General features: G+C 64.2%; 44 protein-coding genes (1 of these 44 running past the window's edge). 37 read left to right on the top strand and 7 right to left on the bottom strand.

Features of this window, described 5'->3' with window-relative positions; genetic code table 11:
- Positions 1-2,035: the 3' portion of a TonB-dependent receptor gene (locus Q0379_RS03815; protein WP_299004424.1), read on the top strand. The gene continues 785 nt to the left of window position 1, outside the view; only the last 2,035 of its 2,820 coding nucleotides appear in the window; the start codon falls outside the window, past its left edge; the stop codon is at positions 2,033-2,035.
- A gap of 73 nt (positions 2,036-2,108) precedes the next feature.
- Positions 2,109-3,581, top strand: a complete 1,473-nt coding sequence (locus Q0379_RS03810) for a CehA/McbA family metallohydrolase (RefSeq protein WP_299004421.1) — start codon at positions 2,109-2,111, stop codon at positions 3,579-3,581.
- A gap of 22 nt (positions 3,582-3,603) precedes the next feature.
- Here the strand turns inward: Q0379_RS03810 and Q0379_RS03805 are convergent, their stop codons facing one another.
- Positions 3,604-5,592 (bottom strand): calcineurin-like phosphoesterase C-terminal domain-containing protein, encoded by a 1,989-nt coding sequence (locus tag Q0379_RS03805; protein ID WP_299004419.1) that lies wholly within the window; start codon positions 5,590-5,592, stop codon positions 3,604-3,606.
- Between the two features lie 277 nt (positions 5,593-5,869).
- Here Q0379_RS03805 and Q0379_RS03800 point away from each other — a divergent pair, with 277 nt between their 5' ends.
- From Q0379_RS03800 to Q0379_RS03775, 6 genes are all read left to right on the top strand, one after another.
- The gene (locus tag Q0379_RS03800) at positions 5,870-8,887 is read left to right on the top strand and encodes a carboxypeptidase regulatory-like domain-containing protein (RefSeq protein WP_299004417.1); all 3,018 of its coding nucleotides are present in this window, start codon (positions 5,870-5,872) and stop codon (positions 8,885-8,887) included.
- A gap of 129 nt (positions 8,888-9,016) precedes the next feature.
- A complete protein-coding gene (locus Q0379_RS03795) occupies positions 9,017-9,772 on the top strand; it encodes a DeoR/GlpR family DNA-binding transcription regulator (protein WP_299004415.1) in 756 nt (251 codons plus the stop codon).
- Between the two features lie 144 nt (positions 9,773-9,916).
- A complete protein-coding gene (locus Q0379_RS03790; RefSeq protein ID WP_299004413.1) occupies positions 9,917-10,513 on the top strand; it encodes a sigma-70 family RNA polymerase sigma factor in 597 nt (198 codons plus the stop codon).
- Positions 10,488-11,441, top strand: a complete 954-nt coding sequence (locus Q0379_RS03785) for a FecR domain-containing protein (RefSeq protein WP_299004411.1) — start codon at positions 10,488-10,490, stop codon at positions 11,439-11,441. Before Q0379_RS03790 ends, Q0379_RS03785 begins: the two co-directional genes overlap by 26 nt.
- 113 nt (positions 11,442-11,554) lie before the next feature.
- Positions 11,555-14,623 (top strand): TonB-dependent receptor, encoded by a 3,069-nt coding sequence (locus Q0379_RS03780; RefSeq protein WP_299004409.1) that lies wholly within the window; start codon positions 11,555-11,557, stop codon positions 14,621-14,623.
- Between the two features lie 76 nt (positions 14,624-14,699).
- Positions 14,700-15,800 (top strand): pectinesterase family protein, encoded by a 1,101-nt coding sequence (locus Q0379_RS03775; protein ID WP_299004407.1) that lies wholly within the window; start codon positions 14,700-14,702, stop codon positions 15,798-15,800.
- A gap of 17 nt (positions 15,801-15,817) precedes the next feature.
- Here the strand turns inward: Q0379_RS03775 and Q0379_RS03770 are convergent, their stop codons facing one another.
- Together Q0379_RS03770 and Q0379_RS03765 are read right to left on the bottom strand one after the other, a co-directional pair.
- A complete protein-coding gene (locus Q0379_RS03770) occupies positions 15,818-16,774 on the bottom strand; it encodes a FecR domain-containing protein (protein WP_299004405.1) in 957 nt (318 codons plus the stop codon).
- 5 nt (positions 16,775-16,779) lie between these two features.
- Positions 16,780-17,283, bottom strand: a complete 504-nt coding sequence (locus tag Q0379_RS03765; protein WP_299004403.1) for a sigma-70 family RNA polymerase sigma factor — start codon at positions 17,281-17,283, stop codon at positions 16,780-16,782.
- Positions 17,284-17,577: 294 nt separating this feature from the next.
- Here Q0379_RS03765 and Q0379_RS03760 point away from each other — a divergent pair, with 294 nt between their 5' ends.
- The 7 genes from Q0379_RS03760 to Q0379_RS03730 all read left to right on the top strand — a co-directional run bounded on the left by Q0379_RS03760 (position 17,578) and on the right by Q0379_RS03730 (position 29,438).
- Positions 17,578-20,709, top strand: a complete 3,132-nt coding sequence (locus Q0379_RS03760) for a TonB-dependent receptor (protein ID WP_299004401.1) — start codon at positions 17,578-17,580, stop codon at positions 20,707-20,709.
- Between the two features lie 136 nt (positions 20,710-20,845).
- Positions 20,846-22,216 (top strand): metallophosphoesterase family protein, encoded by a 1,371-nt coding sequence (locus Q0379_RS03755; protein ID WP_299004399.1) that lies wholly within the window; start codon positions 20,846-20,848, stop codon positions 22,214-22,216.
- On the top strand, positions 22,213-23,079 hold the full coding sequence (locus Q0379_RS03750) for a glycerophosphodiester phosphodiesterase family protein (RefSeq protein WP_299004397.1): 867 nt from the start codon (positions 22,213-22,215) through the stop codon (positions 23,077-23,079). The genes Q0379_RS03755 and Q0379_RS03750 overlap by 4 nt, the downstream gene beginning before the upstream one ends.
- A 191-nt stretch (positions 23,080-23,270) precedes the next feature.
- The gene (locus Q0379_RS03745; RefSeq protein WP_299004395.1) at positions 23,271-23,777 is read left to right on the top strand and encodes an RNA polymerase sigma factor; all 507 of its coding nucleotides are present in this window, start codon (positions 23,271-23,273) and stop codon (positions 23,775-23,777) included.
- Complete coding sequence (locus Q0379_RS03740) at positions 23,774-24,697, top strand: FecR family protein (protein WP_299004393.1); 924 nt, start codon at positions 23,774-23,776, stop codon at positions 24,695-24,697. The genes Q0379_RS03745 and Q0379_RS03740 overlap by 4 nt, the downstream gene beginning before the upstream one ends.
- Before the next feature lie 105 nt (positions 24,698-24,802).
- Positions 24,803-27,694: a TonB-dependent receptor gene (locus Q0379_RS03735; protein ID WP_299004391.1), complete on the top strand. Its 2,892-nt coding sequence runs from the start codon at positions 24,803-24,805 to the stop codon at positions 27,692-27,694.
- A gap of 220 nt (positions 27,695-27,914) precedes the next feature.
- Positions 27,915-29,438, top strand: coding sequence for a phosphoesterase (locus Q0379_RS03730; RefSeq protein WP_299004389.1), 1,524 nt, complete (start codon positions 27,915-27,917; stop codon positions 29,436-29,438).
- A 77-nt stretch (positions 29,439-29,515) separates the two neighbouring features.
- Here Q0379_RS03730 and Q0379_RS03725 read toward each other — a convergent pair whose 3' ends face one another.
- On the bottom strand, positions 29,516-30,847 hold the full coding sequence (locus tag Q0379_RS03725) for an MFS transporter (protein ID WP_299004387.1): 1,332 nt from the start codon (positions 30,845-30,847) through the stop codon (positions 29,516-29,518).
- Between the two features lie 276 nt (positions 30,848-31,123).
- Here Q0379_RS03725 and cyoA point away from each other — a divergent pair, with 276 nt between their 5' ends.
- The 8 genes from cyoA to Q0379_RS03685 all read left to right on the top strand — a co-directional run bounded on the left by cyoA (position 31,124) and on the right by Q0379_RS03685 (position 40,492).
- Positions 31,124-32,143 (top strand): ubiquinol oxidase subunit II, encoded by a 1,020-nt coding sequence (cyoA, locus tag Q0379_RS03720; protein WP_299004501.1) that lies wholly within the window; start codon positions 31,124-31,126, stop codon positions 32,141-32,143.
- Between the two features lie 17 nt (positions 32,144-32,160).
- Positions 32,161-34,158 (top strand): cytochrome o ubiquinol oxidase subunit I, encoded by a 1,998-nt coding sequence (cyoB, locus tag Q0379_RS03715; protein WP_299004385.1) that lies wholly within the window; start codon positions 32,161-32,163, stop codon positions 34,156-34,158.
- Positions 34,159-34,160: 2 nt separating this feature from the next.
- Positions 34,161-34,787, top strand: coding sequence for a cytochrome o ubiquinol oxidase subunit III (cyoC, locus tag Q0379_RS03710; protein WP_299004382.1), 627 nt, complete (start codon positions 34,161-34,163; stop codon positions 34,785-34,787).
- Positions 34,784-35,167: a cytochrome o ubiquinol oxidase subunit IV gene (cyoD, locus tag Q0379_RS03705; RefSeq protein WP_299004380.1), complete on the top strand. Its 384-nt coding sequence runs from the start codon at positions 34,784-34,786 to the stop codon at positions 35,165-35,167. The genes cyoC and cyoD overlap by 4 nt, the downstream gene beginning before the upstream one ends.
- Positions 35,164-35,901, top strand: coding sequence for an SURF1 family protein (locus Q0379_RS03700; RefSeq protein ID WP_299004378.1), 738 nt, complete (start codon positions 35,164-35,166; stop codon positions 35,899-35,901). Before cyoD ends, Q0379_RS03700 begins: the two co-directional genes overlap by 4 nt.
- Positions 35,898-37,253 carry an ATP-binding protein gene (locus Q0379_RS03695; RefSeq protein WP_299004376.1) on the top strand — a complete coding sequence of 452 codons (1,356 nt, stop codon included), beginning with the start codon at positions 35,898-35,900 and terminating at the stop codon, positions 37,251-37,253. The genes Q0379_RS03700 and Q0379_RS03695 overlap by 4 nt, the downstream gene beginning before the upstream one ends.
- On the top strand, positions 37,243-37,776 hold the full coding sequence (locus Q0379_RS03690; RefSeq protein WP_299004374.1) for a response regulator transcription factor: 534 nt from the start codon (positions 37,243-37,245) through the stop codon (positions 37,774-37,776). The genes Q0379_RS03695 and Q0379_RS03690 overlap by 11 nt, the downstream gene beginning before the upstream one ends.
- 709 nt (positions 37,777-38,485) lie before the next feature.
- Positions 38,486-40,492, top strand: a complete 2,007-nt coding sequence (locus tag Q0379_RS03685) for a DUF3363 domain-containing protein (protein ID WP_299004372.1) — start codon at positions 38,486-38,488, stop codon at positions 40,490-40,492.
- Here the strand turns inward: Q0379_RS03685 and Q0379_RS03680 are convergent.
- The 3 genes from Q0379_RS03680 to Q0379_RS03670 form a co-directional block, all read right to left on the bottom strand.
- Positions 40,489-40,923 carry a ribbon-helix-helix protein, CopG family gene (locus Q0379_RS03680; protein WP_299004370.1) on the bottom strand — a complete coding sequence of 145 codons (435 nt, stop codon included), beginning with the start codon at positions 40,921-40,923 and terminating at the stop codon, positions 40,489-40,491. The two genes, Q0379_RS03685 and Q0379_RS03680, sit on opposite strands and share 4 nt — an antisense overlap.
- Positions 40,920-41,411 (bottom strand): DUF2840 domain-containing protein, encoded by a 492-nt coding sequence (locus tag Q0379_RS03675; RefSeq protein ID WP_299004368.1) that lies wholly within the window; start codon positions 41,409-41,411, stop codon positions 40,920-40,922. Before Q0379_RS03675 ends, Q0379_RS03680 begins: the two co-directional genes overlap by 4 nt.
- 304 nt (positions 41,412-41,715) lie before the next feature.
- Positions 41,716-41,952, bottom strand: a complete 237-nt coding sequence (locus Q0379_RS03670) for a helix-turn-helix transcriptional regulator (protein ID WP_299004498.1) — start codon at positions 41,950-41,952, stop codon at positions 41,716-41,718.
- 129 nt (positions 41,953-42,081) lie between these two features.
- On the opposite strand from Q0379_RS03670, the gene Q0379_RS03665 reads away from it, so the two are divergent.
- The 14 genes from Q0379_RS03665 to Q0379_RS03600 all read left to right on the top strand — a co-directional run bounded on the left by Q0379_RS03665 (position 42,082) and on the right by Q0379_RS03600 (position 57,387).
- A complete protein-coding gene (locus Q0379_RS03665; RefSeq protein ID WP_299004366.1) occupies positions 42,082-42,600 on the top strand; it encodes a hypothetical protein in 519 nt (172 codons plus the stop codon).
- Between the two features lie 141 nt (positions 42,601-42,741).
- On the top strand, positions 42,742-43,971 hold the full coding sequence (locus Q0379_RS03660) for a tyrosine-type recombinase/integrase (RefSeq protein WP_299004364.1): 1,230 nt from the start codon (positions 42,742-42,744) through the stop codon (positions 43,969-43,971).
- A gap of 783 nt (positions 43,972-44,754) precedes the next feature.
- Positions 44,755-45,729, top strand: coding sequence for a UDP-glucose 4-epimerase GalE (gene galE, locus Q0379_RS03655; protein WP_299004361.1), 975 nt, complete (start codon positions 44,755-44,757; stop codon positions 45,727-45,729).
- Positions 45,730-46,129: 400 nt separating this feature from the next.
- Positions 46,130-46,783, top strand: coding sequence for an exopolysaccharide biosynthesis polyprenyl glycosylphosphotransferase (locus tag Q0379_RS03650; protein ID WP_299004359.1), 654 nt, complete (start codon positions 46,130-46,132; stop codon positions 46,781-46,783).
- 270 nt (positions 46,784-47,053) lie between these two features.
- The gene (locus Q0379_RS03645) at positions 47,054-47,629 is read left to right on the top strand and encodes a WcaF family extracellular polysaccharide biosynthesis acetyltransferase (RefSeq protein WP_299004357.1); all 576 of its coding nucleotides are present in this window, start codon (positions 47,054-47,056) and stop codon (positions 47,627-47,629) included.
- 184 nt (positions 47,630-47,813) lie between these two features.
- Positions 47,814-49,058, top strand: coding sequence for a WcaI family glycosyltransferase (locus Q0379_RS03640; protein WP_299004355.1), 1,245 nt, complete (start codon positions 47,814-47,816; stop codon positions 49,056-49,058).
- A gap of 204 nt (positions 49,059-49,262) precedes the next feature.
- On the top strand, positions 49,263-50,570 hold the full coding sequence (locus Q0379_RS03635) for a hypothetical protein (protein WP_299004353.1): 1,308 nt from the start codon (positions 49,263-49,265) through the stop codon (positions 50,568-50,570).
- 75 nt (positions 50,571-50,645) lie between these two features.
- Positions 50,646-51,839, top strand: coding sequence for a hypothetical protein (locus Q0379_RS03630; RefSeq protein WP_299004350.1), 1,194 nt, complete (start codon positions 50,646-50,648; stop codon positions 51,837-51,839).
- Entirely contained in the window at positions 51,839-53,113 is a 1,275-nt protein-coding gene (locus Q0379_RS03625; RefSeq protein ID WP_299004348.1) for a hypothetical protein, read from the top strand. The genes Q0379_RS03630 and Q0379_RS03625 overlap by 1 nt, the downstream gene beginning before the upstream one ends.
- A complete protein-coding gene (locus Q0379_RS03620; protein ID WP_299004346.1) occupies positions 53,106-53,684 on the top strand; it encodes an acyltransferase in 579 nt (192 codons plus the stop codon). Before Q0379_RS03625 ends, Q0379_RS03620 begins: the two co-directional genes overlap by 8 nt.
- 4 nt (positions 53,685-53,688) lie before the next feature.
- Entirely contained in the window at positions 53,689-54,723 is a 1,035-nt protein-coding gene (locus tag Q0379_RS03615; protein WP_299004344.1) for an acyltransferase, read from the top strand.
- 31 nt (positions 54,724-54,754) lie between these two features.
- Positions 54,755-55,615 (top strand): 3-deoxy-8-phosphooctulonate synthase, encoded by an 861-nt coding sequence (gene kdsA, locus Q0379_RS03610; RefSeq protein WP_366519294.1) that lies wholly within the window; start codon positions 54,755-54,757, stop codon positions 55,613-55,615.
- A gap of 27 nt (positions 55,616-55,642) precedes the next feature.
- A complete protein-coding gene (gene kdsB / locus Q0379_RS03605) occupies positions 55,643-56,437 on the top strand; it encodes a 3-deoxy-manno-octulosonate cytidylyltransferase (RefSeq protein ID WP_366519293.1) in 795 nt (264 codons plus the stop codon).
- Entirely contained in the window at positions 56,437-57,387 is a 951-nt protein-coding gene (locus Q0379_RS03600; RefSeq protein ID WP_299004340.1) for a KpsF/GutQ family sugar-phosphate isomerase, read from the top strand. The genes kdsB and Q0379_RS03600 overlap by 1 nt, the downstream gene beginning before the upstream one ends.
- Positions 57,388-57,671: the final 284 nt, after the last annotated feature.

Here is a 57,671-nt window from a genome sequence, read left to right as displayed (position 1 = left end):
CCGCAAGGGCGAGACCCGCGAGGGGATCATCAAGGTCCAGGGTAGCGACTATGGCCTCAAGCGCGTCGACGCCTATGTCGGCGGGCCGGTCGGCGAGTGGCGCGCCAGCCTCGGCGGGTTCTGGCGCGATGACGACGGCATCCGCGACCCGGGCTTCACAGCCAACAAGGGCTATCAGGTCCGCGCCTCGGTCGGCCGCGACTTCCAGCGCGGCAGCTTCGACTTCAACGTCAAGCACCTGGACGACAACGTCATCCTGTTCGCCGGCGTGCCGCTGAAGTTCAACGCGGCGGGCGAGCCCAGCGCCGCCCCGGGCTTCGACCCGCTGACCGGCACCCTGGCGGGGCCGGAGACCGAGAAGCTGACCCTGCGCGGTCCCAAGGGTCCTTTCAACTGGGACCTGTCGCGCGGCACCGAGGTCAAGTTGACCCAAGCCACCGCCGTCCTCAAGTACGACATCGCCGATGGTTGGCGCCTGCAGGAGACGTTGCGCTATCGGACCTCGGAGTCCAAGCGCATCGGCCTGTTCCCCAATACCCCGGTGCTGGGTTCGGCCCGCATCGCGCAGTATCGCGCCGCCCTGCTGGCGGCGACGCCCGGCGCGACCGACGTGCAGCTGCGCTACGCCACCAGTCCCAGCGAGGTGTTCAGCACGACCGGCGCGGGCCAGAACGGCAATGGCCTGGTGCTGGATGGGTCGCTCCGCTACGTCTCCGTGCCGCTGGATGAGCTGATCAACGACACGCGCCTGCTGCACAAGTTTGAGATCGGCGGCCAGACCCACGACGTGGCGGCGGGCTTCTATCACGCCCATGTCGAGGAAGCTTTCAACCGCTACTCGGCCAACGCCTTGCTGGACGTGCGCGACAACGCCCGACGCCTCGACCTGGTGGCCGTCGATGCGAGCGGCAAGATCCTGTCCAGCCTGACCGAGAACGGCATAAGCCGCTATGGCGCCGAGTTCGCCAACGGCGACGGTAAGTCCAACACCACCGCCCTCTATCTCACCGACGAGTGGCAGGTGACGCCGGCGCTGCGCATCGACGCCGGCGTGCGCTGGGAGAAGGTGGAGTTCACCGGCCGTAGTGAACGGACCGCGACGATCAATCTAGGCCAGTCGCCGACTCCCGCCGACGACACGGTCCTGGCGGGCTCGGGCGTCTATGACCGCTTCACCCGCAAGTTCGACCACACCGGTTGGACCGTCGGCGCGGACTATCGCCTGACCCCGCGCATGGGCCTCTTCGCCCGCTACACCTCGGCCTTCCGCCTGCCGTCGCTGGGCGACTACATCACCAACGCGACCAACACCGCGCCGATCGTTCAGACGATGGACCTGACGGAAGCCGGCTACAAGCTGACCACCGGCAAGCTCGACCTCTACGCCACGGTGTTCCATACCGCCTATGACGCCCTGACCTTCGGCAGCCTGGTCTTCAACCCGACCACCGGGGCGTATGTGAACCAGACCAGCGTCACCGACACCAAGACGCTGGGTCTCGAGCTGGAAGGGACCATCCGTCCGACCGCATGGTTCGACCTCGGCTTCAGCGCCACGATCCAGAACCCCGAGTTCGGCGACTACAAGTTCGAGGAGAGCTGCACGGTGTCGGCCTCGGACCCGACCTGCCAGGTCAAGCCGCCGGCGGGAACCGCCAGCCGCACGCGCGACTTCACCGGCAACCGCCTGGTGCGCGTGCCCAAGACCGCGTTCCGCCTGACCCCCGGCGTCAACTTGATGGATCGCCGTCTGCGGATCGAGAGCAGCATCGAGCGCTATGGCGACCGCTTCTCCGACGCGGCCAACACCTCGCGCCTGCCGGCCTATACGCTGGTCAACGCCACGGTGCGGTTCAATGTCAGCGAGGCGCTGTCGATCTACGCCTACGGCACGAACCTGACCAACGAGCTGGGCCTGACTGAGGGCAATCCGCGGGCCGGCCAGATCATCAGCGGCGAGGCCGGCGCCCTCTATGGCGTCGGCCGGCCGGAGTTCGGACACGCCTTCAAGGCGGCGCTGCTCTACCGCTTCTGAGGCGCCGCCTGAACTTCTTCCCCTGACCTTGGGCGGCCGCAGCCTCGGCCGCCCTTCTTTTTGGAAACCGTCCATGCTTCGCTGGCTCGCCCTCATCGCTCTGCTGATCGCCTGGCCTGCCCACGCCCAGATCGGAAAGCCGGATCTCGTCCTGACTGGCGAGATCACGGGCGCGGATCACCAGACCTACAAGCCCGTGACCTTCGACGTGCCGCCCGGCGTCACCCGCCTGGAGATCGCCTTCGACTATACGGGCCGCGAGAACCGGACGGTGGTCGATCTGGGCCTGCTGGACCCCCAGCGGTTCCGCGGCTGGAGCGGCGGCAACAAGAAGACCTTCTTCGTCTCGACCGAGGCCGCGACGGCCAGCTACCTCCCGGGGCCGCTGCCATCCGGCGAATGGACCCTGCTGCTGGGCGTGCCCAACGCCCGGCCGGGATCCAAGGCGACCTACGAGGCGAAGGTCTGGTTCCAGCGCGCCCCCGCGTCCCCGCCCGTCACGCTCACAAAGGCGACGACGCCCGGCTGGTATCGCGGCGACCTGCATATGCACACCGCCCATAGCGATGGGAGCTGCGTAACCGGCGACGCGCCACGCGCGCCATGTCCGGTCTATCGCACGGTGCTTGCGGCCCAGGCCGCCGGGCTCGATTTCATCGCCGTGACCGATCACAACACCACGAGCCAGGCCGAGGCCCTGGCCGAGCTGCAGCCCTCGTTCCCCGCCCTGTTGCTGATGACCGGGCGCGAGGTCACGACGTTCCAGGGCCACGCCAACGTCTTTGGACCGACCGCCTTCATCGACTTCCGTCTGGGCTCGAGGAGCGTCCCGACCATCCGCGACCTGCAACGGGCCGTGACGGCCGCTGGCGGGATTTTCTCGATCAACCACCCGGCCGCGCCGTCGGGGGAGCCGTGCATGGGTTGCGGCTGGACCGCCAAGGACACCGACTTCGACGCCGTACAGGCGATCGAGGTCGCCAATGGCGGTAATGAGAAGGCGCTGGGAGGGTTCGAAGGCGTCCTGTCGGGCGTTCCCTTCTGGGAAGCCCAGCTCAACGCGGGGCGCCGGATCACCGCCATCGGCGGCAGCGACAACCACGACGCCGGCATCCCCCATGACAAGCCCTCGGCCGTGGGGCGTCCCGCCACGGTGATCCACGCCGAGGGACTGTCCAGCGAGGCGCTTCTCGCGGGCCTGCGGGCGGGCAGGGTGTTCATCGATCTCGACGGTACAGGCGATCGGATGCTGGATCTCTCCGCCACCGTCGGCGGCCGCGGCGCGGTCATGGGCGGGACGCTGGCGGCGAGACCCGGCGAGACCATCGCCCTCACCGCCGTGATCGCCGGCGCCGATCCGGCTGGGCTGGAGGTGATCCAGGATGGCGCCAGGATCGTCCCGAGAATCTCGCCGACGGGCGCGTTCGAGGTCCGGATGGGGGCGCAAGATAGCTGGGTGCGGGTCAACGTCCGCGACCGGGCCGGTCGCCTGTTGATGATCGGCAACCCGATCTATCTGACGACCGCGGGCGCTCGCGCGCCCTAGTCAAAATGGCGGCCAAACACGCCTACTGGTTCTTGAACCTGTCCCAATGCTCGAAGTCGAAGGTCGGCTTCGGGCGGGTTGCGCGGACCTCGAAGACAAGCGTATCGCGCGAGGCCTCGCCCTGGTCGCGGGTGACGGTGACGACAGCCGTGTGGGCGCCTTCAGCCAGGCCCTGGGGCAGGTCGTAGCGCCAGAGATGCGGCGAGTGGTCGGCGCGGGACCCGCGCGGCTGCGGCGGCATGGGCGGTAGGCGCTTCTGGCGGCCCTGGACATAGCCTTGCGCCTCCGGATCGCCAGAGCGGCTTTGGATCGCCGTGCGGGCCATGGTCAACTGGCGCTGCAGAGCGAAGGGATCGGAGTAGGCCGAGCCCGACCGGACGCCTTCGCCGCGCATCTCCTGTGTGCGGGCCATGGGCGCCGCCGCGCCGCCGTCGATGGCGACCATGACCCTGGTCGTCGAGTCGCCCATCCAAACGTCGGCGGTCAGCCAACTCCCAGCCTGAAGGTCCGAAGGCGTCAGCAGCTTCACGTCCGGCAGGTCCTGGATGCTGAGCGGCGGGACGGCGTCGCGCCTGTCTTCCGGAGCGTCGCGCCAGGCGAAGATCGTCTCGGCCCAGGTGCGGAAGCGCGGCGTGCTGACCGACAGCCACATGGCGCGATCGCGCGGAAGGCCGCTGGCGCGGTAGTCGAGCGTGTAGTCGGTCCCCTTCACGGCGAAATCGACATAGCCGCGCGGCGAGCCGTCGCCCTGGATGCTCATCGGCGCACCATCGATGTCGTAGTCGCCGCCCCACCAGTCGCCGGCCACGGCGCCGGCCACCAAATGGCGGAACGGAATCGTCGAGACCCCGACCGTCTCCTTCCAGCCTCCCATCGAATCGCCCGGAGCCATGTTCTCCAGCGTGTGGCTGTGGCCGGTCAGCGAGAGCGCCGGGCGGCCCTTCACCAGGGCGTAGAGTTCGCCCAGGTTATCGGTCTGGTGCGGCTGGGACTCGGCGTTGTCGAAGCCCACGAACGGGATGTGGGCGGCGAACACCACCAGCTTGCTGGGATCGGTCGCCTTCAGCACGTTCGCGATGAAGGTCATCTGATCGGGCAGCAGGCGGCCGTTGTAGGTCTTCCAGTACTGCTTGCAGAACGGCCGCTCGCGGGCCTCGCGCGGATCCTCGCCACAGGGGAACGAGACGTTGTCCAGGACGATGAACACCGCCTGGCCGATCTCGAAGGCGTAGTTATTGGGGCCGTATAGCCGCCGCCAGGTGTCGGAACTGTCGATGTCGTGGTCGGCGTCGTGGTCGTAGTCGTGATTGCCCTGCACCCACCACTGCGGGACGCCGATCGCGCCCATCACCTCGGCCGTGCGCGGGATCAGGTGCAGGTCGTCGCTGACGATGTCGCCCAGGGCCAACAGGCAGTCCGGCTTCCGGGGCGCGTTGAGCATCTCGCGCACCAGGGAGTCGCGGACGTAGCCGACCTCGATGTTGGACCCGGGCTGCACGTCGCCCAGCACCGCACAGTTGAAGCTTTGACCGGTTTTTGTGGGAACGTGCGTGGGAATGATCGGAAAGTTGATGGCCGAGGGTAGGGGACCGGTCGGCGGCAGGCCGCCGTATCGCAGCGCCTTGGGCGAGCCGGCCGGCTTGTGCTGGTAGGCGAAGCGCGGGACCCAACGGTCGTCGGTCGGCACGCGCCAGCCGCTGGGCTGGATCACGAACACCGCCATGTCCGGACGCGCCGGCAGGATGTAGCGGCCGGCCTTGTTGGTCAGCACCACCTCGCGGCTGTTGGATACCTTCACGCCCGCCACGCCATGCTCGTCTGAATCCAGACGACCGTTGTGGTTGGCGTCGTCGAACACCACGCCGGCGATCGACGTCTCGTCCGCGCGCGCGTCGCGGCGCACGTCGATGTCGGCGAAGTACGGATCGGTCGGCGCAGCCAGGGCGCCGCCGGCGCAGCCGCAGACGATTGTCGCCCACGACAGGGCGATCAGCAGGGAAGTCTTGGTCACCTCGGGTCCCTCGGCTGAAGACGGCCCCCTTTCTGGCGGACGTCTGACACACCCTGATGAAGCCCGTGAATTGGACTTCTGTGTGGGTTTCGCGGGATTTCTGGTCAAAACTCTCCCGAAGCGCAAGCCAATCTCTCGTGACGTGAACATGAAATCAACAAATGTCACATCACATCCACAAAGCGCGCCTAAGGAAGACCGCGGCGAGGGGGCGGCGGCCGTGAGGGACGGTTCGCGACGCTCGTCGGGCACAAATTTCTCTTTGGGAGAGTCGGTCGTGAGGCATCAAATTCGAGCCGGGCGACGCCTGGGCGGCGTCCTGGCGCTGCGGGCCCTGGCCTTGGCCAGCGTGAGCATTTCGGCGGTCGCGCTGACGGCGGCGCCCGCCTTCGCCGAGGACTACACCAATGTCCAGGCCTCGGGCCGCGTGCAGTCGGCCGACGGCAAGCCGATCGCCGGGGCCGTGGTGCAGCTGACGTCGGAGGCGCTGGGCGTCAAACGCTCGGCCGTCACCAACGCCAGCGGCGCCTATGTCGTGCCACAACTGGCGCCGGGAGCTTACGCCGTGTCGGTGCGCGCCGACGGCTACGACGCCTATGCGGAGGCTGGCGTGCTGATCAATCGCTCTGGCGCCTCGAACCTGTTCACCTTGGCCCCGGTCGGTTCGGTCGAGGCGATAGTCGTCAAGGCCGGCCGCATGCGCACGCCGGACTTCGAGATCACCACCACCGGCGCGGCCATCGAGATCGGCGAACTGGCCGAACGCGTGCCGGTCGGCCGCTCGCTGCGCGACATCGCCCTGATGTCGCCGGGCGTGGTCCAGGGGGCGTCCTCGGCGAACAGCGGCTTCGCCAACCAGATCTCGATCTCGGGCGCCAGCTTCATCGAGAACGCCTTCTTCGTGAACGGACTGAACATCACCAACTTCCGCATGGGCCTCTTGCCGGTGGAAGTGCCGTTCGACTTCTATAAGTCGGTGGAGGTGAAGACCGGCGGCTATCCGGCCGAGTTCGGACGCTCGACGGGCGGGTTCGTCAACGCCGTCACCAAGTCGGGCACGAACATCTTCCATGGCGGCGTGACGGCGACCTGGGAGCCGGGCGACCTGCGCGACAGCGCGCCCAACACCTTCCGCAACAACTATGAGGACGCCACGGCCGAGCGCGAGGAGTGGGTGGCTGAGCTGGGCGGGCCGATCATCAAGGACCGCCTGTTCTTCTACGGCCTCTACAACCAGCGCAAACTGAAGACCTTCACGCCCCAAGCCGCTGGCGCCAACGCCACTCGCGTCACCGACGATGCGCCCTTCTGGGGCGGCAAGCTGGACGGCTGGCTGACCTCCAGGCAGCACCTGGAGTTCACCTATTTCGACACCACCAAGGACGTCCGGAACCGCAGCCTGAACTATGATCCGGCGACCAAGGCGGTCGGGGCGGAGACGGGCGGGACCAACCAGCGCTCGGGGGGCGAGAACTATATCGGCCGCTACACCGGCGTCTTCACGCCCTGGTTCACCCTGTCGGCCGCCTATGGCGTCAACAAGTTCCGCGATGGCCAGCTGCCGCTAGACACCACCCATGAGCAGGTCGTCGACTATCGGACCAACACGGCTGGCGTGAACATCGGCCTGAACAAGGTCACCGACGCCCAGTCGTTCAACGACGACAAGAGGACGTTCTACCGCGCCGACGCCGACTTCAACTTCGACCTGCTGGGCGCCCATCACCTGCGGATCGGCTACGACCATGAGGAAAACACCGCGACCCAGTTCTTCGAGACGATCGGCCGCGGCGCCTTCAAGCTGTACCGCTCGACCGGCTCGGACCAGAGCAATCTGCCGGCCGGGATCGAGTTCGTGACCACTCGCGTCTACCGCAACAGCGGCAGCTTCAGCACCGTCAACCAGGCCTTCTACGCCCAGGACCAGTGGTCGCTGTTCGGCGATCGTCTGCAGGTCGAGGCCGGCGTGCGCAACGACCGCTTCGACAACCGCAACGCCGACGGCTCGACCTTCTACGATCCGGGTAATCAATGGGCGCCGCGCCTGTCGGTCTCGGGCGACCCCTTCGGCGACGGCAAGTCCAAGCTCTATGGCTTCTTCGGCCGCTACTACCTGCCGCTGCCCAGCGACCTGTCCTTGAAGTTCGCCGGCTCGCTGGTCACCTACACTCGCTACAACCGCCTGGACGGGGTCGGCGCCAACGGCGATCCGGTCATCGGCGCGGCCATCACCACCGCCAACGGCGTCACGACCTGTCCGGACACCAAGGTCTCGAATTGCCTGGTCTCGGCCTCGGGCCTGGTGGCCGACACCGCCGAGTCGATCGCCCATAATCTCAAGCCGCAATCGGCCGACGAGTTCGTGGTCGGCTACGAACGCCGCTTCGGCGACCTGATCAAGGTCGGGGCCTATTTAACCCACCGCGAGTTGAACAGCATCATCGAGGACGTGGCGATCGACACCGGCGCGCGCGCCTATTGCGTGAAGGCCGGCTTTACCGCCGCCCAGTGCCAATCCAGCTTCGGCGGCGGCCGCCAGTGGGTGATCGTCAATCCTGGCGAGGACGTCACCATCCGCCTCAACAGCTTGCCGGACGGTTCCAAGCCGGTCGTCACCCTGTCGGCCGCGGATCTGACCTATCCCAAGCCCAAGCGCGACTACAACGCCCTGACGGCCACCTTCGACCGGGCCTTCGACGGCAAGTGGTCGGTGTCGGGCTCGTATACCTGGGCCAGCCTGAAGGGGAACTACGAGGGCGGCGTGAGGTCCGAGAATGGTCAGTTGGCGATCAACACCACGGCCGACTTCGACTCGCCGGGCTTCCTGAACGGCGCCGACGGCTATCTGCCCAACCACCGCCGCCACACCCTCAAGGCCTATGGCAGCTATCAGGTGAACGATTGGCTGACCTTGGGCGGCAACGGCCTGGTGCAGTCGCCGCGCAAGTACAGCTGCATCGGCATCGTGCCCAAGGACGTCGACCCGACCGCCTACGGCTATCAGGGCTACGGCTTCTACTGCCAGGGCAAGGTCGTCGACCGCGGCTCGGCCTTCGAGGGCGACTGGGTGACCCAGTTCAACGCTTCCGCGGTCGTGACCATCCCGACGCCGGGCGACCGGTTCGACGCTTCGCTGCGACTGGACGTCTTCAACCTTTTCAACTCGCACGCGGTGACCGCCTACCACGAGTTCGGCGACGTCGGCGGCAGCGGCGTGGCGGACACCAACTACCGCAAGCCGGTCGAGTACCAGACCCCGCGCTACGCGCGGATCCAGCTGCGCGTCGCCTTCTAGCGACCGCTTCGTCCCCGGCCGGTCCTCCCCATCCCCGCCGGCCGGGGGCGCTCTTCATGCTCCGGGCCGCAAGCGATAGTGTTCCGGAAACTTGGTCGGCGAGTCGTCGCCGACGGAGACGGACATAGAATGCTCAAACGCCACGATCGTCAGCGCGACATCCTGAACCTCCTGGAGCCAAACCAGACGCGCGCCATCGCCGATATCGCCAAGGCGCTGTCGGTCTCGGAGGAGACGATCCGGCGCGAGCTGCGAGTGATGGAGGAGGCCGGGTCGATCGTGCGGCTGCACGGCGCGGTCCGCCTGCCGCCGCAGGAGATCGAGGGCCCGTTCGACCTGCGCATGCAGAAGAACGTGGCGGGCAAGACCCGCATCGCCGAGGCGGTGGTCAGGTTCATCGCCGACGGCGACACCCTGTTCCTCGATAGCGGCTCGACCTCATGCTTCGTGGCCAAGGCGCTGGGCGAGCACCGCCAGCTGAAGATCATCACCAATTCGCTGGCCGTGGCCCAGGCGGTCCGCAAGGACAGGGGGCATACCCTGTTCCTGGCCGGCGGCGAACTGAACACGGCCTATCAGGCCTTCTCGGACCGGCACGCCCAGGACTTCCTGGCCGGCTTCCGGCCGAGTTTGTCGATCCTGACCGTCGGCGCCGTCAGCCTCGAGCATGGCCTGATGGACCATTCGCCCAGCGAGGCGATCATGAGCCGCATCGCCTATTCCACGGCTAGCCGCGTGCTGCTGGCTGTCGACCAGGGCAAGTTCGGCCGGATCGGTCTGGTCCACACCGCCGCCCTCAAGGACGTGGACATCCTCGTCACCGACGCGCCCTTGACGCCGGCGTTCCAGGACGCCTTCTCCCACGCCGAGGTGGTGGTCGCCTGAGCAAGCCCGTCGCCGCGGCGACGGATGAGGACGGCGCCGCCGTGGCGACGCAAGCTCGCTCGCCACGACATCGTGATTGTTTGACGGAAAATTCGCGCCCGTGCATCGGTGTGTATGACGACCAGAAAACAAGGGCGGGAAACGTTGTCGGAAGGACGCGCGCGCGTCGTGGCTTGGTTGGGGCGGGAGATTCTGCCCCATGAGGCTTCCGTGCGCGCCTGGCTGAGGCGTTCGTTCGCCGCGGCCGGGGACGTCGACGACATCCTCCAGGAGACCTATTGCCGCTTGGCCGCCCTGACCAACATCGATCACATCGACCAGCCGCGCGGCTATTTCTTCCAGGCCGCGCGCAGCGTCGCGCTGGAGCAAATCCGTCGCGCCCGCGTGGTGCGGATCGAGACGGTCAGCGAGATCGAGGCCCTGGACCTGGCTCTGGAGGATCCTTCCGCCGAACGCATCGTCTCCGGGCGGCGCGAGCTTGAGCGGGTGAAGGGGCTGATCGCGGCCCTGCCCGATCGCTGTCGTCGGATCTTCGAGATGCGGAAGATCGAGGGCGTGCCCCAGCGCGAGATCGCCCGGCGGCTGGGCGTGACCGAGCATGTCGTCGAGAACGAAGCGGTGAGGGGCCTTCGGGCCATCCTCGCGGCGATGACCGAACAGGATGCGCCCGCGCGCAGCCATGGAACGAGAGATCGGGAAGGCGGAGAGAAGACCGATGGTCGAACGCGAAAGCGCCGCTGACATCGAGGCGGACGCCGCCCGATGGGTGGTCCGCGTCGATCGCGAAAGCCAAAACCCCGGCCTCCGCGCCGAGCTGGACGCCTGGCTCGCCGGCGACCGCCGTCGGTTGGGCGCCTATGTGCGGGCCGAGGCCGCCTGGACCCATATGGACCGCGCCAGCGTGTTGGCGGGCGGAGAGGCTGCCCGCGACGTCGGCTCGTCTATGATCCGTCGCCGGCGTTTGGTGGCGGGCTTTGGCGCCCTGGCCGCTGGTCTGGCCGCCGCGATGGTCGCGCCGCGTCTCCTGGCGCGCCGCTACGACACCGCCCTGGGCGAAATCCGGCGCGTGCCGATGTCCGACGGCTCCGTCGCGGCCATCAACACCGACTCCAAGTTGGAGATCACCATGCGGCCGCGCCTTCGGGCCGTCAAACTCGAGCGTGGCGAGGCCTGGTTCGCCGTCGCCAAGGACCCCGAGCGTCCGTTCGTCGTCGAGAGCGGGCCCGTGCGCGTCCGCGCGGTGGGCACGGCCTTCTCGGTGCGAAAGCGCGAGGGCGGCAGCGACATCCTTGTCACCGAAGGCGTCGTCGAGGTGTGGACGCGGGACGGCGAGGGGGCGCCGCGCCGCGTCGCCGCCGGTCAACGGCTGTTCGCCAAGAATGACGGCGGGGCGCCAGCTTCGCCGATGGCCGACGCCGATCTCGGACGCAAGCTGGCCTGGCGCGACGGGCAGATCGTCCTGGACGGTCAGACGCTGGCCGAGGCGGCGGCGGAGTTCAATCGCTACAACGATCGCAAGATCGTGGTGGCCGATCCGCGTCTGGCCGATCAGCGCTTCGTCGGCTGGTTCCGCACCAATGATCCGGAAGGCTTCGCCGAGGCCGCCGCGACCACCTTCAACGGCCAGGTTAGCCTGGGCGGCGAGACCATCGTCCTGCGAGGCGGCTGACGTCCCTTCGAAAATTTTTGTGCGGCTGCTGACGGAAACCGGTTTCCGGTTCATCGCTCCAGGCAGGCGCTCCCAGAAGCGCCGCTCTAACAACACCTAGAGGGAGGGGCCGCATGCGGACGTCGCTGCGCAACCACAACACCAAATCCTATCTGATGCTCGCCGCCGGTGCGACCGCCGTGCTGGCCGCCGCCAGCGCTCAGGCCCAGGTGCGCAAGTTCGACGTGGCCGAGCAGCCCGCCGTCACCGGCATTCCCCAGTTCGGCAAACAGGCCGAGCTGCAGATTCTGGCGCCGCAGGGCGCGGTGCAGGGCAAGCGCGTCAACGCCGTGCGCGGCGCCTATACGGTTGAGGAAGGCCTGGCGCGGCTGCTGCGCGGCGCCGACCTGACCGTCGTCTCCAACAATGGCCGCACCGCGGTGCTGGGCCAGACGGCCTCGCTGCAACTGGCCTCCACCGCCCCCGCGCCGCTGATCGCCGCCCAGGCCGCCGCGCCCGTCGCGGCCCAGGAGCCCGAAGCCGCGGCCGAGGTCGAGGAGATCGTCGTCACCGGCTTCCGCGCCAGCCTGCAGAGCGCCATGAACATCAAGCGCCGCGCGAGCGGTGTCGTGGACGTCATCAAGGCCGAGGACATCGCCGACTTCCCGGACGCCAACCTCGCCGAGTCGATCCAGCGCGTGCCGGGCGTCTCGATCGCCCGCGACGCCGGCGAGGGCCGCCAGATCACCGTCCGCGGCCTTGGCCCGCAGTTCACCCGTGTGCGGATCAACGGCGTCGAGGGGCAGAGCACCACCAGCGGCACCGACAGCTCGGGCGGCGCCAACCGCAACCGCGCCTTCGACTTCAACGTCTTCGCCTCGGAGCTCTTCAACAGCATCACGGTGCGCAAGACCGCCTCAGCCCAGACCGAGGAGGGCTCGCTGGGCGCGACGGTCGACCTGCAGACCGGGCGGCCATTCGACTACAAGGGCGCGACCCTCGTGGTCTCGGCTCAAGAAGGCTACAACGACCTCTCCAAGTCCTGGGACCCGCGCCTGGCGGTCTTGGCCTCGAACACCTGGTTCGACGGTAAACTCGGCGCTCTGGTCTCGGTGGCCTACACCAAGCGTGAGCTGCTGGAAGAGGGCCACGGCTCGGGCGGCTGGCTGAACGGCACGGAAGTGGGCGGCTTCAACAAGGCCTCGCCCTTCGCCCAAGCCAGCTCAGCCACGGTCTTCACCCCGCGCTTCCCGCGCTATGGCCGCCTGACCCACAACCAGGAGCGCCTGGGGCTCACCGGCTCGTTCCAGATGCGGCCCGACGATCGCACCCTGATCGGCCTCGACGTCCTCTATTCGGATTTCAAGGCGACGCGCGAGGAGAACTGGCTGGAGGCCCTGTCCTTCGCCCGCAACGCCTCGCAAGGCGGCCGCCCCGAGATCATCGTTCGCGATGGCGTGGTCAACGCCAAGGGCGACATGGTCTATGGCCTGTTCGACGATGTCGATGTCGAGAGCGAGACTCGCTTCGACAAGCTCGACACCAAATACAGCCAGGCGACCTTCACGGCCGAACACGAGTTCGGCGACCGCTTCAAGCTGAGCGGCTTGGTGGGCTTCTCGAAGTCGGACTTCGACAATCCGATCCAGACCACGGTGATCCTGAACCGCGAGAACGCGGACGGCTTCTCGTACGACTATCGCAACAACGCCAAGCTGCCGTCGATGAACTTCGGTTTCGATGTCACCGATCCGCTGGCCTACAACTTCGGCGCCGCGCGGTCGGAGATCCGCCTGCGGCCGCAGGGCGTGACCAACAAGATCGCCACGGCCCAGCTGGACGGCGACTACCGCCTCAACGACAGCCTGTCGCTGAAGGTCGGGGTCAATTTCAAGACGTACAACTTCGACTCCTGGGCGCAGGCGCGGGTCAATGAGTCCGTCGTTCCGACCCTGCCCGCCGGCGTCACGCTCTCGAGCCTGACCAAGATGGTCTCGGGCTTTGGCGATGGCCTGGGCGCGTCGGGTATTCCCACCCGTTGGGCGGCTCCGGACCTCGACGCCTTCGCCAAGCTGTTCGACATCTATAGCGGCAAGGGCCTGTTCGAGCTTTCGGGCGCCACCAATTCCAACGCGCGCGGCAACATCCGCAGCGTCGAGGAGAAGGACAGCGCCGCCTACGCCCAGCTGGACTTCCAGACCGACCGCCTGGCCTGGCCGATCCGCGGCGATATCGGCGTGCGCTACGTGAAGACCGAGCAGAGCTCGACCGGCTATCAGCTGGTGGCCGGCGCGGCTCAGCAGACGACGGTCGAGCGTGACTATGACGATGTCCTGCCGGCCCTGAACCTGACGGCCGAGGTCACGCCCGACTTTCTGCTGCGCTTCGGCGCGGCCAAGGTCATGACCCGTCCGAACCTCGGCAGCCTGACGCCCGGCGGCAGCCTGTCGACGGTCGGCGTGTTCAGCGTCAGCTCCGGCAATCCGTACCTGAAGCCTATCCGCGCCACGACCTATGACCTGTCGGCCGAATGGTACTTCGCCAAGGACGCCCTGCTGTCGGTCGGCCTCTTCTACAAGGACATCGAGAGCTACATTCAGACCTCGCGGATCTCCCAGCCGTTCAACGCCTCGGGCCTGCCGGTCAGCTTGCTGGACGGCCTTGGCGTTTCGCCCAGCGACACCTTCTTGTTCAGCCAGCCGGTGAACACCGAGGGCGGGCCGCTGAAGGGCGTCGAGATCAGCTACCAGCAGCCTTTCAGCTTCCTGCCGGGCCTGCTGCGCAACACCGGCGCGATCTTCAACGTGACGCTGGTCGACTCCAAGATCGACTACATCTCGGCGCGGTCGCCGACCGGCTTCGTGCAGAACGATCTCGTCGGCCTGTCGAAGAACGCCTTCAACGCGACGCTCTACTATGAAGACGAGAAGTTCAGCGCCCGCGTCTCGGCCGCCTATCGCGACAAGTACCTGACCGCTGTCCCCAGCGGCACCAGCACCAACGACATCGACGGCGTGCGCTCGACGACCACCGTCGACGCCTCGGCTTCCTATGCGATCAACAAGCGTCTGAAGCTGACCTTCGAAGGGCTGAACCTCACGGACGAGTTCAACGATCAGTACACCGACAGCGTCCGCAACAGCGTCTACGTCTATTCGCACACGGGCCGGCAGTTCAATTTCGGGTTGCGCTACTCCTTCTAGGCCATTCCTCCTCCCGAGGAATCTGGGCGTCGGCGGCCTCCCCTGCCGGCGCCCGCCCTTTTCGCAGGTGGACTTCATGTCGACGATGCTCCCTTCGCGCCGAGGCGTTCTGGCGGGCGCGGCTCTGCTGGCTTCCGGCGGTTCCGCCTTCGCCGCCCGGCGCTATGACGCGGTGCTGTGGCGGGGGGAGGGGAAGCCTCCCGTCTCCGCGCCGGCCTATGGCAGCCTTTCGGCGGCGGTGGCGGCGGCTCCGGCGAAGGGGGCCAGGCCGTTCCGCATCTTGGTCACGCGAGGCGTCTGGGACGAGCAGGTCGTCATCGACAAGCCCTTCGTCCATCTGGTGGGCGAGGACCGCAAGGGCTCGGTGATCAGCCACCTGGCCGCCTCGGGCTTGACCGCGCCGGACGGCAAGCGCTGGGGCACGTTCCGGACGCCGACCCTGTTCGTGCGGGCGCCGGACTTCGCCGCCAGCCATCTGACGATCCAGAACGCTTTTGACGGCCTGGCCGAGATGTCCAAGCCCGGCGGGCTGCACTCGCACGACGGCGCGGGCCCGCAGGCTGTCGCCCTGATGCTGGACAAGGGCTCCGACCGCGCGCGCCTGAGCGACGTGAATATCCTGGGCTATCAGGACACCCTTTTTCCAGACGCCGGCGCCAGCCTGTTCGAACGCTGCCTGATCACCGGCAGCTACGACTTCATCTTTGGCGCGGGGCGGGCTTTGTTCCGCGGTTGCGAGATTCGCTCGCAGCCCCGCCCGGTCGATCCCGTCGAGGGCTACATCGTCGCGCCCAGCACGCCGATCGACCAGCCCGTCGGCTTTGTCTTCCACCAGTGCCGTCTCACCAAGGAGGCCGGGACCAAGCCGGGTTCGGTGTATCTCGGCCGTCCCTGGCGGCCTTCGAGCCAGTTTCCCGACGGTCGTTATGGCGATCCCAAGTATGTCGGCATGTCCGCCTTTATCGACTGCTGGCTGGACGACCATATCGCGCCGGAGGGATGGACGCAGATGTGGTACACCGGCAAGGACGGCAACCCGCGCACCATGCTGCAGCCCGAGGACGCCCGGTTCTCGCAGTTTCGCCTTTCCGGGCCTGGCGGCGCGGGGACGTTCAGGCGTGGACGCTGGTTGTCCGCGGCCGAAGCGGCGAGCCTGGTCTCGTCCGCCGCTCGCTAGGCGCTGTCTCCGGCAGGTCAGTTCGGAGGGGTCAGGACGATCCCGTCAGTTCCTTCGCGTAGCGTAAGGCCATGGGTCGCCGCCACCAGTTGCGCCGTCTCACGCGGGGCGGTCGCTCGGAACCGCCCGGTCAGGCGAAGATCGGCCAGCGCCGGCCCGCCCAGTCGGAGCGGCTGGCGGGCGTTGGCGCGATTGAGTTCGATCACCAGATCGCCGAGCCGGCCGTTGTTCAGCTCGATCCAGCCGCTGCGCCAGTCGTCGGCGGCGGCGGAATTGAAGCGGAGCCGCCCTTCGATCCCGCGCGCGGAGACCCTGACGCTCTCGCCGGCCACGACGACTACCGATCGGTTGGGCGCGGCGGCCGAGACAACCCTCACCTTGCCCTCGCGCACGGTGACCTCGGTGGCGTCCGAGAGCCGGTTGACGTTGAAGGCGGTGCCCAACGCCGTGACGGATGCGTCGCGCGCATGGACGGTGAACGGACGGGACGGATCGTGGGCGACCTTGAAGAAGGCCTCGCCGCGATCCAGACGCACATCCCGCGCGCGTCGCGCCAAGGCCACGCGCGCCTCGGTATCGCCGTTCAGGGTCATGCTGGAGCCGTCGGCCAGCACCTCGATCTGCCGTCGGCCCTGAGGGGTCTCGAGCTTTAGGGCGGGGCGGGGCCAGACGCCGATCGCGACGACGCACGCGGCGGCCGCCGTGACGCCGGCCAGAGCCCAGATCGTCATGCCCTGCCTGCGAGGCCGCGTCTTGATCGGGGAGCTCGCGCGGGCGCCGACCATGGCCTGATGCAGTGATGGCGAGGCGATCAAATCGCGGTGCGCCGCCAGCAAGACTTTGCGGCGCGGATGGGCCGCCAGCCAGGCCTCTAGCTTCAAGGCCTCCGGGCGGGGGAGGACGCCGGAGAGGAGACGATCGGCCCAAAGCGCCGCCTGGCGATCATCGATGCTGTCGAATGGGGTGTCGCGCATGCGGTCTATCCTTCGCCCCGCGCGGCGTCCTGATGGACCTTGCGTAGGGTCGCCGACGCGCGGCTGTAGTGCTTTTGGACGGCCTCGGGCGTCAGGCGCAGGTCGAGCGCGATGCGTTCATAGGCTTGGCCGTCCAGGCGTCGCCTCAAATAGACCTCTCGGCGCAGCCTCGGCATGTTAGCGATCGCGCGAGAGAACGCTTCGGCCAATTCCCGTCCCTCCAGAAGAGCGACCGGTCCCGGCTGCTCGCAAGCCTCGGCATCGTCCAAAGCCTCGAAGCTGGGGCCCTGGCGACGGTCGCGCATGAGGTTGTCGAGCACGCGAAACGCATAGGCGAGGGGATTGAGCAGGGGCGCACGGCGCGCCCGCTGCAGAAGGCGCAGCACCGTCTCTTGAAACAGATCCTCGGCTTCGTGGCCGTCGGCGCCGCGGCGGCGCGCATAGGCCTTCAGCCGCGTCTCGTGCGCGCGCACGGTCTCGAAGACCGGCACGGGTTCGTTCTGAGCCATCCCCGGATTCCAGGCCTCGCCGCGCCCCGAAGGCGGGCTCGATCAGCGGCGGCGTTAGCCGAACTGTACGGCAGTTTTGTGAAGCTCGCCTCGAATGGACCCGAGTGAAAATACCATTGCGGGGACCATAGTTACAATATTCGTCAGTGAAGGGATAATATCTCATCGTTTCGGATGTCTGTCTCGCCTCCCGTAGAAAAATAAAAGTTTTACGACGCCTGTCTGATCTTGCCGCGGACGCTGTCTACCCCGTTCGAGACCCGAAAAACGGGCTCAAGGTTCTGGGGGCGTTTGATGAGCTACAAGTCTCGACTTCTGGCCGCCGTGGCGGCGCTTTCGATGGCGGCGGGGGCCGGCGAGGCCTTGGCGCAGAGCGCGCCTGTCGCGCCGTTGGCCGCCGAGGCCCGCTTCGATATTCCCGCCCAGGACCTCGGCGCGGCGCTGATGGCGTTCTCGCGGATTTCGGGCGTCGCCATTTCCGCCGATCCGGCGCTGACCCGCGGCCGCCAGTCGACGGCCGTCGATGGGCGCATGCGCGCCGAAGAGGCGCTGAAGCAGATGCTTTCCGCCGCGCCGCTGACGGTCGAGGTCATCAACGGGGCCGTGGTGCTGCGTGAGCGCCCTTTGGCCGCCGCCGATGAGGTCGACCAGCTGATCGTCGTCGGCTACGCGGCCGGTCTGCGCAAATCGCTCGACGCCAAGCGCGACGCCGACATGATCACCGACGTGGTCAGCGCCAACGACATGGGCAAGTTGCCGTCGGCCAACCTGACCGAGGCGGTGGCGCGCCTGCCGGGCGTCTCGGCGGTCCGCAACCATACGACGGGCGAGGGCGATCGCATCTCGATCCGCGGCCTGGCCACCGAGTACAACACCTATTCGGTCAACGGCGTGCGCCTGGGCGGCATGGGCTCGCCCGGCGACAACTTCTATCGCGGCGTGCGTTTGAGCTTCCTGCCCGCCGCCGGCGTCGACTCGATCACCGTGTTCAAGTCGATCCTGCCCAACATGGACGGCGACGCCCTGGGCGGCTCGGTCGAGATCCGCACCCCGACCGCCTTCGATTTCGATCCCACCCATCTGGCGGTGTCGCTGGAAGGCACGATGCTGGACAAGCGCGACCGGAAAAAGTCCGGCGAGGCGCAGGTCGCCTTCGGCCGGCAGTTCAACGAGAACCTCGGGCTGTTCGTCACCGCCAGCTATTCGCGCCGCAACTCGCAGTTCGAGCAGGTCGGCGGATCGGGCGACGACATGCCCGCCCGTTGGTTCGCCACCAACAAGTCGCGAGACTTCGACACTTCGACCTTCCAGACGCTCGGCGTCGAGCTGTCGGCCGGCGAAACCAAGGTCGAGCGCAAGGGTCTCAACGCCTCGCTCGACTGGCGCAACGCCGACCACGAAGTCCACCTGCGCGGTCAGTACAACGTCTATGACGAGACCGAATTCCGTAACCGGCTGAACTTCCGCAACTACGCCGACCGCATTTCCGAGCGTCTGGTCCAGAAGGACAAGTCGCGCACCGACCTGATGACGCCCGACAAGGCGGTGGTCGGCGTCGAGAACGGCGTGCGCGTCTACAGCTACTCGGTCAACGACATCGTCGATCAGAACAAGGACGGCCGGATCACCGACGCCGATCGCAAGACCAAGAGCTTCTACAGCCTGGACGGCGCTTCGGGCCTCTGGGATCCGCAAGGCTTCCGGCTGCGTCGCTACTGGGAAGGCGGCTCGACCGAGGGCGTGCTCGGCTCGGCGACGGTGGGCGGCAAGAGCCGGTTTGGCGACCTGACCATCGACTACGACGTCTCGTACTCCAACTCGCGCGACAACATCAAAGACGAGTTCGAGCTGCAGTTCCGCACCGACGCCTATGACTGGCTGGGCAATAAGGGCGTGTTCGTCTCGACCGCCGGCGACCCTCGCTTTCCCAAGTGGGTGCTGAACGCCGCGGGCATGGCCGCTGTTCAAGACCCGGCCGCCTTCAAGTATTCGAGTATGACCGCGGGCTTCGGTGAGAATGAGGAGACGCTCAAGCAGGCCCAGTTCAACCTGGCCTACGCGCCCTCCAGCGACTGGCTGCGCGAGCTGAAGGCGGGCGTGAAGATGTCGGTGTCGGAGCGTCGCAAGACCGGCGGCAGCTTCATCGACCTGACCCGCAGCGGCACGATGGCCGACTTCGCACCCTACTTTGGAACGTCGATCGACAGCCTGTTTGGCGGCGTCTATTCGGGCCAATACCGCCTGGGCGTCACGATCGACACCGACAAGATGATGGCCGAACTGCGCAAGGCCCAGGACGGCAAGTCTGCGTTCTTCAGCGGCCTGGCCACGTCGCCGGACGCGGCGGAAGTCTCCAACGAGGACACCTGGAACTATAAGGAGACCATCTTGGCCGGCTATGCGATGGCCAAGGCGCAATTCGGCAAGGCCGAGGTGATCGCCGGCGCGCGCGTCGAGCGCACGGAAAACGACATCCAGGCTTGGCTCGAAGACCCGCTGAAGGGCGACACCTTCACGCGCGACAAGTCCGACTTCGTCAACGTGCTGCCGTCGATCCACACGAACTACAAGTTCCGCGACGACCTGATCCTGCGCGGAGCGATCTGGACCAGCTTCTCGCGGCCGGACATCAACCGGATGAGCTCGGCCAAGTCATACGGCTACAACACCGACCCGAACGGCGACGGCAAGACCGATCCCAAGGACAAGTGGGTTCTCGAGAGCGTCACCACCGGCAATCCAAACCTCAAGCCGATGAAGGCGGTCAACTACGACGCCTCGCTGGAATGGTACAACGGCAAGACCGGCGCCTATTCGGTCGGCCTGTTCCACAAGGACATCCGCAACTTCCTGTTCCGATCCTCGTCCAGCGTCATCCAGGACGGCACGACGGAGAATTACACCGACGGAACCGGCGTCGACGTCTCCACGCCGATGAACGGCAAGTCCGCCAAGGTGACCGGCGTGGAGTTCAACGCTCGCCAGATCCTGCATTGGCTGCCAGCGCCGTTCGACGGTCTAGGGGTGGCGGCTAACATGACCTTCCAGCGCGCCCGCGCCGTGACCGGCATCAGCTGGCATCCGGCCGGCCTGGAGCTGCCGCTGATGGAAACGCCAGAGCGCCTGGCCAATCTGGAAGTCTTCTGGGAGCGCAACGGTTGGGAGGCCTATGTCTCCTACAGCTACCAATCGGAGTCGCTCGAGGACATCGAGGACTACGGCAACGATCCTTACGAGCAGGACTACAAGTTCGTCGACCTGATGGTCCGCCGTCACTTCAACGACCGGATGGCCGCGACGCTCAAGGTGCAGAACGCCCTGGACAGCCACACCTACTGGTACACCTTCGGCAAGGCCAAGGGCGGCATCCGCGACTACATCGAGAACGGCCGCTACATCAGCCTCAGCTTCGACTGGAAGCTCTGACCGTTACGCCGGCGGATCGCCCGCGTGCGGTCCTTCGGCGCCGGCGCTCCCGACCGCCTCGGGGCGCCGCGTCGGCGCGGCTTCCCCTTGGCCGCGCCGACCTCTCCCTTCCCTGAACGCCTGATCCGAGCCCATCATGACCCACAGCTTCAAAGCGCCCCGCGCCCCTGGCGCATCGTCCCGTCCGGCGGCCGCTCTCGGTTGCGGTGTGGCGCTGGCCGCCCTGCTGCTGGCCGCGGGTCCGGTCAGCGCCGACGGACCCGCCAAGGCGCGCCCCGCCGCCGAGCCGGTGATCGTGGGCGGAAAGCCCCAGCGGCTGATCGTCAATCCGACCGAGGATCCTTCGCGCGGCTTCGCGGTGACCTGGCGCATGGAGGTCGGCGCGGGCAAGGGCCTCGTGGAATACGCCGAGGCCACGCCCGGCCCGGCGTTCGAGGACGCCGTTTCGACCGTGATAGCCGACAGCGAAGTGGTTCAGTACGTTCCCCGCAACGGCGCGCCGGTCTCGGCTACCGCCCACAGCGCCGTCATCGAGGGGCTGAAGCCTGAAACACTCTACGTCTATCGGGTGGGCGATGGACGGACCTTCAGCGCCTGGCGCCAGGTCCGCACCGCCGCTGCAACGGCCAAGCCGTTCACCTTCCTCTATTTCGGCGATGTGCAGAACGAGGTCGAGAGCCACGGCTCGCGGGTCATGCGCATGGCTCGCCGCCTGGCGCCGGACGCGGCCCTGGCGCTCTATGCGGGCGATCTCATCAACCGCTCGGACGCCGATCGCGAATGGGCCGAGTGGTTCGATATGGCGCCGGACCTGCACGCCGAACTGCTGACCCTGCCCAGCCCCGGCAACCACGAATATGGGCCGCCCGTCGATGGGCGTCAGGTCCTGGCGCTGCAGTGGCGTCAGCAGTTCACCCTGCCGCGAAATGGTCCGGCGGGTGTTCCGGCGCTGGCGGAGACGGTCTACCAGGTCGACTATCAGGGCGTGCGTTTCCTATCGCTGGACGCCGACGCGATGAGCGATCATCCAGAACTGGCCGAGGCGACCTTGAAGTGGCTGGAGGCGCGTCTGGCCGATAATCCGAACGCCTGGACCGTCGTCTTCCTGCATTATCCGATCTATTCGACCGCCAAGGGGCGCGACAACGCCGAGCTCCGCGCCGCGCTCGAACCCGTCCTGCAGACGCACGGCGTTGATCTGGTGCTGCAGGGCCACGACCACACCTACGCCCGGGGACGCAAGGGCGCTCCGGTCTATGTGGTCTCGGTCGCCGGGCCCAAGCAGTATGTGGGCGGCGAGCGCGGCTGGGCCACCCGCAAGGCCACCGGCGTGCAGCTGTTCCAGGCGATCAGCGTCGACGGCGGCGAGCTGACCTACAAGGCCTACACCGCGACCGGCGCGCTCTATGACGCCTTCCGCCTCAGCAAGCCGGCCCGGGGCAAGGCCGCGCGGCTGATCGATCTGGCGCCCAAGAGCGCCGAACTCGACCTGAAACGCGCCCCATGATCCGACGTGTAGCCCTGGCGACCTTGCTTGGCCTTGCGGCGGCCACCGCCGCGCGGGCGGCGCAGCCGTCGTCCGCGGACCGCTGCGCCGCGACGCCCGCCATGAGCGCGGCGCTCGCGCGACTGGCCAAGCCGGAGGCGGGCCTGATGATCGCCGCCCATCGCGGCGCGCACAGCCGCGCGCCCGAGAACAGCCTGGCCGCGATCGAGGCCGCGATCGCCGAGGGCGCCGACATCGTCGAGATCGACATCGCGGTGACGACCGACGGAACGCCCGTGCTGATGCACGACAGGACAGTTGATCGGACCACGACGGGAAAGGGCCGTATTGAGGACAAGACCGCCTCCGAAGTCGCCGCGTTGCGCCTGAAGGAACGGGACGGTCGGCCCAGCGATGAGGCTCCGCCGACCCTGGCGCGCGCGCTGGCCTTGGCGTGCGGCCGGATCCTGGTGGATCTCGACCTGAAGAGCGACCGCCTCGGTCCTATCGTCGAGGTGGTCAACGCCTCGGGGATGCGCGCCACGAGCCTCTATTTCGATAGCGACCCAGCGGTCCTGGCGGGCGTGCGGGGGCTGGATCCCGCGGCGCGCGTGATGGTTCGGCTGACGACGGACATGCCCCTGGCCGAGCTGTTGACGAGCGTCGGCGCGGCGCAGGTCGTTCATGCCGATCTGGAAAGCCTGTCGCCGGGAGCCCGCGCGGAGATCGCCAGGCTCGGCCTGCGCGTCTGGCTCAATAGCCTTGGAGACGCCGACCAGAGACTGCTCGCTGGCGACCCGGCGGGCATCAAGGATCTGCGGGACCTGGGCGCGAGCATTCTGCAGACCGACGCGGTCCCCGAGCTCGCCGCCCTTCGTCGCTAGCGGGAAGCCGTCGACGGCTCGGCAACGGTCCCGTCGGCGGCCGGGGCGATCATCGAACCCGCAGATGACCGCCTGGCGCGAGGCGGATGGTCGGTGGGGGGCGGCTTTACTGTCATAAAGTCGTGCTAGCGCCGCACCATGCTCGGCCGGTCCATTCGTCATTCCGCTCTCTGGGCGAGGGAAGCGCTTCGATGAGCGACCTGGCCGGCCTGCGCGCGCAGCGGCGCGACCTTTATCAGTTCATCGTTCGGCGCACGCGGGACCCCGCGACGGCCGAGGATCTGGTGCAGGAGACGTTCGAACGCCTGCTGGCCTATGAGCAGGCGCGGACCATCGTCGATCGAGCCGCGCTGGGCTATCGCATCGCGTTGAACCTGGTGCGCGATCACTTCCGCCGCGCCAGCCGACGGCCCGCCCAGGCGCTGGACGACGACATTCCCTGCCAAGCCCCCGCGCCGGAGCAGATCCTGATGCATCGCCAGAAGGTCGAGGTGTTCGGCAAGGCGCTGGACGCCATGCCGCCCTTGCGTCGTGACGTGTTCATCCGACGCCGATTGCACGGCCACTCGCCGCGCCAGATCGCCCAAGATCTCAGCCTCAGCGAGGCGGCCGTCGAAAAGCACGTGGCGCGGGCGCTGGAGCAGCTGCATCGCGAAATCGCCCGAGCCGAGCGCCGCGCCGGCGGAGGCCGCCGATGAGCCGCGCCCGCCAAGAGGCCGCCGTCTGGGCCGCGCGACGACTGGACGCCGGCGACCGCCAGGACGCCGCCTTCGAGACCTGGAAGTCGGCCGACCCGGCGCACGGCCAGGCTTTCGATCAGGTTTGGCGCGCCAGTCAGGACCCCGCCCTGGCCGAAGCGATGCGGCTGAGCGAGCAGCGGCGGAGCGTTCCGCGCCGCGCTGGACGTTGGACCGCGCTGGCGGGCGGTCTCGCAGCTTGCGGCCTGGCCGCCTTCCTTGCCTGGCCCCAAATTCAGCTGATGACCGTCGCGCCCTTGGTGCTGCAGACCGCGCCGGGCCAGCACCGGGTCGCGAACCTGGCCGACGGCACGCAGGTCACCCTGGACGGAGCCACCCGCCTCGAAGTGCGCCTGGGCGCGCGGCAGCGCCAGGTCGAGCTGGTGAGCGGCGAGGCCTTCTTCGACGTCGCTCACGACGCGGGGCGGCCGTTCACAGTCAAGGCGCCCGAAGGCTCGGCCCGCGTGCTGGGCACGGCCTTCGACCTCGAGCGCGGCGATGGACGTCTTGAGCTTTCGGTGCGCCGGGGACGCGTGCGGCTGGCGCCGGCGGGACTGATCCATCGCACGGCCGAGCTGACCCAGGGCCAGCGGGCGTTCGCCAAGGAGGGGCGGTTGTCGGCGGTCCGCGCGTTCGATCTGCAGGCCGACGACTGGCGCTCGGGCTGGCTGGAAACGGACGGCATCCCCTTGGCGCGACTGGTCGAGCGGCTCAATCGCGCCTCGGCCATTCCGATCACGATCGCCGATCCGGCCTTGGGGCGTCAGCGGGTGGCTGGCCGCTTCCGGCTCGACGAGCCGCAGGCGCTGGTGCGCAATCTGGCGCTGATGCACGGCTTCACCGTTCGTCAGTCATCGGACGGATTGACGCTCTCGCGCTGAGCGCGTCGCCGAAACTTCACAAAAATCCCTGTCCGGGTTCGGGGGGCGCCGGCGTCTTCCCCGCCGAACCGGCGTTGAACGCCGCGCGAAAACGGGGATCATGACATGACTTCGAACATCTGGACCTGGCTGGGCTCGGCCTCCGCGGCCGCGTTGCTGACGGCGAGCCCCGTCCTGGCCGCGCCCTCCGAAAAGCCGACCCTGGCGATCCCGGCGGGCGATCTGGCCTCGGCCTTGCCGAGCTTTTCCCGGGCCACGGGCCTGCAGGTCCTGGCCGATCCGGCGCTTCTCAGCGGCAAGCACACCAACGGGGTGCGCGGCCAGTTCGACGCCGAGCGCGGCCTGGCCGAACTGCTGCGCGGCACCGGCCTGACCTTCGTGCGCAACGGCGGCGCGGCGATCCTGCGCCCGGCGGCCCAGAGGGTCTCCACCGCGCCCAGCGCCGCTACGGCGGCTGCTCCGCGCGCCGAGGCTGTCGCGGCGCGGGCCGACGAGCCCACCGAGATCGAAGAACTCGTCGTCACCGGCGGCTTCGCCAACTCGCTCGCCCGCGCGCTGAACGAAAAGCGCAAGGCCGCCAATGTCGTCGACGCCATCTCGGCCGAGGACATCGGCAAGTTTCCGTCCAACAACATCGCCGAGGCCCTGCAGCGCGTGCCCGGCGTGGCCATCACCCGCGACCGGGGCGAGGGTCTGTTCGTCCGCGTCCGGGGCCTGGGTCCGAACTTCCAGATCGTCACCCTGAACGGCCGCAGCGCCGCGGTGAACGAGAACATGCGGGACAGCGGCCAGAGCGGCCGCCAGTTCCGCTTCGACACCCTGCCATCCGAACTGGTGGCCGGCGTCGAGGTCGGCAAGACCCCGCTGGCGTCCCTGGACGAGGGGGCGATCGGCGGCGTGGTCGATATCAAGACCTTTCGCCCGCTGGATCTAGGCCGCACGACCTTGGCGCTGTCGGCCACCGCCAGCCGTCCCGAGCTCGCCGACAAGACCGACCCGCGCGTGTCGGGCCTGGCCAGCTGGACCAACGCGGCCGACACCTTCGGCGTGCTGGCGGCGGCGGTCTATGACCAGCGCACCTTGCGCCAGGACCGCATCACGGGCGTGGGCTGGAGCTATCCCAGCGCCAGCACCACCCTGGGAAAGAGCCTGATCGCCCAGGGCGTGCAGCTGTACGCGACCAATATCCGCCCGACGCTCGAGCGCGAGGACCGCGAACGCAAGGGTGTCGTTCTGTCGGCTCAGTATCGTCCCAGCGACGCCACCGAGATCACGCTGGACGGCAGCTACACCAAGCTCGACGACCACTATGACGAGCTGACCTATTCGGTCGATCCTGATCTCTCGACCCTGGTCGCCGGCTCCGCCGTGATCAAGGACGGCGTCATGACCGGCGGCGTGGCGAACACCAGCAGCCAGATCGGCCGCGAGGTCAGCGACCTGGCGCACGACAACATGATGATCGCCGGCAAGATCCGTCAGAAGCTCGAGGACTGGACGATCACCGGTGACCTCGCCTACGCCCGGGCCTATTCGGAAACCTCCAAGCCGATCACCCGCACCCGTCTGCAGGGCTCGATGGGCCGCGCGACGTTCAACCTGCCCCAAGCCGGCGACGGCCTGCCGGACGTCAGTCTGGCGACCGCCGACCTCAACAACCCGTCCCTGCTGCCGTTCCGCCGTATCGAGTGGCGGGTCAACGACGCCACGGACGACGAGACCGCCCTGCAGTTCGACGCCGAGCGGCCGATGACCCTGGGTCCGGTCAGCCGTCTTCAGTTCGGGGTCAAGTTTCGCGAGCGCTCGCGGTCCTATAATCGCGCCGACATCAACTACACGACCAACCTGACCGGCAAGTTCTTCGGCGCGGACTATTTCGACCCGTTCCCGGTCAGCGACTTCCTGGGCGGCGCCTCGGTCGGCCTGCCGACGAGCTGGGCCATGCCGGATCCGGCCGCCTTCTGGGCCCTGCGCGACCCGAACCAGAAGGGCACGGCCCGCGCGGACCAGCGCAACTCGTATCGCGTGTCCGAGAAGATCTCGGCCGGCTACGCCCTGGGCGACATCGACACCAGGCTGTTCGGCGCGCCCCTGCGCGGCGAGGTCGGCGTGCGGGTGGCCCAGACCAAGCAGGTCTCGGCCGGTCACGCCGACAACGGCAAGGCCGCGCTGCCCGTCCGCTTCGAGAAGACCTATACCGACGTCTTGCCGACGGCCAACTTCGCCCTGGAGCTGACCGACGCCCTGCAGGCCCGCGTGGCCGCCGCCAAGGTGATCACCCGGCCGTCCCTGGCCGACTTGGCGCCGCGCCTGACGCTGAATTCCGGGACCCTGCTGACGGCCGTGGGCGGCAATCCGCTGCTGAAGCCGTTCGAGGCCTGGCAGTATGACGCGACCCTTGAGTGGTACTTCGCCCCAGGCAGCGCGCTGGTGGCCGGCGCGTTCTACAAGGACATCACGACCTTTGTTTACAGCCAGAACACCAACATCGTCGTCGATGGGCAGACCTATGTGCTGACCTCGCCGACCAATGGCGGCAAGGCGACGATCAAGGGCGTCGAGCTGGCCTACCAGCACCTGTTCAAGAGCCTGCCCGCGCCATTCGACGGCCTCGGCTTCCTGGCCAACTATACCTACACCGACACCGAAGCGACCTACTCGCCGACCTTGAAGGACGAGATGGTCAATGTCGCCAAGAACAGCTTCAACGTGACGGCCTTCTACGAGAAGGACCGTTTCGCGGCCCGCGCCAGCTACAGCTGGGTCGACGACGTCCTGCAGGATGTCGGCGGGGCGGGCCTGTCGGCGCTGAACGACAAGGCGTTCGGCTCTCTGGACGGCAGCGTCAGCTACAAGATCACGCCGCAGATCACCGCGGCGATCGAGGGGCAGAACCTGACGAAGGCCTCGCAGCGGCAGTTCATCAAGGGTGGCTGGTTCGGCGGCTACACCAACTATGGCCGTACGATCAGCTTCGGCCTGCGGGCCAAGTTCTAGATCAATAGGCCTTTAAAGAAGCGGCCCGCGCGAGCGCGCGCGGGCCGCTTCGGCGGTTCGATCGCGTGCGCCGCCACCCTGCGCTCTTCGCGGTCGCGGACGGCGGATGTCAGCTCTACGATAGCGCGCTGGCGCCAACCGGCCCGGATGCGCCGAGCCGGTCGCGACTTTTGGGGGAAAGCGAAGAAGAATCGTCGCAACCCAAGGCTAGAGAGCACCCATGCTGAATTGGTTTGTTCGTCCCGTCCGCCTCCGCCGCCCTCGCGCCGCGGCCGCCATCGCCCTGTGCCTCGCGACGAGCGCCTGGACGCCCACGTCGGCGCATCCTGGACACGCCGTTGAACCGGTCGGGCCCGCGCACAGGGCGACGCGCCCCGCCAGGCCGGCGCAGCGCCGCTGGCTGGCTGGCGATCATCATGTGCACAGCTGGTTCAGCGTGTCGGTGAAGCCCGCCGCCGATCCTTCCCAGCCCCCGATCCTGATCAAGGCCGGGGACGCCAGCAATCCGATCACCACCAACGCCCGCATGGCGGCCAGGCATGGCCTCACTTGGATGGTCGCCACCGACCACGGCGGTCCGAACCATTCGAAGCTGAACCGAGACGAGGCCTATCCCGAGCTTCTGCGATCCCGACGAGAGACGCCGGGCGTGCTGCAGTTCTGGGGGATGGAACTGGACACCCCCGCGGCTGAGCATTCTAGCCTCATCCTCCCGCGCTCGGCCCTGGAGCGCGACGCCCTGTTCGGGATCGAAAGCGGCTACAATCGACGTGAGCCCTGGCCCGCCGATCCGGCGCGCGACACGGAGGGCTTCATGCTGGAGGCCCTGCGTCACATGAAGGCGCTGCCCCGGCCCCCGGTCGTGATCGCCAACCACCCGTCCAGATCAGCGACGGGCGTGGGGCGCTATGGCCTGGTCTCGCCGTCCGAGCTTCGCGATTGGAACGACACCGCCCCTGATGTCGCCGTTGGCATGGAGGGTGCGCCTGGGCATCAAGCCTCGAGCCTGAATCCCGACGGTTCGCTCAAGCCCAAGGGCGACCGGGGCGGCTATTCGCGCGCGCCGACCATGGGCGGCTTCGATCAGATGACCGCCAAGCTGGGCGGCTTCTGGGACGCCATGCTGGGCGAGGGCCGCCGCTGGTGGATCACCTCGACCTCGGACTCCCACCGTCACTACACCGACGGCGGCGACGACTTCTGGCCCGGCGAATATTCGAAGACCTATGTGAAGGCCGTGCGCACCTATGACGACGTGCTGGACGGCCTGCGCAACGGACGGATCTTCGTGACCCTGGGCGACCTGGTTTCCGAGGTCGACGTCACGGCCATGGCCGGTGGCCGCAAGGCCGAGATCGGCGGGCGTCTGGAGGTTCCGGCGGGAGCCGACGTCACGGTCGTGATCCGCGTTCGCGATCCCTCGGGCAAGAATTTCGGCGGATTCTCGCCGAGCGTCGCCCGCATCGACCTGATCCAGGGCGACGTCATGGGCCCCGCGAGCAACCGTGCGCTGGACGTCAATCCCACCACGCGCGTCGTCCGCGCCTTCACCCCGACCTCCTGGGTCCGCGACGGCGAGGTGTTGTCGATGATCCACGTGCTCAAGAACGTGCAAGGCCCGACCTACATCCGGGTTCGCGGGACGGGCGGCGATGAGCCCGAGCCGCTGCCGGACCCCTTGGGCGAGGATCCTTGGTCAGACCTGTGGTTCTACGCCAACCCGGTCTTCATCGCCGTCAAATAGGCCGGCACCGGCGCGGTCGCCTTCTGAAACGCCGGGTGGGCGCCAAACGCCGTGGACGTCGGCGCAGGGCTTGTTGGCTACTTCCGGCCCAACCGGCGACGTCGATCGATCGTCAGGGCCAGGAGGGTCGCGATCGCGCCAGACGCCAGATAGAGACCGATGGCCGGTAGGCCCCACAGGCTGGCCAGGCCAAGGGCGGTCAAAGGCGCGAAGCCCGCGCCGATCAGCCAGGACAGGTCCGAGGTCACGGCCGCGCCGGTATAGCGATAGCGCTTGGAGAAGCCCGAGCTCACCGCGCCGGCGGCCTGGCCGAAGGACAGCCCCAGGATGATGAAGCCGACGATCACGTAGGCCGTCTGGCCCAGCGAACCGCCGTCCAGCAGGCGCGGGGCGAGCAGGCTAAAGGCGCCGATCAGCAGGGCCGAGAGGGCCAGCTGGTTCTGGCGCGTGATGCGGTCGGCGATCCAGCCGGAGGCCAGGATGCCCGCGACCCCGAACAGCGCGCCGATCAGCTCGATGCGCAGGAAGGTCAGGGCCTGGCGGTCGTCGTGCAGGGCCACCCAGGACAGGGGGAAGACGGTCACCAGGTGGAACATCGCGAAGGTGGCCAGCGGCGCGAAGGCCCCGATCAGGACGTTGCCGCCCTCGGCCCGCACCAGACTGGCGATCCGCACGGGGCGCAGCTCCCGGGCTTCGAACAAGGCGCCGAACTCTTCGGTCGCCACGATCCGTAGGCGCGCGAACAGGGCCACGACATTGATCGCGAAAGCCGCGAAGAACGGATAGCGCCATCCCCAGTCCAGGAAGTCGGCCGGCGCCAGAGTCGAGACGAAATAGGCAAAGAGGCCGCTCGCCAGCATGAAGCCGAACGGCGCGCCCAGTTGCGGGATCATCGCGTACCAGCCGCGCTTGTTATCGGGCGCGTTGAGCGCCAGCAGAGAGGCCATGCCGTCCCAGGCGCCGGCGAGCGCCAGACCCTGACCGATCCGGCAGATGGCAAGCGCCCAGATCGAAAGAGGACCGATGACGGCGTAACTTGGCAGGAAGCTGATGGTGGCCGTCGATCCGCCCAGCAGGAAGAGCGCGACCGTCAGCTTGACGCCTCGTCCATAGCGCCGGTCGATGGCGCCGAAGATCACCGAGCCGATCGGCCGCGCCACGAATGCCAGCGAGAACAGAGCGAAGGCCAGCATGACGCCGGTCAGCCGGTCCACGAACGGGAACACCAGCTGGGGGAACACCAACACCGAGGCGATGGCGTAGACGAAGAAGTCGAAGAATTCCGAGGTGCGGCCGATAACGACGCCCAGGGCGATCTCCCCAGGGCGCGCGCCCTTATGGTCAGCGTGGAGGCGGCGCGCGTCTCGCTCAAGGCCTGAGGAGGTTGGGACTGCAAATTCGTGAGCCATCGTGACGCGCCTCGTCCTTGTTTTCCGTCCCAGCCTCGCGCCGCCTTGCCGGCGGTCTAGGCGCGAGCATGCCGCGAACGGGGGGCGTGTGGCAAACGCCTTCAGAGCGCTCCGGCTCCACGACGCCGCCCAGGCCAAAGGCGGCGCCGGTTGATCATCGTCAAGCGGACGCTTGACCTAGGACAAACGGTCCAATGTTGCGTCGCGGCGCCCGAGCGTATGAGCGCGCCCATGCGACTGAATTTCAGGCTCAAGAAAAGCTCGATCCCGCTGAAGATGCTCGCTCTGACGCCGCTGATACTGGCGCTGGGCGGCTGCGACTGGGTCGTCATGAACCCTTCCGGCGACATCGCCGCCCAGCAGCGCGACCTGATCATCATTGCGACCGTGCTGATGCTGCTGATCATCGTGCCGGTGATCGCCTTGACGCTGTTCTTCGCGTGGAAGTACCGGCGCTCGAACGAGGCGGCCAAGTACGATCCAGACTGGCACCACTCCACCCGGTTGGAGATCGTGATCTGGGCCGCGCCGCTGGTGATCATCACCATCTTGGGCGCGGTGACCTGGAGCAGCACCCACCTGCTGGACCCCTATCGTCCGCTGGATCGCATCGCGCCGGGCCGCTCGGCCGAGAACGTCAAGCCGCTGAAGGTCCAGGTCGTGGCCCTCGATTGGAAGTGGCTGTTCATCTACCCGGAGCTGGGGATCGCCACGGTCAACGAGATGGCCGCGCCGGTCGATCGGCCGCTGAACTTCGAGCTGACCAGCTCGTCGGTGATGAACTCGTTCTACGTGCCGGCCCTGGCCGGCCAGATCTACGCCATGCCCGGCATGACGACCAAGCTGCACGCGGTGATCAACAAGCCGGGCGTCTATGACGGCTTCTCGGCCAACTACAGCGGCGAGGGCTTCTCGCACATGCGCTTCAAGTTCCGCGGCATGAGCGAGGACGCGTTCGCGCGCTGGACCGAGGAGGTCCGCAAGGGCGGCGGCCGCCTGGACGGCTCGCGCTACCTCGTCCTTGAAAAGCCCAGCGAGAGGGTCCCGCCCCAGCGCTTCGCCGCCGTGGACGCCGACCTCTTCCACAAGGCGGTCAACCGCTGCGTCGAGCCGGGCAAGATGTGCCAGCACGACATGATGGCGATCGACGCCAAGGGCGGCCTCGGGATGGCCGGCGTCTACAACGTCACCACCCTCGAATACGACAAGCGCGTCCGGCGTGGCGAACAGGGCGGTGGTTTCCGCTCGTTCGTCGCCGCCCTGTGCGCTCCTTTCGCCGGCCCCTCGGCGCGCTGATTTCCTAGAGACGTCAAATGTCCCCGGACCTCGTCAAATTCATCTTCGGCCGTCTCACCTGGGACGCCATTCCGCTGCACGAGCCCATACTGCTCGCCACCTTCGCCATGGTGGCCCTGGGCGGCCTGACGGTGCTGGGCCTGCTGACCCGCTACAAGCTGTGGGGCTATCTGTGGCGCGAGTGGCTGACCAGCGTCGACCACAAGAAGATCGGGGTGATGTACATCATCCTGGCCATCGTCATGCTGCTGCGCGGCTTCGCCGACGCCCTGATGATGCGGGCCCAGCAGGCCATGGCGTTCGGCGAGGTCGCCGGCTACCTGCCGCCGCACCACTACGACCAGATCTTCACCGCCCACGGCGTGATCATGATCTTCTTCGTGGCCATGCCGCTGGTCACGGGCCTGATGAACCTGTCGGTGCCGCTGCAGATCGGCGCGCGCGACGTGGCCTTTCCATTCCTGAACAATTTCAGCTTCTGGATGACGGTCGGCGGCGCTGTGCTGGTCATGGCCTCGCTGTTCGTGGGCGAGTTCGCCCGCACCGGCTGGCTGGCCTATCCGCCGCTGTCGAACCTGGCCTACAGCCCCGACGTCGGGGTCGACTACTACATCTGGGCCCTGCAGGTCGCGGGGGTCGGGACGACGCTCTCGGGCATCAACCTGGTCGTGACCATCATCAAGATGCGCGCGCCGGGCATGAGCCTGATGAAGATGCCGGTCTTCACCTGGACCGCCCTGTGCACCAACGTCCTGATCGTGGCGACCTTCCCGATCCTGACGGCCACCCTGGCCCTGCTGACCGCCGACCGCTACCTGCTGACCAACTTCTTCACGAACGACTTCGGCGGCAACCCGATGATGTACGTGAACCTGATCTGGATCTGGGGTCACCCGGAGGTCTACATCCTGATCCTGCCGGCCTTCGGCGTGTTCTCGGAAGTCGTCTCGACCTTCTGCGGCAAGCGCCTGTTCGGCTACAGCTCGATGGTCTACGCCACCGTCGTCATCACGATCCTGTCCTACATCGTCTGGCTGCACCACTTCTTCACGATGGGCTCGGGCGCGAGCGTGAACTCGTTCTTCGGGATCACGACGATGATCATCTCGATCCCGACGGGCGCGAAGATCTTCAACTGGCTGTTCACGATGTACCGCGGTCGCATCCGGTTCGAGGTCCCCATGCTGTGGACCGTCGGCTTCATGGTCACCTTCGTGATCGGCGGCATGACCGGCGTGCTGCTGGCCGTTCCGCCCGCCGACTTCGTTCTGCACAACAGCCTGTTCCTGATCGCCCACTTCCACAACGTCATCATCGGCGGCGTGGTGTTCGGCATGTTCGCCGGCATCACCTACTGGTTCCCCAAGGCCTTCGGCTTCAAGCTGGATCCGTTCTGGGGCAAGGTTTCGTTCTGGTGCTGGCTGGTCGGCTTCTGGGTCGCCTTCACCCCGCTCTATGTGCTGGGCCTGATGGGGGTGACCCGTCGCATGAGCCACTTCGAGGATCCCAGCTTGCAGATCTGGTTCGTGATCGCGGCCATCGGCGCGGTGATCATCCTGTGCGGGATCGTGGCCTTCCTGGTCCAGATCGTCGTCAGCATCCGCAACCGCGAAGCCCTGCGCGACGTCACCGGCGACCCCTGGGGCGGCCGGACGCTGGAGTGGTCGACCTCGTCGCCGCCGCCGGCCTACAACTTCGCCTTCACGCCGGTGGTGAGCGAGCTTGACGCCTGGTGGGACATGAAGGCGCGAGGCTATCAGCGCCCGACGACCGGCTTCATCCCGATCCACATGCCCGCCAACACCGGCGCGGGCGTGGTCCTGGCTGGGATCAGCGTGGTGCTGGGCTTTGCGCTGATCTGGCACATCTGGTGGCTGGCGGCCGTTTCGTTCGTCGCCCTGATCGGCGCCGCGATCGCCCACACCTTCAACTTCAAGCGTGACTATTACATCCCGGCCGAGGAGGTCATCCGCGTCGAGGACGCGCGCACCGAAGCCCTGCGGAGCCTGACCTGACCATGGCCTCTCAAGCCCATGCCCTCACCGAGGCGGACAAGAGCCGCTTCTACCTGACCAAGGAGCACCATCCGGAGAACGGGACCCTGCTGGGGTTCTGGATCTACCTGATGAGCGATTGCCTGATCTTCGCGGTGTTGTTCGCGACCTATGCCGTGCTCGGCCGCAACTACGCGGCCGGCCCGTCGGGCGCGGACCTGTTCGACCTGCCGCTGGTGGCTGTCAACACGGGCCTGCTGCTGCTGTCGTCGATCACCTACGGCTTCGCGATGATCTCGGCTCAGGCCAAGAAGGTAAGGCCGGTCCTGGCCTGGCTGGCGATCACCGGCCTGCTGGGCCTCGGCTTCCTGTCGCTGGAGCTCTACGAGTTCCATCACCTGATCAGCGAAGGCGCCGGTCCGCAGCGCAGCGCGTTCCTGTCGTCGTTCTTCGTGTTGGTCGGCACGCACGGCCTGCACGTGACCTTCGGCATCATCTGGCTGGTCACCCTGATGGTCCAGGTCGCCCAGCGCGGTCTCGGCGCCGAGATGAAGCGCCGCCTGATGTGCCTGTCGATGTTCTGGCACTTCCTCGACGTCGTCTGGATCGGCGTCTTCTCGTTTGTCTACCTGCTCGGAGTCCTGAAATGAGCGCGGCCAGCCATGACGCGCACCACGCGCACGACGAGCACCACGACGGCGCCCACGGCTCGCTGAAAGACTACGTCATCGGTTTCGTCTTGGCGGTGATCCTGACGGCCATCCCGTTCTGGTTGGTCATGGGCCATGTCCTGCCGACCCCCCAGATGACCGCCGTCGCGGTGATGGGTCTGGCGGTGATCCAGGTGCTGGTCCACATGATCTACTTCCTGCACATGAACGCGCGTTCGGAGGGCGGATGGACCCTGCTAGCCCTGATGTTCACCCTGATCCTGGTGATCATCACGCTGAGCGGCTCGCTGTGGGTGATGCACAATCTGAACACCCACATGATGCCGGCGACGGCGCACGACATGCAGCAGATGCCGTGACCCAGGGGCTGCGCACGCGGTCGATCGTCCTGATCGGCCTCTGCGTGGCCTTCACGGTGTTGTTCGCCGCGCTCGGCGCGTGGCAGGTCCAGCGGCGCGCCTGGAAGCTCGACCTGATCGCCCGCGTCGAGCAGCGCCTCCAGGCGGCGCCGGTTCCGCCTCCCGAGCCGGCGCAATGGGCGGGGCTTACCCGGGAAGGCGATGCCTATCGCCGGGTGCGCCTCGTCGGCGTCTACGATCATCAGCGCGAGGTCCTGACCCAGGCGGTGACCGAGCTTGGTCCCGGCTTCTGGGTGATGACGCCCTTGCGGGCCGAGCAGGGTTTTACGGTCCTGGTCAATCGCGGCTTCGTCCCCATCGCCCGCAAGACGCCGGACACCCGCATCGCCGGCCAGGCGCCGGGTCCGGTCACCGTCGTGGGATTGCTGCGTCTCAGCGAGCCCGGCGGCGGCTTCCTGCGGGCCAACCGACCGGACGAAGGACGCTGGTACTCGCGCGATGTCCAGGCCATCGGACGCACGCAAGGGATCACGACCCTGGCGCCCTATTTCGTCGACGCTGACGCGACCTCCAACCCCGGCGGATGGCCCCGCGGCGGATTGACCGTCGTGCGTTTTCCCAACAGCCATCTTATCTATGCCCTGACCTGGTTCGGTCTTGCCCTGCTGACGGGCGGCGCGGCGGTCTACGTCGTGGCTGACGCGCGTCGAACCCATCGGAAAGAGGACGAATGACGCCTGGCGCCAGCTTCCTGATCTCCGGCGTCTCGGGCTGGCTGTCGGGCGCGCGCGCGGCCGAGAACGCCAACGGTCCCTCGGACGCGATCGCTCGACAGAACATGCTGCAGCTGATCCAACTGCGCTGGATCGCCGTGGCCGGCCAGGTGGTGACGATCCTGGCGGTGAATTTCGGGCTGCGCTTCAAGCTGCCGCTCTTCGAGATGATGCTGGTCCTGGCGGCGCTGGTGGCGCTGAACCTGTTCAGCCTGCTTCGTCTCAAGCGCGCCGAGCCGTTGGGGCCCTACGACCTCTTCGCCGCCCTGACGCTCGACGCCCTCGCTCTGACCGTCCAGCTCTATTTCAGCGGCGGCGCGACCAATCCGTTCACCACCCTCTATCTGCTGCACGTGATCCTGGGCGCGGTGCTGCTCGAGGCTTGGGCGACCTGGGCGATCGTGGCGCTGATCAGCTTTTGCTTCGTTGGGCTGATCGCGTTCAATCGTCCGATCATCACGACCGGCCTCAGCGACCAGGCCTTCTTCGAGCTGTTCGTCATGGGCATGCTGATCGGCGTCGTGCTGGACGCCCTGTTGCTCGTGACCTTCGTCGGCAAGATCAACACCAATCTGCGCCGGCACGACGCGCGGCTGGCCGAGTTGCGCCAGCAGGCGGCGGAGGAAACCCATATCGTCCGCATGGGCCTTCTCGCCTCTGGCGCGGCGCATGAGCTGGGCACGCCGCTGGCGACGCTGGACGTCATCCTCGGCGATTGGCGCCGCCTGCCCTTTTTCGCCGCCAACCCCGAACTGGCCCAGGAGCTGGAGGATATGCGGGGCGAGGTGAGCCGCTGCAAGGCGATCGTCAGCGGGGTCCTGCAGTCCGCCGGCGAAGCCCGAAGCGGTGAGGTGAGGGCGAGTACGCTGCGCGCCTTCATGGACGAGGTTGTCGCCGAGTGGCGAGCCAGTCGCGCCGAGCACAATCTGATCTATGACACGGACCTTCTGGATGCGACGCCGATCGTCGCCGAGTCGACCCTGAAACAGGTGATCCACAACGTGCTCGATAATGCGCTCGAGGCTTCGGCCGCGACGACGCGGCTGATGGCGGTGATACGGAACGGCTGGATCCGGATCGAGGTCGAGGATGACGGGGCGGGGTTCACCAACGCCACGCTTGAAGCCCTTGGTACGCCGTATAATTCCACCAAGGAGCGGGACGGCGGCGGATTGGGCCTGTTCCTGGTCGTCAATGTGCTGCGCAAGTTGGGTGGTCGCGTCAGCGCCGCGAACCGTCCCGAAGGCGGCGCGCGGGTCGTCCTGGACCTGCCGCTGTCATCGCTCGAGATCGGAGGCCATCGTGTCGACTGACCGCAAGCTGATTATCATCGAGGACGATGAGAAGTTCGCCGCCACGCTGAAACGCTCCTTCGAGCGCCGCGGCTACGAAGTTGCACACGCTCGCGGCTTGGACGAGGCGATCACGGCGTTGACGGTTTTCGCGCCACGCTACGCCGTGATCGACCTGAAGCTGGACGGCGAGTCCGGCCTTGCTTGCGTGCGCGCCCTAGCTGAGCACGACCCGTCCATGTTGATCGTGGTCCTGACGGGCTTCGCCAGCATCGCCACGGCTGTTGAAGCCATCAAGCTCGGCGCGAGCCATTACCTGGCCAAGCCATCGAACACCGACGATATCGAGGCGGCCTTCAGGAAGGGCGAGGGCGATGTCGACACCGCCATTGGCCAACAGGCTACATCAATTAAGAACCTGGAATGGGAGCGGATTCACCAGACCTTGGTCGAGACCGACTTCAACATTTCCGAAACAGCCCGGCGTCTTGGCATGCATCGCCGAACTTTGGCGCGGAAGCTGGAGAAGCGGCGGATTAGATGACGCTGGGTCGTTGACGCCATGGTGGGCGGCAGCGCCCAATGGCGACCGGCGGACACCTGCGCGCCGGCGTCCTGCTCTTGCCGCACCCCGCTGATCTGCTCTTCCGTGCTCCCTGATCGCTCCGCCTGTCGGTCCTCTGGTGGAGCGGACTCTGAGTGTTTCTGAAGGAGTTTCGGAGGGGCGCATCACCGACAATGAATTCTGCAGACCAGCAAACTGGGCGATAGCCAACGGAGTGCTTGAAACATAATGGAGGCCCGGGCCGGAATCGAACCGGCGGGCGCGGATTTGCAGGTGTAAACTTGGGCAAGTTATAGAAAATTGTAGATGTAGATCGAGAAATCGAAAGTCGTTTAAAATCTGATGGGGAAAACTTTCCTACAATAACCCATTTGTTCGCCGGGGTTTCTCTTTGTACGATATTATCGTGTTCTGGGGGATTCGTCGACGTTCAAGATTTCTGGCTTGAATTTCGGCAAACTAGATTGACGCATATTGAGCGCTCTAAGGTGGTTTTTTAGGTGACGGCAAGATTGAAGCGTCCGGGCCCAACGGTCCCACACGCGGTTGTCTGCACACTGGAATTTCCAAGACCACCAGCGGCGGGGCTGGTCTCGCCGGGCGACCGGAATCTTTCTTTTTCTACGCCATAGTTGGCCCTACTCCCGGCCACGCTTGCCGCTGGAGGCCATGAGCGCAAGCTGGCGCCATGGACGACCACCTCTTGGACTTCGAGATCCGGCCGGGCTGCATCCGTAGCGACGGACGGCAAGCCGTAGGTCGTGGACAGCGCCTCTCGCGCCTTATCGCCAAGCCTGCGCGGACGGTCTCGCGATCAGGCGGGCCTGGCCCGGCCAGACGCTCAGGATCCCCCGGCCGGTGCTCGCGGATCGGCAGAGGTCAGGACGCCGCCAACGCGCTGAAGTTTCGCGGCGGCGCCGCCGGCTATCGCCGCGTCGTCATCAAGACCCGCATGGCGGCCCTGAAGCTTGGAAGCCAGGCGGCCGGCGCGCATCTGCGCTACCTCGTGCGTGATGGCGTCACCCGCGATGGCCAGCCCGCCAGCCTCTATGATCGTGACGGCGAGGGCGTTGACGGCGCGGCCTTCACCGCGCGCGGCGCCGGCGATCGCCGCCAGTTCCGGTTCATCGTCGCGCCCGAGGATGGCGCGGACCTTTCGAACATGCGCGCCTTCACCCGCGACCTCATGGGGCAGATGGAGCGCGACCTAGGGACCAAGCTCGATTGGGTGGCGGTCGATCACTTCAACACCGGCCACCCGCACAGCCATGTCGTGGTCCGGGGCAAGGACGAGTTCGGCAAGGACCTGATCATCGCCCAGGACTACCTGACCCACGGCCTTCGCCATCGCGCCCAGGAGCTGGCGACCTTGGAGCTTGGGCTACAGACCGAGCAGGAGATCGCCCGCAAGCGCGAGGCCGAGATCACCGCCGAGCGCTTCACGGATATCGACCGCGGCCTCGTCGCCGACATGAGCGCTGCGCGCACCATCGACATGCGGCCAGTCGCCGGCCAGGCGGGCGGCGATCAAGAGGCGACCTTGCGCCAGGGCCGCTTAAGAACCCTGGAACGCATGGACCTCGCCGAGCAGGTCTCTCCCGGCGTGTGGAGGCTCGCCGATGATATTGAGCCGACCTTGCGCGGCCTTGGCGAGCGCGGAGACATCATCCGCGCCATGAGCCGAGCGGTCAGCCGGCGCGGTCGCGAGGCCAACCCCGAGGCCTTCGTTATCGACGGGGCGGGCGAGCCCTCGACGCCCAAGGCCGGGCGGGTGATCGACAAGCGGCTGACCGACGAGTTGGGCGATCGTGTCGGCCTGGTGGTCGATGGGATCGACGGCCGAGTTCGGCATGTCGAGGTCGATGGCGACACCGCCGCCGAGATTCGCATCGGCGCTGTCGTCGAGACCGGCGCCAGACCCGCCAGCCGACCAGCGGACAGGACCATCGCCGCCCTTGCCGAGGATGGCGTCTATCGCCCCAGCGACCACCGCCAGCGGCTGCTCAGCGGCGAGATGAAGCTCCCGCCTGGCGCCAACGCCGACGATCTCGTCGAAGCCCACGCCCGCAGGCTGGAGGCGCTACGCCGGGCCGGTGTCGTGGAGCGATGGAGCGAGGACGTTTGGAGCATTCCCAGGGACTTCGCAGCCCGCGCCGAGGCCTTCGAACAGGGCCGCCGATCACAGGTGCGCCTGTTGTCGGCCTTCGACCTGGAAAGCCAGATCCGCAGCGATGGCGCGACCTGGCTCGATCGTCAGCTCGTCGGCGGCGGGCGGCTAGAGGCCGCACCGCAGGGCTTTGGCGCAGAGGTCGAGCGCGCCCTCGATCGGCGGCGGGACGCCTTGCTTCGCCAGGGTCACGCCACGCGCGGCGTCGATGGCGATTGGCGCGCCAAGCCAGACTTGCTGGCGACGCTGGAGCGTCAGGAGATCAGCCGGCGCGGTGAGGCCATGGCCAAGGAACGGAACGTGCCGTTCCGGATGCCCGAGCCCGGCGAGGCGGTGCGCGGCAAGTTGGTCGATAGCCTGCAACTGGCGTCGGGCAAGTTCGCGGTGATCGAAGGCCATATGGACTTCGCGCTCGTGCCATGGCGGCCGGTGATGGAGCGCTATCAGGGCCAGGACATCGCCGGCACGGTCGAGATGGGCGGGAACATCTCCTGGCGGCTCGGGCGCAGCCGAGGCCTCGGCATCTAACGCCCGGTCGGCTCGTCGCCATCGAGTCCAAGGCCGCCAGGCTCGAAAGCCTGATCGGAGAGCGAGGCCCCGCTGCTGAGACGACGGTTCAGGGCCTGGATGAAGTTGCCATAGCGCTTCTGGCCCAGCGCCCGCGTCGCCGGCTCATCGGCGGCTGAGACGACGGGCGTCGCGCCAAGCCAGGTACGGATGAAGATCGCCAGCGCCTCGTTGCCGACCTGGGCTTCGCGTTCCAACCGCTCCATGTGTTTGTTCATCCGGTCCAGGCGGCGCAGCAAGGCCGCTTCCGTGCGCTCAGCGCCGTCTGGCGACATGAATGAGGCCAGGGCCGCGCGCACGATCTCCGACTTGGGTCGACGGGTGCGGATCGACAGTTGGTCGAGGGCCTTGGCCAGATCGGCGGGCAGATAGACCTTGGTCTCGACCTTCATGCGACGGCCTCGTCGATCAATCCAAGGCGCTTACGCGACAGCCAGGCGCGATGGCGGGCGCGGGTGTAGGACGACGCCGGTTCAGCGACGGCGATCCGGCCGCCGATATGGCGCCAGTGGTCGGGGCAGACGCGCTCGGGATTGATGCCGAGCGCCTCGATGGCGTCGATGGCGTCCAGGCCGGCGCGGACCTTCACCCAGGTCTTTAGGTCGAGGAGGACTTCGGCGCCGGGGTTGACGAACGGAACGTGGTCGAAGGGATCGCCCGGCGGGGCGGCGCGCAGGACCCAGAGCCGCGAGAGGGTCGTGCCGTATTCGCCGGCTTCCCAATGGACCAGGGCGAAGATGGAGCCCTCCCGAAACATGAGGGTGCGGCGGCGGCGGTCGTGGATTACTTCCGCGGCAGGGCGGCCAAAGCGGATCCAACGTTGAAGCCGGCCCTTCAGCCAGATCAGCTCGACGCACGTCGTCTCCGCAGGCTCGTCCATATCCTGGCTCCCGGTTCGTCGACAGGGTTCCTGGCCAGGGGGGACTTGCAAGCGTCCTGGAGCCTTTGGCGTGCAAAGAGAAGCTATGGGATAGAATTGGGACGGTTGTCCGTTCCGTCTCGAAGACTTTCCGCCCTGGAGCGCTTGGTGGAACGAGGGCCGGACGCTCAGGCGAGCGTCAAGGGTGGCGCCTGCGGCGCCATCGCGGAGCGACGGCGAAGCCGCCCTTGACCCTCACCTGAGCGCCCGGCAAGAGGCTCTCCAAGCGCTTCAGGGCGAGCCCCGACCTTTCAGGTCCTGGCTCTTACGAGCGAAGCCGCACGCCTGGGCCGCCAGCCGAGTCGGCGCTGATGAAGATCACGCCGCCGTCCTCCAGAACCCGCTGCACCTTATCGAGAGTGCGTGAATGCATGTCGCCTTTTCCAGACTCAAACCGCTGGACCGTCGATGGCGCCACGTCAGCCGCAGCGGCCAGCTCGCGTACGCCCAAGCCCAGCGCTGTACGAGCAAGCTTTAGCTGCAGGGGCGTTATAATCGACACGGATGGAGCGTCCTTGCGCACGTGGTATTGACTTTGTTGGTTCCCTGTGCGCACCCTTGAGCACTCAGAACTCGAATCCGCCCGATCCTAACATAGATCGGACCGAGCGCTCGCGCCGGGAGCCCCGTCATGTCCAATGGAAAGAAAGATCCCGCCGCCATTTCACGCCGAACCGTGTTGGGCGCGGCGTCGGCTACGCCATTGGCGTGCGGCGCCCGGAAGGGGGCGCTCAACCCGCTCGACGACCTGGTCGCCCTATGCGGTCGTTGGTTGGCAAGTGACTTCAAAACAGATGAACTGGCGCGGCGATGGGCGGCTTTGGAGATCCTGGCCGCGTCCGGCTATGACTATTTCCGGATGGACGACCGCCAACGACGCGGCTTGCCCATGGCGCCGGAGATGGAGGCCATCGAGCGCGAGCTTGATGGCCTCGGGGCGGAGCGGAAGGCCCTGTTCAAGACGATTGCGGCGCGGACGCCTCGCGATCTGCATGAGGCGGCCAGCCTCTTATTGATCGCCTCGCGAATGGACGTCCATGAGCCGGGGCCGACCGCGCCTTTGGTGAGGCGGGCGATGGCCTATCTGTCGGAGGCGACATGCCCCGGCTGTGGAGCGCCATACCTGCCGCCTAGCCTCCCGCCATGTTGACGAAGCTAGGGCGGGAGCCGTCGGCGGACCGCCGATCGCCGCCGATTGTTTCTCTTTCTTCGCCGCAGCTAGCCGGGATCGTTCCCGGACTTGTCGGGGCTACCCCAACGCCATTTTCTTGATCGTCCGAGGAGCTCTTCCATGGCGTCGCACAAGATCCCCTTCACCCCCGCACAGATCCGCAAGGCGTTGCTGGAAGCGCAGGCCCAGGGCGTCGAAATCGGCGAAATCCGTTCGCACCCTGACGGATCCTTGTCCTTCACCGCCAAGCTGGCGAAAGAGCCGCCGCTCGAGGCCACCGACGAGGCGACGCGGGCCAAGGCGAAATCCATTCGCGAAGAGCACGACCTTCCCAAGGGGGTGCGATTTCAGGTCAAAACCCTGAGCAACGGCAGCGTGGCGCGGTACGGCTACTATGGTCGAGGAAAAGAGGCCGTTCCGCTCGGGCGCCTCGGCACGCCGGCGTTCGACAAGGCGGTAACGCAGCTTCTGGGGCGGGATCGGCGCGCGCCCCCAGAGGGCACGGTCGCCAACCTAATCTACCGCTACAAGACGTCGGCCGATTTTGCCCGGCTGCGCCAAACCACCAAGACGGACTATCGTCGTTGGCTCGACAAGGTTCAGGAGGCTTTTGGCGGAAGGACCTTCGAGGAGATCGAGGCGCGGGACTTCTCCCGCGAGGTCTTCGCCTGGCGCGACGGCTACGCCTCTTCGCCCCGTCAAGCCGATTATGCGGTCTCGGTGTTCAAGGTCTTGCTGTCGTGGGGCTGCCGTCGCGGCTTCATCGATATCAACAGGGCCGCCCGCGTCGATAAGCTCTACCGCCACGCGCCGCGCGCCAATTCCTGGAGCGATGACCAGATCAGCGCCTTCATGGCGGCCGCGCCGCCGAACATGCAGTTGGCGCTGATGCTCGCTTTGGAGACCGGTCAGCGTCAGGGCGACGTCATTCGTCTGACCTGGGCGGACATCCAGGACGGTATCCTGCATTTGAAACAATCCAAGACCGGCGCGGTCGTCGCCGTGCCGATCAGCCCGGCGCTGCAAAAGCACCTCGACGCCGTCCCAGGCGAGCATAGCGGCCCCATCCTGCGATCAGAGTCGGGGCGGCTCTGGAACAACCCAGGCTGCACGCTTCGCTCCGCTTGGCAGCTCATCTGCAGACGTGTCGGAATAAAGGGGGTCACCTTCCACGACCTTCGGGGAACCTTCGTCACACGTAAGCTCTCGGAAGGGTGGTCGCCGACGGAGGTGGCGATGTGCACAGGCCATACCTTGCGGGATCTCGCTTCGCTCGACGTCTATGCGGACCGGAAAGTGATCGCCCGGCGCACGGCGGAACGGTTGGCGGCCAGGCGGTTTGCAACCTGAGCGCGGCGTGGGTGTCCGCTATATGGAGACGAAATCATCGTGTTTTAAGAGCTTTCGGCTTTTCTACCCCCATTTGTACCCACGGTTCCCGCCGCTGCTGCTGGGCGGTTTTTGGGCCGTTTGCGATGGAAAAGTCTTCCGAACGACGCTGGCAGGCGCGGGTAAGCGCCGTCAGACTAGACCTTGTTGAGGCCCGCGACGACGCGATCGATGCCTCTGTTAGGCCGGCATGCGTGGGCAGTTGAGGCCATCGGCGCCACAGGCCCCGGCCTTTTTTAGGTGGTCTGTGGCCAGGTGCCCGTCAGGCGGCGTCATGTGCATTTGGTGAGACACCTGCTTGGTGGTCCGACCGACTACACTCGACAGCCTTCCATCCTACTAGGGACCACGCAGTTGCGGGCGGCGAGGCGATGCTCACTCCATTCTAGCTGCACCAGACTGATGGGCGTCTTATCAACGAAGATGCGATAGTAGGCCGACGACTGGCGACCCGTAGGCGGCTCATGTCCATGTCTCTAGCCGCGATACTGCCGCATGGTCGCACCTGATATGTTGTCCCTGGTGGTGATGTCGGGACCGGCGGGAGCCGATTGGGCGCCGGCGCCCAACATAAGGATTTATGCGACGACGCTAACGCATCGAAGCGAACAGCGGCTATATCGAATGGCGGACACTGACGGTGCTATCGCGGCCCGCTGGAAACCATTCTACGCCCTCCGTCGACGAAACGCCTAACTGACGGCTGGCCCGCGACAGCTAACGTCGCGGTTCGGAGAAGTTTTTATGCAGACTGTCTTGGTGACCGGCGGGGCCGGCTATGTCGGATCGCATTGTTGCCTGGCTCTCGCGGCGGCCGGATTTCGGCCGGTCGTGTTCGATAACCTGTCCAACGGCCATCGTGAGCACGTGCAATGGGGGCCTCTGGAAGTCGGCGATATCCGCGACGCCGCGCGCCTGGACGCTGTGTTCGCCGCTCATGCGCCGGTCGCGGTTCTTCACTTCGCCGGCCGCATCGAGGTTGGGGAGTCGGTGAAAGATCCTGGCGCCTTCTATGATCATAATGTCGGCGGGGCTATCACCGTGATCGAGGCCGCCCGCCGCGCCGGCGTCAACGCCATGGTCTTCTCCTCGACCTGCGCAACTTTCGGCGAGCCGGTGGCCGTGCCGATGGATGAGCGCCACCCTCAGGCGCCTCTGACCCCCTATGGTCGCAGCAAGTTGATGGTCGAGCAGGCCCTGGCCGACTATGATCGTCATGTCGGCTTTAGAAGCGCGGTGATGCGCTACTTCAACGCCGCTGGGGCCGATCCTGAAGGGCGGATCGGCGAGTGGCATGAGCCCGAGACCCACGCCATCCCGCTGGCGATCCAGGCGGCTCTGGGGCAGCGGCCGAATTTCACGATTTTCGGCGATGACTACGACACTCGCGACGGTACGGCCGTGCGCGACTATGTCCACGTGCTGGACCTAGCCGACGCTCATGTCATGGCTCTGAAGCGGTTGCTGGCGGGCGGATCTTCGGAAGCGTTCAATCTGGGGTCGGGGACTGGCGCCACCGTGCGCGAGTTGGTCGACGGGGTTGTTCGCGCCACCGGGAAGCCGCTGCCGCTGCAGATGGCGCCGCGCCGCCTTGGCGATGCGCCCGTGCTGGTCGCCGACAACACCAAGGCGCGGCAGGTGCTCGGCTGGACGCCCTCGCGCGATCTCGATGCGATCCTATCCAGCGCATGGCGCTGGCACAAAGTTCAAGCCCGCTGAAAAGTAGCTCGCGCACGATCGGCCGATGGATGAGGGTGACTGCCACCAGCGGGACGCTTGCCGGGCCTCATGGCCAATGAGTGTTTAACGCGTGACCCACAGCAGAGGCTGTACGGCCAAGAACTCCACTGAGTTCGTGTCGAGGTAGAGTGCTCCCGTGTGCGTTTCGTCACAATTCGATCAGACGCGCACGATATTCTTTTTAACTGAACTCTACCGAAATGCTGTGGCGGCGCCTGTCATTAGGGCGAAAATGTCCGTCCAGCGCTCAGAAATCGCCTTTCCGCGAAAAAAGGTTGGTTAACAACCCCCGCGAGCGGTTGTTCGATGAGCGCCGATTTAGTAAAGGCTTTCTAAATCATCGGGCAAAGACCCGAACGTTGAGACTGGTGGGGACCACGTGCTGATCGTATCTAATCCGACAGCGGAACAGCTGCCATGCGCCGTTCAGGCGTCTCCGGTGGCGAAGGATCCGCTCAAGCGAGCGATGGACGTTCTGGTGGCTGGGGGCGCATTGCTCTTCTTCGCGCCGCTGCTCGCGCTCGTCGCCGTTCTGATCAAGCTGGAGTCGCCGGGACCGGTTCTCTTCCGCCAGTCGCGCGGCGGCCTGAACGGCCAGGCCTTCACGATCTTCAAGTTCCGTTCGATGCGGTGCCAGGAGAACGGCTCTAAGGTCGTTCAGGCCAAACGGGACGATGATCGCATCACCACGGTCGGTCGGATCATCCGCAAGACCAGCATCGACGAGTTGCCGCAGCTGCTGAACGTCCTGCGCGGCGACATGTCGATCGTGGGGCCGCGTCCCCATGCCCTGGCGCACGACGAGCACTACGGCGCTCAGATCGCCAACTACCACCTTCGTTTCCGCGCGCGTCCCGGTCTGACGGGCCTGGCCCAAATCAAGGGTCTTCGCGGTGGTACCAATGCTGTGGAGGCGATGGCCGCCCGCGTTGACGCGGACAACGACTATATCGAGCGCTGGACCCTCAGTGGCGACGTCAAAATTCTGTTGATGACCGTGCCGCATTTGCTGATGGCTGAGAACGCGTATTAAACCTCTGGTGAAGATCGCTATTTGTCGCGACTCATTAGTAAGCGACTGAATTAGTAACGCGATCCCTAATTGCCCAACGTTCGTTCCATTTGTCGGCGGGCTCGGGCGAGTAAACCTGCGGCGAGGCCAATGATTTCCTTCGAAGGTGGGAGCTGCGGCAGGGTTAAGACGTGTTGCAATCTTGTTGTAGAGGGCAACTCATCATTTTCAGAACGGCGAGCCTTGCCCCAACCCTTTCCATTTCCGCGATGTGTTTGATTGGATTTAGTTGTGTCGAGCAGGATCCCCGTTCAGTCGTTGTCCAGCTTCCGAATCCCGGAAGGGTTTCGCGGACGGTCGAGTTTCATTGTCCAGATTTGGTGGCTAACACAGGCGACGCTGTTCGCTTGGTCGCCACAGTTCATGTACTCTTGGAGAAGCTGGCTTCTGCGGCGGTTTGGTGCCCGCATAGGTAAAAATGTACTGGTGCGCCCCACCGTAAGAGTGACGTATCCATGGAAATTGTCCATCGGAGATAACGCATGGGTAGGCGACTTTGCCGAACTGTATAGTTTGGGAGAAATATACATTGGCCCGGATGCGGTGGTTTCCCAGTACTGCTATCTATGTACCGGCTCTCATGACATGACGTCCCCAGCTTTCGACATTTTCGCTAAGCCTATTAAGATTGAGAGCGAGGCGTGGGTCGCCGCAGGCGTCTTTGTCCATCCTGGAGTGACGATAGGGCAGGGGTCGGTCGTCGCTGCGCGCTCGATTGTTCGACATGATACCGAACCCTATGGGGTATACGTCGGCGAACCACTTCGCCGCATTCGCGACCGGCGAGGCGCCGCGATCTGTGTATAGGGGCATTGTGCCCTTCTATTCGCGTACCGGGTTGCGGTCGAGCCGGTGTCCACCCTCTCCATAGGCCGATCTCCAGTTGGGGAGCGCGGCATTCGCCGGGGCGGGGCACGAGAGATCTTCGTAGATGATGAGGGGCGTGGTGCTAAAGGAGGAGACCGTATGCAAGTTGTCGGATACTGAGGAGATGAGCGTCGTCGGCAAGCTTCGTGTGCTGATTATCGCGTTGAACTACGCGCCAGAGCTGGTCGGATGCGCAAAATATACAACTGAGCTAGCCGAAGAGTTGGCGCGGCGTGGCCATGAAGTGGAGGTTATATCGGGGCCACCCTACTACCCGACCTGGGCAGTATACGAAAATTATAGCGCCACGAAATGGTATCGTGAAGAGATGAATGGAGTCCAATTGCATAGGACCCCGCTTTACGTTCCCGCCGACCCCAGTGGACTGAAGCGTATTATCCATTTGGCATCGTTTGCGCTTGCTGCGTTGCCTCCGGCGCTTCGTGTCGCCAAGCGTCTCAAGCCGCATGTTGTTTTCTCGGTGGCCCCAACATTGACATCGGCGAGCGTAGCACTCACCGCAGGTAAGTTTTCCGGGGCATTCACTTGGTTACATGTTCAAGATTTTGAGGTAGATGCGGCCTTCGATTTGGGCATCGTGAAGAGTAACTGGCTTAAAGGGGCGGCTCTGTCCTTCGAGACGTGGTTGCTGAAGGCGTTCGATCGCGTTTCGAGCATCTCGCCCGCCATGGTCGATCGCTTGAAGCAGAAAGGCGTTGAACATCGCAGAGTCAGAGAGTTTAGAAACTGGGTAGACGTTGATCAGGTTCAGGTGGTTACTGACCCCAACACTGCTTATCGACGGGAACTGGGGATACTACCGCACGAAATCGTGGCCCTTTATTCGGGAAACATGGCAAGCAAGCAAGGTCTTGAGGCTTTAGCTGAGGTCGCAACCAGATTGACCGAGCACGCGCCACCGGTCCAGCTTGTTCTGTGCGGTGATGGGCCCGCGAAGCCTGCGCTGGAGCAAGCCTGTAGAGGGTTGCCCAACGTGAAGTTTCTTTCGCTACAGCCCCTTGAGCGTTTGTCGGAGCTACTCGGGACGGCGGATATCCACCTTCTCCCCCAGCGCGCCGAGGCGGCGGATCTGGTTCTGCCTTCCAAATTGACCGGAATGCTTGCGTCTGGGCGTCCAGTCGTCGCCATGGCGGCCGCGGGCACCGGCTTGTATGCCGAGGTTGAAGGGTGCGGAATTAACGTTCCGCCCGATGCTTCGGCGATGACGTGCGCGATACTCGAGCTCGCGCAAGATCCGAAGCGTCGGATATTGCTCGGAGTGGCTGCGCGAGAGCGGGCGGAAAGCCGATGGCGCAAAAGCACTATCATTGATGGCTTTGAAGCCGAGGTAGTTCAGTGGTCAAACTAGTCATCACCGCCCCGGAGAGCTAGTTGGGCGCGAATGGGAACGGGGCTGCGCCGCGCGTATTGAGCCCCACTGACGCGACTGTCGCTTCCGTCCTTTCGGCTGTTCCGCTATTAGGCGCGCAAAGCGTGCTAGGCCTCCGTTTGGGCGCATAGGTGAGGGCTAATGTATGGAACCGTCAGCCGCAGGCCGAAAGGAATGCCTATAATGAAATCGGCCTGGTCTCCAAATGAAATTCTTATATGGCTCGCCCTTTCGACCATATTCATATCGGGCATATACGTAAGCACGCCTATGGGTGTTCTGTACTTCAGCTACATATTAATGCTTGCTGTGTATATATTCATGGCTATAAGAACGTCGAGTTTTGGAATTACGTCCCCGTATGTGGCTGCGTACCTGATAACTATGTTCGTTTCACTAGTTGGTCTCCTTGTTAGCTCGAGGAATGACGGGCTGAGGGCGGATAGCGTTGTGTCAATGATTTCAAAATTGTCCCTCGCGCTGTTTTTTGTTGCATTCTACACTGCGATTTACAATCTCTGCGGAAGGAAAACGCGCACCCTTTTTGACAGATACCTAAAGGTTGCTGGATTCTTCGCCATTCTGGGCGTCGTTCAGCAGGTTATTTTTGTCGTCTCCGGCTTCAACATTCTGTCCTTCACTACGGCACGCGCGAAAAACTATGGCTCATTTTTAGGAGTTTCGGGCCTCAGCGTCGAGCCGGCTTTCTACGCGTGTGCCTTGGTGCCGGCAGGCGCTTTCTATATTTCAAATTTTATTCGTGATTTTAAGATCAGCTTTTCTGGCATTATTGTCATTACCGCAATTTTATTTTCGACTTCGTCGCTTGGGTATCTTGGATTGTTCGTGGCCGTGGCTCTCTCAATTCTCATCTCCACGGATATCAGGCGCTCGTGGATATTGGCTGCGTCACTGCCATTGGCCGTCGTGGCGATATACTATCTTGTGAGTCTCGAATTTTTTCAGCTAAGGCTGAATGATACAATTGACCTTATCTCAAGCGGACAGCTCACGCTGAGGCGAGGTATGAACATGAGCACGTATTCAAATGCGGTCAATACATCTATCGCCTTTAAATCCCTCTCTGACAATTATGGCCTTGGGACTGGATTCGGCCTCTATAGCTCAGCATTTGATAGATATATATTTGGCTATGAGATGCCTACTTACCGCGTTGGTATCCCAGGACGGGGATCCGGAACGTCGATGTTTTCCCGGCTGACCGCCGAGTTGGGGATCTTCGCCTGGCTATTCTTCGTCGCAGCGATCGGCTGGGCGTGGGCCAACATCAGTAAGGGGGGGCGCGCGACGGCTATGCATGTTGGATATCTATCGTCGTTAGTTATCATCTTGATGAGAATGGGAGAGTATTACGCCAACGGGGTTATTCTCGTGCTCGTGATGATATACTTAGCACGCCAGGAGATCCGCGTCGGGGGGCGGGTCTCAAGGTCCGAGCGAAAGGCCGCAGTTGTCGGGCGACTGGTCTAATTAATGGCTACATACAGAAGGCTTCTATCTATTTTCAATACGCTCCTCATAAGAGGAGGAGGGTCCGGCGTCGCGGTGGCGTTCACCCTTATGGTTGCCAGGTATTTGGACACAGGCGCGGCGGCGAAATTTTTCCTACTATTCAACATATCCACCATTGCTTCTATCTGCTTTCGGTGGGGACTCGACGAGGTAATTATACGGCGTGTTGCGTCAAGCTCGCGCGAAGAACGCTCTATTGTAAGCAACATGCTTCTGGGCCTCGCCCATCGGCGCGTTGGCCTTTGGATGGCATTTGGGTTGGTCTGTGCGCTTTCAGTAAACGTTCCGGTGGTGCGTAGCTTCGTTCCCCGATTGTCGACAGCGGATCTTCTGGTTGTTTCGGTCGCGAGCGGAGCAATGGCTTTAGTCGCGTGCGCTGCCCGCGTGGATCAGGGGGCGGGGCGCACTAATCTTGCAGCATTCCTAATGAATGTTCTTGTGCCAACACTTTCGATAGCGGGGCTGCTGGCTATGGCGTGGCGGCGCTTGACCATCGATGCCTTCGATCTGATGCTCCTCTATGGAGCAGTGGCACTTGCGGTCTACGGGCTTGTCGTCCTTCGCCGCTACCCCGAGCTAGCCATTGGGCGAGCGGCGGTTCCAAAGACAGAGCACGACGGGCGTGCCGACAGGCGTTCGGCAAACAAGCTGGGCGGTGTGGTCCTTGCCCAGCAGGTTCTAGTTTGGGGCAGCATGCTGATCGTTCCCGCTACCTACGGCGCTGCTGCCTACAATGGCTTTATCGTCGCGCAGAAGGCGGCGACGTTGGTCAACTTGGTGATGCTAGCCGTTAATTTCACGCTGTCGTCACGGATAGCAGCTCTGCACGCCTCGGGGCGAAAGGATGAGCTCCGAAAGATAACCCGCGGAGCGGTGGTAGGAGTACTCATCTCCAGTGCAGTTGTATCTCTGGGCGTTATACTTATCCAAAATCACGTGTTTAAGTTTTCTAAAATAGAGCCGGACATGGATTGCGTTGTGGTCGTTCTTCTGGTGGCGCAAATTCTCTTTTCTGTGTCCGCTATATTGTCGCTAGTGCTCAGCATGTCACACGATGAGGGCTATTTGCTGATAGCACAGGGGGGGGTGAATATTCTAGGGCTGGCAGCATTTACTGCGCTCTGTCTGACGTCGAAAATTGAAGTTGCGTGCGCTGCGTTCCCTGTCGCGTACTTAGCGCTCTTCATTGCGCTGATGCTTCGCGCAAAGAAAATCGGAGCTATCTGATGGCGACCAGTGTCCAAAATGCCTACCGCGCGCATAAACTGATCAATCAATTTAAATTGAGCAAATCCGCTGAGGCGGGCGGCATTAATTATGCAAATGTGATCGCCACGCAACTCTATGACGAATCCATTCTTGCGGCAGCGAAGAGGGCTCTATTTGCGCTTTTTTATTCTGCTAAACTCAACGCAGTATCTCCAGGGGAAGGGGAAATATTAGTATTTTACTCTTCGAAAAGCAAGGGGAGGCATGATTATGATTTCGTCATTGATGCGCTTCTACGAGCAGCCGGAGAAGGAGGTGCGTACGTCGAAGTGACGGAAACGCTGAATCCCTTTCAAATTTTTAGAACGATGATGGAAGTATTACCTGCACTGAAGGCCGTCTCTGGCTATCGCGCCCATGGTATTGACCGCCTCTGTGCAGCGCTTTTGATTGCCAAGTATAGATCATACCAGAGCACCTTGGCGTCGCTCCTGCTCCAGAGGCGGCGACTGGTGACGTTCTGCGATGCGTTCCCTTTAGACAACCTCATTGCACAGATGGCAAAGGTCCAGGGCGTCCATACGGTAACCGCTCAGCATGGCCAATATCGGCTGCTGGATAAGACCAACATGAGCGCGGATGCTGAAGCATACGCGAATTTCGTCAGTGATTGTATGTTATGCTGGGGGGAGGCAACTCGAGCCGAGTTTTCGCGCGTGGGGATTGAGAGGAGCCGCTTTTGCGTAACCGGATGGATAAGGAAGTGGGACGGTCTCTCTTCCGTCCCTCGGCCCATGGCCGGCCAGAAGCTTTTCGGCGTGATGCTGAATGGCGCAAACGGGATGAGTGCGAATCTCGCTTTATTGGAAGCCGCTAAGGAAGTCTCGCGGTCGGTGGGGTTGAGATATTTGGTGAGGGCTCACCCCCATACAAAGTTGGATTCACTCAGGCCGCTCATAGATGAAAACTGTGAAGACATAGTGCACATGGGAATCCATGAGTACTTATCAATGGTGTCATTTAGTCTGGGGCACATGTCAGGCGCGATAGTTGAAGTGCTAGAGGTACTTCACCCCACATACCTGTTCGATGACGGCAGCTTGGCCGACGTATTCCGTGTTGATGGGCTGAGCTACGGCGATACCGATAGTATTTTAGCCGCGATCAGAAAAGATGTGGACGCTCCAGAAGAAATGAGAAGGCGCCTATCCCGCTTAAGGGTGTGGTACAATGATAGCTCCGATCAGGACGCTAGGCTTCTGGAAGCTGTAAAAGGGGGGCGCATTGCATAATATTTACAAGGCTATCTGGGCAATTCGTGCAGCGATATATAATCTACTATTTGGTTCGTTTAAGGTCCCGGGTTATCTGGGTAGGCCAATCTTTCTCCTTGGGGCAAGTAAGATATTCATCGCGGAAAGAGTTCGTATCCTCCCGGGGATAAGGATTGAAGTGCATGGGGAGGGGAGGCTCGAAATCAGGAGAAATGTCCGAATTGGACAAAATGTGCATATAACGTGTGCGTCGGAGTTGGTGATAGATGAGGGAACAATTGTTACAGGCAATGTTGTTATTACTGATATAGACCATGAATACCGTGATGTCGAAAAATCAGTCATTGATCAGCCGTTCCTCAATGCGCGGACGCGGATAGGGAGGAACTGCTTCATTGGTGCTGGGGCCTGCATCCAGGCCGGAACGGCACTTGGAGATGGCTGCATCGTGGGCGCGAATTCGGTTGTTAGGGGCCACTTTCCCGCTCACTCGGTCGTCGTTGGCGTGCCCGCAAGAGTGGTGAAGCGCTTCAATCGGGACTCTGGTGTTTGGGAAAGGGCGGGATCGAATGGGATCGCGGGCGACTAGTGGCGTGATTAGAGCACCAAGAGAGCATGGCGAACGCATCCCGCTTCTAAGCGGACTGCGAGGCCTTGCGGCTATCGTTGTATTCACTTCCCACGCCGCGATCATTGGATTCCTACCCGAAGAGCTCGGTCACGGCTTCGGCCAGTTGGGTGTGATGCTCTTCTTCGTACTAAGCGGCTATCTCATGGCCCATATATACCTGAAATCCACAATTTCCCGCGGAGAGCTCATTTCCTATTCTCTTGCCAGAATCGGTCGCGTTGTTCCGCTCTATTTTGCAGTGATTGTGGTGTCGGCTATTATATTCGATTTCGTGTATCCTGAATTTAGGTATGCGATTTCCTTCCGCAATGCGCAGGTATTTCTTAGTGCGGTGACGTTTGTATCTGCGCCTTTCGAGTTGTGGACAATTCCGGTCGAGATCCAATTCTACGCAATATTTCCAATATTCTGGTATCTATATAGTCGAGGGTGGAGGTTTAAGTTGATTGCCGTGGCGGGCCTGTTTCTGGCACCAACGGCGATAACAATCGTTCTTTTTAGGGAAAAGTATACGTTCTTTTCTACATATGGGCATGCCTTCTTCTCCGGTGCCGCCATTTCAATGATTGTCGACCCCATCAAGCAGAGATTGACGAGGTCCATTCCGCCTTGGCTGGGCATAGCGTTCCTTGCTCTATTCTTGATAAATCTTCCGTTTGTTCGGATGAAGTACGGACTGTCTCTATCGCACGGAGAATATTGGATATCCACCTGGCTCGACCCGCTCACCTGGATCACCATATTCGGACTTTTCATTTGCAGTGTTTGTGGATCTCCAAGTTTGAACATATTAAACACCGATATATTCAGGTTCCTGGGTAAGGTTTCCTATGGCTTTTATCTATTTCATTACCCCATTCTATTGGCGTTTGCCGACTTGATGGGCACGGGGCTTGCACCTCTTGCTTTGTCTACAGCGGTGACTGTCTTGATGGCTTCTCTGTCGTTTAGATATTTTGAAGTACCTGCTATGAGCTGGATAAGAAAGTATCGGTGACGTTCTATTTGACTTGTCTCAACGTGTTGTGATGGAGCTCCAGGTGATCGACGTAAAGATTTCTAGTGATGTGACGGTCGGAAACGGAAGGCCCTTCGTATTATTCGGAGGGGTAAACGTTCTCGAGGATTTGGAATCTACCCTTATTGCTGCTGACGCTTACGTGAAAGTGGCCGGGAAATTAAACATCCCTTATGTCTTCAAAGCCTCATTCGATAAGGCTAACCGATCCTCGATTCGCTCCTATCGCGGTGTCGGCATGGAAGAAGGGTTGAGGATCTTCCAGGAAGTTAAGGCGCGTTTTGGCGTGCCGGTGATCACAGACGTTCACGAGATCCATCAAGCGCCTCCCGTGGCGGAAGTGGCGGATGTATTGCAAATTCCCGCGTTTCTTGCGCGACAGACGGATCTGGTGGCAGCGATCGCGCGGACGGGTAGAGCAGTTAATATCAAAAAGCCTCAGTTCTTGAGCCCGACGCAAATGAAGCATATTGCAGGCAAAATCAGGGACGCGGGTAATGAGCGGATTATCTTGTGCGAGCGTGGAAGTCAGTTTGGCTATGATAATCTAGTCGTGGATATGCTCGGCTTCCGAGAAATGACGGAGGCGACGGGAGGTCTTCCCGTCATCTTCGATGTAACGCATAGCCTGCAGAGACGGGATCCCGGCAGCGAGGCCTCGGGCGGGCGCCGTGGTCAAGTTGTCGAACTTGCTAGGGCCGGTATAGCAGCCGGCATAGCAGGCTTGTTCCTTGAGGCTCATTCCGATCCAGAAAACGCTCGGTGCGACGGACCTAGCGCGCTGCCCTTGGAGGCGCTTGAGCCGTTTTTGGCGCAGATCAAGGCGCTTGATGATTTAGTAAAGGGGTTTCCAGAGCTCTCAATTGTGTGATTTCGGAGTGTTCGGGGCGTTACAATTGTGTGTGAGGATGCTTTGAGTTTCTCTTCAAAGGCCGGTAGGCCGACGCTCAGGGTGGTCATTCCTGCGCGCTATGGATCGTCCCGACTTCCAGGCAAGCCTCTTATCGATCTGGCGGGGAAGCCGATGGTTGTGAGGGTCTACGAGGCTGTGCGGAGGGCCCTCGTCGCGGCGGATGTTGTGGTCGCAACGGATGACGATCGGGTACTCGCCGCTTTGCACCACAATGATATACCAGGCGTCATGACCCTAGCTGGCCATGAGTCCGGTACAGATCGCGCAGCCGAGGTTGCGCGGCTTAGGGGGTGGAGCGACAGAGATGTTGTTCTCAACGTGCAGGGGGACGAGCCATTAATCCCACGGGATCTGCTTCAAGCATTCGCGGATTTCTGTGATAATGATGACATTGAAATGGCTACAGTGGTAACGCCAGTAGCGCGCAGAAGCGACATCCATGACCTGAATGTAGTAAAGGTGGTTCTTGGGGCGGGGAATAACGCGCTCTATTTCTCCAGATCACCAATTCCATTTTCTCGTGATTGTCCAGAAGGCCTGTGGCCGTTAGATGCCTACTTGAAGCATGTTGGACTCTACGCGTACCGCAACGCGACACTTCAGCGGCTTACGACCCAAAGTGCTTGTATGCTCGAGCAGGTCGAGAAGTTGGAGCAATTACGAGCTCTCTGGATGGGAATATCCATCAAGACTATGTGGTGGGGCGGCACGCCTCCTCACGGTGTTGATACCGCCGAAGATGTCGTTCGAGTATCTACGTTAATTAGAGGAATGGAATAATGCTCGCGTCTTTGGTGCTTGAAAAAGATTATTCAGCGTCAGCCCGGCGAGTCTTTGAGATTGAAGCCGAGGCCATCTCGCGGTTGAGTGAACAGCTGGGAGATAGCTTCAGCGAGGCCGTTCGACGTGTTCTGAGTTCTTCGGGCCGGGTTATCGTTTGCGGCATGGGGAAGTCCGGCATAATTGGAAAGAAAATTGCCGCCACGCTGGCAAGTACCGGTACTCCAAGCTTCTTCATGCACCCGGGTGAAGCCTACCATGGCGATCTGGGCATGGTCACGGCGGAAGACATATTCGTGGCTATATCGTACTCCGGAGAAACTGATGAAGTGGTGAAGCTGCTTCCCTTCTTAAGGGATAATAAAAATTTCCTGATTGCAATTACTGGAAACGCTAAGTCCACGCTCGCGATGGCTTCCGATTGCCATCTCAGCGTCTATGTCAGTAGTGAAGCTTGTGCGTTGCAGCTGGCCCCCACCTCTTCGACTACCGCGACCTTAGCAATGGGAGACGCTCTGGCCGTGACCTTGATGGAGGCAAGGGACTTTAAGCCTGAGAATTTTGCCCGTTTTCATCCGGGCGGCGCTCTCGGGCGTAGGCTCCTAAGCAAAGTTCAACACGAGATGGTTTCGTCAAATCTGCCAATAGTTGAAGAGTCGACTAGTATGATTGACGTCTTGCGGAGGGTAACGCAGTCGAAGCTGGGCTTGGCGGTCGTGCGCTGTGAAAAAGGCTGGGGCATCATCACCGATGGTGACGTTCGTCGGGCTCTAGAGCGTTTTGGCAAAGACGTCTTCGATCGATTTGCAAGGGACATCATGACGAGTAACCCCTTGCATGTATCTAAAGATGTGCGGCTCGAGACCGCGTGGGGCAGCATGGATCTCAATGGCGTATCCTCTCTTCTTGTTCTGGAGGGGGAGGATCTAGTTGGTATATTGAAGAGATAAGCTGAATATACTAGGTGTTGCGGAGCCTTAGGGGAGAGCGGTATTGGTCTTCCTTTGATCTTTTATTCTGCTCCGGCCGAACTTGCGGCGTTAGTGTTGACCGCAAGTACGAGAATTTTTGCGATATTCGACAACTGGGCGCACAGGAAGTCCATGGTGATCTGCGTCCGAGGGGCTGTGATCTGCTCCTAGAAACTGGACCGGTTTGAGCTAGAATTTTCTAGTTTGATGACCTTGCCCCCAACCTTGGACCAGGTCGGGCCGGGATTTCTCGCCGGTCAGGC

This window comes from uncultured Caulobacter sp. (genome assembly GCF_937900395.1).
Classification (GTDB): Bacteria; Pseudomonadota; Alphaproteobacteria; order Caulobacterales; family Caulobacteraceae; genus Caulobacter.
The sequence above is the reverse complement of the archived record's forward strand: the minus strand, read 5'-3'. Positions and strand labels throughout refer to the sequence as shown.

Coding starts and splice junctions, on each gene's coding strand:
- cyoC (WP_299004382.1), top strand. CDS start 34,161: ATGGCCTCTCAAGCCCATGCCCTCACCGAGGCGGACAAGAGCCGCTTC.
- Q0379_RS03665 (WP_299004366.1), top strand. CDS start 42,082: ATGTCCAATGGAAAGAAAGATCCCGCCGCCATTTCACGCCGAACCGTG.
- galE (WP_299004361.1), top strand. CDS start 44,755: ATGCAGACTGTCTTGGTGACCGGCGGGGCCGGCTATGTCGGATCGCAT.
- Q0379_RS03785 (WP_299004411.1), top strand. CDS start 10,488: ATGGTCGAACGCGAAAGCGCCGCTGACATCGAGGCGGACGCCGCCCGA.
- cyoB (WP_299004385.1), top strand. CDS start 32,161: ATGTCCCCGGACCTCGTCAAATTCATCTTCGGCCGTCTCACCTGGGAC.
- Q0379_RS03685 (WP_299004372.1), top strand. CDS start 38,486: ATGGACGACCACCTCTTGGACTTCGAGATCCGGCCGGGCTGCATCCGT.
- Q0379_RS03775 (WP_299004407.1), top strand. CDS start 14,700: ATGTCGACGATGCTCCCTTCGCGCCGAGGCGTTCTGGCGGGCGCGGCT.
- Q0379_RS03770 (WP_299004405.1), bottom strand. CDS start 16,774: ATGCGCGACACCCCATTCGACAGCATCGATGATCGCCAGGCGGCGCTT.
- Q0379_RS03660 (WP_299004364.1), top strand. CDS start 42,742: ATGGCGTCGCACAAGATCCCCTTCACCCCCGCACAGATCCGCAAGGCG.
- Q0379_RS03780 (WP_299004409.1), top strand. CDS start 11,555: ATGCGGACGTCGCTGCGCAACCACAACACCAAATCCTATCTGATGCTC.
- Q0379_RS03680 (WP_299004370.1), bottom strand. CDS start 40,923: ATGAAGGTCGAGACCAAGGTCTATCTGCCCGCCGATCTGGCCAAGGCC.
- Q0379_RS03635 (WP_299004353.1), top strand. CDS start 49,263: ATGAAATCGGCCTGGTCTCCAAATGAAATTCTTATATGGCTCGCCCTT.
- Q0379_RS03725 (WP_299004387.1), bottom strand. CDS start 30,847: ATGGCTCACGAATTTGCAGTCCCAACCTCCTCAGGCCTTGAGCGAGAC.
- Q0379_RS03740 (WP_299004393.1), top strand. CDS start 23,774: ATGAGCCGCGCCCGCCAAGAGGCCGCCGTCTGGGCCGCGCGACGACTG.
- cyoD (WP_299004380.1), top strand. CDS start 34,784: ATGAGCGCGGCCAGCCATGACGCGCACCACGCGCACGACGAGCACCAC.
- Q0379_RS03695 (WP_299004376.1), top strand. CDS start 35,898: ATGACGCCTGGCGCCAGCTTCCTGATCTCCGGCGTCTCGGGCTGGCTG.
- Q0379_RS03755 (WP_299004399.1), top strand. CDS start 20,846: ATGACCCACAGCTTCAAAGCGCCCCGCGCCCCTGGCGCATCGTCCCGT.
- Q0379_RS03810 (WP_299004421.1), top strand. CDS start 2,109: ATGCTTCGCTGGCTCGCCCTCATCGCTCTGCTGATCGCCTGGCCTGCC.
- Q0379_RS03735 (WP_299004391.1), top strand. CDS start 24,803: ATGACTTCGAACATCTGGACCTGGCTGGGCTCGGCCTCCGCGGCCGCG.
- Q0379_RS03760 (WP_299004401.1), top strand. CDS start 17,578: ATGAGCTACAAGTCTCGACTTCTGGCCGCCGTGGCGGCGCTTTCGATG.
- Q0379_RS03750 (WP_299004397.1), top strand. CDS start 22,213: ATGATCCGACGTGTAGCCCTGGCGACCTTGCTTGGCCTTGCGGCGGCC.
- Q0379_RS03795 (WP_299004415.1), top strand. CDS start 9,017: ATGCTCAAACGCCACGATCGTCAGCGCGACATCCTGAACCTCCTGGAG.
- Q0379_RS03730 (WP_299004389.1), top strand. CDS start 27,915: ATGCTGAATTGGTTTGTTCGTCCCGTCCGCCTCCGCCGCCCTCGCGCC.
- Q0379_RS03765 (WP_299004403.1), bottom strand. CDS start 17,283: ATGGCTCAGAACGAACCCGTGCCGGTCTTCGAGACCGTGCGCGCGCAC.
- Q0379_RS03640 (WP_299004355.1), top strand. CDS start 47,814: ATGAGCGTCGTCGGCAAGCTTCGTGTGCTGATTATCGCGTTGAACTAC.
- kdsA (WP_366519294.1), top strand. CDS start 54,755: ATGGAGCTCCAGGTGATCGACGTAAAGATTTCTAGTGATGTGACGGTC.
- Q0379_RS03600 (WP_299004340.1), top strand. CDS start 56,437: ATGCTCGCGTCTTTGGTGCTTGAAAAAGATTATTCAGCGTCAGCCCGG.
- Q0379_RS03675 (WP_299004368.1), bottom strand. CDS start 41,411: ATGGACGAGCCTGCGGAGACGACGTGCGTCGAGCTGATCTGGCTGAAG.
- Q0379_RS03745 (WP_299004395.1), top strand. CDS start 23,271: ATGAGCGACCTGGCCGGCCTGCGCGCGCAGCGGCGCGACCTTTATCAG.
- cyoA (WP_299004501.1), top strand. CDS start 31,124: ATGCTCGCTCTGACGCCGCTGATACTGGCGCTGGGCGGCTGCGACTGG.
- Q0379_RS03625 (WP_299004348.1), top strand. CDS start 51,839: ATGGCGACCAGTGTCCAAAATGCCTACCGCGCGCATAAACTGATCAAT.